The sequence below is a fragment of the Yersinia massiliensis CCUG 53443 genome (assembly GCF_000312485.1).
Taxonomy (GTDB): Bacteria; Pseudomonadota; Gammaproteobacteria; order Enterobacterales; family Enterobacteriaceae; genus Yersinia; species Yersinia massiliensis.
Map to the genome: position 1 here is coordinate 190622 of NZ_HE997648.1, position 46905 is coordinate 237526.

Genomic DNA, 46905 nt, shown 5'->3' on the forward strand with positions numbered 1-46905 from the left:
AGTCAGCTTATCGGGATTCACTTGCTTGCCGCCTTCCTGCAACCTGAAATCTATAGGGTATAAGCGGTGAGCCATCTTTCAAATTGCAGGTGTGTTGGCTGCGCTCGTTCAGGTGCGCCGAAATATCAAATTGGGGATAGGTTGGCACACTATCCCCGATGATTAACTGGAAATCTTAAGTCGGCCCATATGGTGAGCGGCAACAAACTGACCATCGCGGAAGGCAAAATGTGGACTGGTTCCTTCAATCTCAAACCCAAACTTACGGTAAAGCGCGATCGCTGCGGCATTATCGACAAACACCGTAAGCTCAATACGTTGTATATTCAGCCAGTTATCGCATAAATCAATCATGCAAGCCATCAACGCACTACCCACACCTTTTCCGCAATAATGTGCATCAACCGCAATACCGAAGGTTGCGACATGGCGTCGGCGCGCTCGTTGATTTGCTTCAATCGCCAGACTTCCGATGATGTCATCGTCAATGCATGCGACCAAGTTATGTAAGCCCGCTGGAATATCTCTAATCTTCTTTGCCCACATATCTTGTGACGGTAGCGGAAGTTGTAATGTGTCGCGATAAACCTGTGGATGAGAAAACAACTGCTGTAAAGCCTGATAGTCGGTAGATTCCACATGGCGTATCTGCACATTTTCCATAAACAAATCCTTACTCTTAGTGTTTGAATTACTTGATAAAAGACGGTTTAACTTACCTGATCCAATAAAATTAGAATTGGCTAAAAAAAACGCTTTACAAGTGAGAGTGATAATGATTATCATTGTCGTGCTTTCAGATGAGACCATCACAGTTTAGGTGTTCACATTACGAAGGCACGACATTGCTCACATTGCTTCCAGTGTTTACTTAGCCAGCCGGGTGCTGGCTTTTTTTTTGCCTATTTCCACTGCTTATCTTGGGTCCAAAAATGACCATACCCAAGTTATCTCAACGTATCCACTCTCTAATTGCTTCAATTTCAAATCATTTGTATTTCACCTGACTAATCAGTCGAATTTTTTGAACAGAGGGGTGAGTTTTTTACGCTTTCATATTCTCCAGCGACATCTAGACTAAGGAAAACGTTGAGGAGAACTGAACATGATTTATTTACGCAAAGCAGAAGAACGTGGTCATGCTAATCACGGTTGGCTGGATAGCTGGCATACCTTCTCATTCGCTGATTACTACGATCCTGAATTTATGGGGTTTTCAGCGCTGCGGGTGATTAACGAAGATGTTATCGATGCAGGACAGGGGTTTGGTACTCATCCTCATAAGGACATGGAAATCCTGACCTACGTGTTATCGGGCACTGTTGAGCACCAGGACAGCATGGGCAATAAAGAGCAAGTCCACGCTGGTGAGTTCCAGATTATGAGCGCGGGTACCGGCATCCGCCATTCAGAATATAACGGGCGAGATGACCAACCTCTGCATCTCTATCAAATTTGGATTATTCCCAATAAAACCGGTTTAGCACCGCGATATGAGCAGCAAATGTTCGACATCCCGCAAGGGCGGCAGTTAGTGTTGTCACCGGATGCCCGTGAGGGGTCGTTGAAAGTGTTCCAAGACATGACACTGTGGCGTTGGGCATTAAAGCGTGAAGAGCAGTCAATTTATCAGCCACAAGCTGAGCGCCGTATCTGGATACAGGTCGTTCGCGGCAATGTGTCCATTAATGGACATCGTGCTGGTACCAGCGACGCATTGGCTATCTGGGATGAAGCCGCTTTGTCGATTCATGCCGATGAAGACAGTGAAATTTTGCTGTTCGACTTACCGCCGGTTTAAGTTTTTGAACTGAAAATGAAAAGGGTACAGGTATCACGCTGTACCCTTTTTTAATGGGTGCGACCCCTCTCCATTACCCAGCCAATTTATCGTTTGTATACCGCCTCGCTATCACGCTAATTACTTTGGGTATATGCCCTTAATTTTTGCTAGAATTATCTTCCGTTTACTCAGCCTCAGTTCATTGATAATGAAGAAAAAAAGGCCAGTGCTACAAGATGTCGCCGATATGGTTGGGGTCACTAAAATGACCGTCAGCCGCTATTTGCGTAATCCAGAACAAGTTTCTGCGGTTTTACAGAAAAAAATTGCGCTGGCATTGGATGAACTGGGCTACATCCCTAACCGTGCACCCGATATCCTTTCAAACGCCACCAGTCATGCCATTGGTGTGTTGTTGCCGTCATTAACCAATCAGGTATTTGCTGAGGTATTGCGCGGTATTGAGAGCGTGACGGATGCGCATGGTTATCAGACGATGCTGGCGCATTACGGTTATCGGAAAGAGCGTGAAGAGCAGCGCCTCACGTCGTTACTCTCCTACAATATCGATGGGCTGATCCTTTCTGAACGTCACCATACAGCGCGGACTTTGAAAATGATCGAGGTTGCGGGTATTCCGGTGATTGAGCTGATGGACTGTGCTTCACCCTGCCTTGATTTGGCTGTCGGCTTTAACAACTTTGAAGCAGCAAGGCAGATGACACAGCAGATTATCGCCAAAGGCCATCGATACGTGGTCTATTTTGGTGCGCGTCAGGATGAGCGAACGGTCATTAAGCAGCAAGGTTATGAGCAAGCGATGCGTGAGTCAGGATTGGTGCCGATGAGTGTGATGACCAGCCGGTCGTCATCTTATTCAGCAGGAGCAGAGCTATTGCTTGAAGCACAAGCCAGTTACCCGCAAATCGATAGTATTTTCTGCACCAATGATGATTTGGCCATTGGGGCCGTATTTGAATGCCAGCGTCAGGGGCTATCCATCCCGCATGATATGGCGATAGCCGGTTTCCACGGCCATGATATTGGCCAGTCGATGGTACCGAAGCTGGCCAGTGTGCTGACCCCACGTGAAAGGATGGGGCAAATTGGTGCCGAGCGGTTATTGGCTCGATTGCGCGGAGAGGTGGTCACACCCAAAATGGTTGATGTGGGTTTCACCATCCTCCCCGGCGGCAGTATTTAACGCCGTATCACTTAAATCACCATCGATAGCAGCAGGCAACCGATCAGACCACAGACTGAAATGATGGTTTCCAGCACTGACCATGACTTAAAGGTTTCCACGATGGTCAGGTTGAAATACTCCTTGAACAGCCAGAAACCCGGATCGTTAACGTGAGAGAAAATCACGCTACCGGAACCCACGGCTATCACCATCAACTCTGGGCTAGCACCGGTTGTGGCGATCAACGGAGCCACGATACCGCCAGCCGTAATCGCGGCGACCGTCGCTGAACCTAGCGCGATACGCAGCACCGCAGCGATGGTCCATGCCATCAGAATTGGTGATAAACCACTGCTATTCATCATGCCGGCAATGTAATGATCGACACCGCTGTCGACGAGAACCTGTTTGAAAGCTCCGCCCCCGCCAATCACCAACAGCATCATCGCGATGATTTTAATGGAGTCACTCACGGTATCCATCACCGACTCCATTGAACGACCGCGGTTTAAGCCAAAGGTGAAAATCGCGATCAACACAGCAATCAGGGTCGCGATGACGGGGTCACCGAAGAATTCAGCATAAGAGAGGATAGGGTGGCCCTTAGGCAAAATCATCTCTGCAACGGCACGCAATGCCATCAAAATGACGGGAACTAACGCGGTGCTGACACTGACGCCAAAGCTTGGCATTTCTTCATCGGTGAATGTTTTCGGGTTATACAGCCCCTCAGGAACCGGTTTATCAATCCCTTTCAAGAAGCGGGCAAATACCGGGCCGGCTAAAATCACCGTCGGAATCGCCAATAACGTCCCGTACAGCAGGGTTTTACCCATATCGGCGTGGAATATCGTGGCAATCGCGGTAGGGCCAGGGTGAGGAGGTAAGAAGCCGTGAGTCACCGACAGGGCTGCGGCCATTGGCACCCCCACATACAACAGCGGAATGCGAGCTGAAGCGGCGATGCTGAAGACTAATGGCAGTAACAAGACGAAACCGACTTCATAGAACAGGGCGAAACCGACAGTAAAACCGGTTAATACCACTGCCCATTGAATGTGTTTTTTACCGAATTTATCAATCAAGGTGGTGGCAATTCGTTGAGCGCCCCCACAGTCGGCCAGTAGTTTGCCGAGCATGGCACCAAAGCCCATGATTAACGCCAAACTCCCTAGCGTTCCGCCGACCCCTGCTTTGATTGAGCTGACCACTTTATCGACCGGCATCCCTTGCATGACACCCACCGCCAGCGCGACCAGTATCAAGGAGATAAACCCGTTGAGTTTGAAACGGATCATCAGTAACAGCAGCATGGCGACGCCAACTGCAACAATGACTAATGGCATGGTATTTCTCCACTTACGTTAAGTAACTATCTATTCTAGTTATATTTTTCAGTCATCTTCACAGGCAGTAGGGAAAGGAAGGTGACCCTTGTTTTATCATTTACACTCAGCCTTTCGGGCCAGCGTAACGATGTGGTTAGGTCCAATGACGATGTTCTATCCTTTGTGATAAAAGTCACATCTCCATTTGTTACCGGTATCATGATACCGGTAACATGGTAAAATACGGAACCACAGCGAGCGGTGAAATTTCCATTCTGAGATAGAGATCAAAATTATGGCAGGACATAGCATTATCGTGATGGGTGTATCAGGTAGCGGTAAAACCACAGTGGGTGAAGCTGTGGCTCGCCAGATTCATGCCAAATTTATTGATGGCGATGATCTCCATCCTCGCGCCAATATTCAGAAAATGGGCAGTGGGCACCCTCTCAATGATGAGGATCGCGAGCCGTGGTTAGAGCGTCTGAGTGATGCGGCATACAGCCTGCATCATAAAAATGAAACCGGTATTATTGTTTGTTCAGCACTGAAACGCCGTTATCGCGATCGCTTGCGTGAGGGGAATCAGGGAATGGTCTTTTTGTATTTGAAGGGCAGCTTTGACGTCATCATGGAAAGGCTTAAAGCGCGCTCTGGTCATTTTATGCCGACCGATTTACTGAAAAGCCAATTTGATACGTTAGAAGAACCGAACTCAGACGAACCCGATGTGATTTGCGTGGATATTGATGCCGATATCGATGAAGTTGTGCGGCGCTGTGTGCAAGCGCTGGAAGGGCGGGGCTAAGCTTTTTCACTGGTTGTAAGGTGGCTTGTTAGAGATGAATGTCTAAGGCAACTTGCCGCCACTGAATTAAGATAAAACTGGCTGTTCGGCCCGCTCAGACTGCTGACAAACACCGATGACTCGGCCTAAAACGGTAAGGACAGGCAGAAGAGTAAAGCGTCCGCGCCAAGGATGGCGCGGCTCGAGTCATCAGGGATGATTTTACGGCGTCTTTACGATCTGCTTGTCTTCTCCGCAAGTGGCACTTTGTCAGCTATCTCAAGCTCCCGCTTTGATGATATTGATTCTGTGTCACGAGGTACGTCTAGTGAGCCAGATATGCCCGTATGCCATCTAAAAACATCTGTGTCGATAACATCACCAAAATTAACCCCATGAGCCGCTCTAGCGCACTGACCCCTTTATTCCCGAGTAAACGTAGGAACAGATCTGACATCAGTAAAATCGCTGCTGACAATCCCCAAGCTATCATTAATGCTAGTACTAAGTGGCTGAGTTGATTAGGGTATTGATGAGATAACAGCATCAATGTTGCTAAAATAGATGGGCCTGCCACCAAAGGAATAGCCAGTGGCACGAGGAAGGGTTCTTCCCCTGCGGATAACCCTGTGACGCTGCTTTCGGGCGATGGGAAAATCATCTTAATAGCGATTAAAAACAAAATAATACCGCCAGATATTGATACCGTTTCGGTGCGCAGATTTAAGAACGCCAAAATTTTCTCGCCCGCAAATAAGAAAATCAGCATCAAGACGAGGGCGATCAGCAATTCGCGAATCACAACCACTCGCCGCCGCTTAGGCTCGAGATGCTTGAGCACCGACATAAAAATTGGCAAGTTTCCTAACGGATCCATAATCAAAAACAGCAACACCGTTGCTGCAATCATCTCTGTCATTATTACCTCAAAATAATCAATACGACTGGCGTTTCCCGCCAGTCAAAGTCACATATTAGGAAGATTGCTTTGAATCAATCTGGTATCGAATAATTTAACTTGCCACTTTGTTCATATTTTGTAATGTGGTAAGACGTCTATCTTAGTCAGTCTGCCACACTCTGTTCAACGTGTAGATGACAAGACAACCATCCATTAATCGGTGTCACCCTCCAAGGCAGGACAGTAAACATGAAAAACGTTGGTTTTATCGGCTGGCGCGGTATGGTCGGCTCAGTCCTCATGCAACGCATGATTGAAGAACGCGACTTTGACGGCATTCGCCCAGTCTTTTTCTCTACCTCTCAACACGGCCAAGCCGCACCGACGTTCACCGGTCAGCAAGGGACGTTGCAAGATGCTTTTGATATTGATGCACTGAGTGCATTGGATATTATTATCACCTGCCAAGGGGGAGATTATACCAACGAAGTTTACCCTAAGTTGCGTAAAGCGGGCTGGCAGGGCTATTGGATTGATGCGGCCTCTTCTCTGCGTATGCAAGATGACGCGATTATTATTCTCGATCCCGTTAACCATGACGTGATTAAGCAGGGTTTGGATAAAGGTATCAAGACCTTTGCGGGGGGCAACTGCACCGTTAGCCTGATGCTGATGTCATTGGGCGGTTTGTTTGCGAATAATTTGGTTGAGTGGGCATCCGTTGCGACCTATCAGGCAGCATCGGGTGGCGGCGCACGTCATATGCGCGAATTGCTGACTCAAATGGGGATGCTGCACGCGGGCGTGGCGAAAGAGTTGCAAGACCCTGCTTCTGCGATTTTGGATATTGAACGTAAAGTGACTGCCGCAACCCGCAGTGGCACTTTACCGACGGATAACTTTGGTGTCCCACTGGCGGGCAGCTTGATCCCATGGATCGACAAAGCGCTGGATAACGGCCAGAGCCGTGAAGAGTGGAAAGGTCAGGCCGAAACGAACAAAATTCTGAATACCAGCAGCGTGATCCCTGTTGATGGCTTATGTGTTCGTATTGGCGCATTACGCTGCCACAGCCAAGCATTCACCCTGAAACTGAAAAAAGACGTGTCATTGCCAGAAATCGAACAAATGTTGGCGACGCACAATGATTGGGTTCGCGTTATCCCGAACGATCGTGAACTGAGCATGCGCGAGCTGACGCCTGCGGCGGTCACCGGTACACTGAATACCCCTGTTGGCCGCCTGCGTAAGCTGAATATGGGGCCAGAATACCTCTCCGCCTTTACCGTGGGTGACCAGTTGCTGTGGGGCGCGGCAGAACCACTGCGCCGGATGCTACGTATCTTGCTGTAAGCATCAGATAGCCAGACGCGATAATAAAACCCTGATCTTTTGGTCAGGGTTTTTTTAGCTTACCAACGTCCAGTTTGCCAACGTTTAGCTTGCTAACATAGAACCTTCACTCGCCGTAATAAACGGTAATCTAATGACAATTCGAGTGAATTTCTCTGCTTCGCTGATAACGGTGACGCCATATTCGTTGCCATAGCGAACTTTAATTCGCCGGTCGACCAGATTCATTCCTAGCCCATCGCCTTGAGGGCGTGGCTGATACAACCCCGCGTTGTCTTCTACTGTCAGTATGAGCGTCTGGTCAGCCAGTGTGCCGTGCAGCCTAATTTGCCCGTTACTGAACATTTGTGATGTGCCGTGCTTAATGGCGTTTTCAACTACCGGTTGTAGGGAAAAAGCCGGCAATCGCGCGTCCATCAATTCATTTGGTAATGATATTTCGACAGTCAGACGATCAGCAAAACGCGCCTTTTCGATTTCCAGATAGGCCTTCACATGTTCAATTTCATCACTCAGCGTCACCACATCATGGCTACGTTTGAGGTTCTTGCGAAAGAATGTTGAGAGAGAAAGCACCAATTTACGGGCATGATCTGGATTACGGCGGATCACCACCGATAAAGTATTCAGCGCATTAAAGAGGAAATGCGGATTGACCTGCGCATGGAGTAATTTTATTTCCGATTGCGCCAGCAATTGTTTTTGCTGTTCAAATTCACCGGCTAGAATCTGTGCCGATAATAAATGCGCGATCCCTTCGCCCAAGGTGCGGTTAATACTGGAGAATAATTTACTTTTTGGCTCATACAATTTGATACTACCAATCACTCGATGCTCTTCACCCCGTAATGGGATAACTAACGTAGAACCCAGTTTGCAGTTGGGTGAAATGGAGCAGGTATAAGGCACGGCATTCCCATCGGCATATACCACCTGATTTAACTCAATTGCCCGATGGGTATGGTCGGAAGTAATGGCGCTCCCCACTTTGTGGTGATCGGAACCCGTACCGATAAAAGCGAGCAGTTTGTCGCGATCCGTGATGGCAACGGCCCCGACCCCCAATTCCTCATACAAGATACGCGCGACTCGCATGCTGTTCTGCTGGTCAAAGCCGTGGCGGAGCAACCCCTCCGCTCGTGCTGCAATTTGTAATGCTTTGGCAGAGAAGGCGGTGGTGTACTTTTCAAAAATCGCTCGCCTATCCAATAAGATACGCATAAACATCGCCGCACCAATGGTATTGGTAATCATCATCGGCAGGGCTATGTTCTCCACCAATTCGACCGCTTCGGTGAAGGGGCGAGCCACCGCCAGAATGATCAGCATTTGCAAGACTTCAGCGACGAGCGTGATGCCCGCGACAACCAAGGGTTGGAACAACAGGTCGAGGCGATTTTTACGAATCAAATAACTGTGGAGAAAGCCCCCTAATAGCCCTTCGGCCACCGTAGATAACATACAGGCGCTGGCGGTCATTCCGCCCATGGAATAGCGGTGCAAACCGCCGGTTAATCCCACCAGAAACCCGACCGAAGGCCCACCCAGAACGCCACCTAACACCGCGCCAATCGCTCGGGTGTTGGCGATGGAATCTTCAATATGCAAGCCAAAGTAAGTGCCCATAATGCAAAACATGGAGAACGTGAGGTAGCACACCAGCTTGTGGGGTAAACGAACGGTCACCTGCATTAAAGGGATAAACAGTGGTGTCTTACTGAGCAAATAGGCAATGACCAGATAGACGCACATCTGTTGCAGAAGGGAAAAAATTAATTCGACCTGGCTGACGCCCATGTTAGATGACCACGATATTGTCTGGGATAGGTTATTTTTGGCGCGATTATACGCGCATTTTGGCGCGGAAAATTTTAACGGCTCCCCTTTTTGCGCAAAAAAAGAAGGAGAGCGGCAAACCTTTGACCCATTAACGTTTTTGAAGCTTTTTCACTATTAATGCCATCCAAACTATTACCGGCCTCATGGTTTAGGATTTTTATGCCATTAGCCTAAGTTATCCCAGCGTAAACGTTGTATTTATTGATGTTCTACGTGAGAAAAAATTTCATTAACGGTTAGCCAATTTTTTTAGCACCCTTTGACTATGCTTATAGTTTGGGTAAGAAAAATCGACGGATAGCCTGTTAACGTCAGAAAAAAGCGAATTAGATTATTAATTCAACTTATTGGTTGATCATTGACCTTAATCACGATTTAAACATTAAATGGATTGCATGATGAAAAGGTCATTTTCGACTCAAGTAGTTCGGAATTTGTCCAATAAATCATGCCATTAATCATAGGAAGAATGTCATGCCCGTACTTCCCGACCGTAAGGTGATTAATCAAATTATTTCCGGCCACTATGCCGATCCCTTTTCCGTATTGGGAATGCACCAAACTGAGCAGGGATTGCAAGTTTGCGCATTGCTACCAGATGCAAAAGAAGTCTGGCTGGTCGATGCGACCAGTGGGCGAAACATTGCTCAGATGACCCGAGAAGACCCCCGTGGTTTCTTTATCGCTAAACTTTCGCGCCGAAAAAATCTGTTTCGTTATCAATTCGCGGTGACTTGGCAAGAAAGTACACAAATTATCGAAGATCCTTATCGTTTTGGCACGTTGTTGCAGGATATTGATAGTTGGCTGTTAGCCGAAGGCACCCATTTACGCCCATATGAACGTTTGGGGGCGCATATGATGAGCCTTGATGGGGTGGCAGGGGTGAGCTTTGCGGTTTGGGCACCCAATGCCAAACGGGTTTCTGTGGTGGGAGAATTTAATTTTTGGGATGGTCGCCGCCATCCGATGCGGTTACGCCGCGAAAATGGTATTTGGGAGTTATTCCTCCCCGGCGTGCAGGAAGGCCAACTGTATAAATTTGAGGTCATTGATAGCAACGGTCAGATGCGGCTAAAAGCGGACCCTTACGCCTTTAAAGCGCAGATGAGGCCGGAAACCGCGTCGATTATCAGCCCGTTACCTGAGGTGGTGACCAATACTCCTAAACGGCAAAAAGCCAATGACCTGCGCTCACCGATTTCAATCTATGAAGTGCATCTGGGTTCATGGCGTCGCCATACCGATAACAACTTTTGGCTCAGTTATGGCGAGTTAGCTGACCAACTGGTCGAATACGTCAAATATATGGGTTTTACCCATGTTGAATTGTTGCCCATTAATGAGCATCCGTTTGATGGTAGTTGGGGTTATCAGCCATTGGGGTTATACGCCCCGACCCGCCGTTTTGGTACACCGCAAGATTTTAAAGATTTTATCGCCAAGTTTCATGATGCCGGTATCAACGTCATTCTGGATTGGGTCCCCGGCCATTTCCCCAGCGATGAGCATGGTTTAACCAAATTTGATGGCACCTCATTGTATGAGTATGCCGATCCGCGCGAAGGCTATCATCAGGATTGGAATACCCTGATTTATAACTATGGCCGCAATGAGGTACGTAACTATCTGGCGGGGAATGCATTCTACTGGATGGAACGTTTTGGCATTGATGCACTGCGCATCGATGCTGTGGCGTCCATGATTTATCGCGATTATAGCCGTGCTGAAGGGCAATGGGTGCCTAACTATTATGGCGGACGCGAGAATCTAGAGGCGATCGCTTTCCTGCGTTACACCAATCACACCATCGGCGTTGAGCGCCCCGGTGGTGTGACGATGGCAGAGGAGTCAACGGACTTCCCGGGTGTGACCTTGCCGCCGGATTCGGGGGGATTAGGTTTCAATTACAAATGGAATATGGGCTGGATGCACGACACGCTCAATTACATGCAATGCGATCCTGTTCACCGCAAATACCACCATAACTTAATGACATTCGGCATGTTGTACGCCTATACCGAGAATTTCATTCTGCCTATCTCTCATGATGAAGTTGTTCACGGCAAACGTTCCGTCTTGGATCGTATGCCGGGGGATGCATGGCAAAAATTTGCCAACTTACGCGCCTACTACGCTTTTATGTGGGCACATCCGGGCAAAAAACTGCTGTTTATGGGCTGTGAGTTCGCACAGGGCCGTGAGTGGAACTTTGATACCAGTCTGGATTGGCATTTGCTGGATGACGAGAACGGCTGGCATGCCGGTGTACAACGTTTCGTTCGTGATCTTAATCATTGCTATCAACGACATGCGCCACTGTATGAGTTGGATTATCAACCGGCAGGCTTTGAATGGCTGGTGGTTGATGACCATGAAAATTCGGTGTTTGCCTTCTTGCGTCGCGATGCTAACGGCGGTGAATTGATTGTCATCAGTAATTTCACCCCCGTTCCACGCCATCACTATCGGGTAGGGATTCCGCAGGGCGGTCATTATCGCGAAGTGTTGAATTCTGACTCTGAATTTTATCGTGGTAGCAATATGGGTAATCAAGGGGGGATTTATAGCGAATCGGTGGGCAGCCATAGTCACCCGCATTCCTTGCTGCTCACGTTACCGCCGCTGTCGACCATTTATCTATTACGGGAGGGAGTTGTTGCGGAGGGGGCCGGATGATTCACCTGATCCCAGGATTTCCGACCCCAATGGGTGCGCATTTTGATGGCTCAGGGATAAATTTCGCGCTGTTTTCCGCTAACGCTGAACAGGTTGAACTCTGTCTGTTTGATGATGATAACCAAGAGCTGCGCATCCCATTACCCGCCCGTACAGGTGATATTTGGCATGGCTATCTCCCCGCAGGAAAACCGGGGCAGCGATATGGTTATCGCGTCAGTGGGCCATTTGATCCGCAGCGTGGGCATCGCTTTAATCCGCATAAATTATTGCTAGACCCCTGCGCTCATGCTTTGGACCATAAAGTGGGGGATGATCCCAGTTTAGAAGGCGGTGTTAGCCAACCGGATGAGCGGGACAGTGTGGCCGCGATGCCTAAATGCATTGTGGTACATGAAGCATATAACTGGCAGGGGGATAAATCGCCCATCATTCCTTGGGGCAATACGGTGATTTATGAAGCCCATGTTCGGGGGTTAACCCAATTACACCCCGATATTCCTGCCGACTTACGTGGAACCTACGCTGGGCTCGCCCATCCCGCGATGATTGGCTATTTGAAAAAACTGGGTATCACCACCTTGGAACTGTTACCGGTGCAATTTCACGTCGATGAGCCGCGGTTGCAGAGAATGGGGTTGGGTAATTATTGGGGCTACAACGTGCTCGCGCCCTATGCTGTCGATCCTGATTATGCCTCCGGCCGTGACGGGATTTCGCCGCTAAAAGAGTTTCGCGATGCGGTCAAAGCGCTGCACAAAGCGGGCATCGAAGTGATCCTCGACGTGGTGTTTAACCATACTGCTGAGCTAGACGTTTTCGGCCCCACGTTGTGCCAGCGTGGTATCGATAACGCCAGCTATTACTGGTTAACCGAAGAAGGCGAGTACGACAACATGACCGGCTGCGGCAATGCGCTGCGCCTAAGTCATCCTTATGTGATGCAGTGGGTGATTGATTGCCTGCGTTATTGGGTCGATAGCTGCCATGTTGATGGCTTCCGCTTTGATTTGGGAACCGTTTTGGGCCGCACACCCGAGTTTGATCAACACGCGCCCTTTTTTGCCGCGTTAGCCGCTGATGAACGCCTGAGTGCCTGCAAAATGATTGCAGAACCTTGGGATATCGGCTGGGGTGGCTATCAGTTAGGCCAGTTCCCTACCGGTTTTAGCGAGTGGAATGATCAATATCGCGATGCGATGCGCCGTTTCTGGTTGCGAGATGATTTGCCGCTGGGATTGTTTGCTCAGCATTTTGCGGGAAGCAGTGCGCTGTTTGAACAGCGGGCGCGCTTACCTTCCGCCAGTATCAATCAAATTACCGCACATGATGGTTTCACTTTGCAGGATTTACTGTGTTTTAACCAAAAGCACAATGAAATCAATGGCGAAGAGAACCGTGATGGCAGTGATAACAATCATAGCAATAATTTTGGACGTGAAGGTTTGGTGGCTGATGACGCGATTTGGCAACGGCGAAAATCGTGCCAACGGGCTTTATTGACCACCTTGTTATTGTCGCAAGGGACACCCATGTTGCTGGCCGGTGATGAGCATGGTCATAGCCAGCAAGGCAACAATAATGCGTATTGCCAGAATAATATCCTCACCTGGCTCGACTGGGGCAGTGCGGATAAAACATTAACGGCATTTACCGCTGAGCTTATTCGGTTGCGCCAGAAAATTCCGGCCCTGATTCAGGATACATGGTGGCAGGAAGGGGATGGCAGCGTGCAATGGCTGGACAACCAGGGGCAAGCGCTGAGTGATATCGCTTGGGAACATGGCAGCCAGAAACAGCTACAAATTTTGTTATCTCAGCGCTGGCTAGTGGTGATAAATGCCACTGACCAGGCCTGTGACATGCATTTACCTGTGGGGGAATGGGTGACGGTTCCTCCTTTTGGGCCATCAGCGCTTGAGCGCCCATTAACCGTATGGAACGGAGCCGCGCATGACATTTGCGTGCTCATACAGAAATCTTAAGGAGTCAGCCATGGTTAAATTCGAAAATAAAGATCCGATGATGTTAGGCAGACTATTACCGAATAAGTCTGTGGCGCTGATTTTGGCTGGTGGCCGAGGATCACGACTGAAAGATTTAACCGCCACTCGCGCCAAGCCTGCGGTGCATTTTGGCGGTAAGTTCCGCATCATCGATTTTGCGCTGTCTAATTGCCTGAACTCCGGCATCCGCCGCATTGGTGTCATCACTCAGTACCAGTCCCATACGCTGGTGCAGCATATTCAGCGCGGTTGGTCATTCCTCAATGAGGAAATGAATGAGTTTGTGGACCTCTTGCCTGCTCAACAACGCTTGAGTACCGAGCAGTGGTACAAAGGCACGGCAGATGCGGTTTATCAGAATCTGGATATTATTCGTCGTTATGACGCGGAGTATATTGTCATCTTAGCGGGTGACCATATTTACAAGATGGATTACTCGCGCATGCTGATAGACCACGTGGAGAAAGGGGCTGAATGTACAGTCGCCTGTATTCCGGTTCCCATTAGTGAAGCCAGTGAATTTGGTGTAATGGAAGTGGCGGAGGATTTCCAGATAACGGCGTTCTTCGAAAAACCGTCCGACCCGCCAGCCATGCCCGGGCGTCCAGATATGGCATTAGCCAGCATGGGGATCTATATTTTCAATGCTGACTACCTGTTTAAACTGTTAGAGGAAGACCGGAATACCCCTGGTTCTAGCCATGACTTCGGTAAAGACTTAATTCCTAAATTGACCGCAGAGAAAGTGGCTTGGGCGCATCCGTTTGATCTTTCCTGCGTGACTTCGAATTCGGACTTACCTCCTTATTGGCGGGATGTTGGGACGTTGGATGCCTACTGGCGAGCGAACCTTGATTTGGCCTCGGTCACCCCTGAGTTGGATATGTATGACCGTGCTTGGCCAATTCGTACTCATATGGAACCCTTGCCGCCAGCCAAGTTTGTGCAGGACCGGTCGGGCAGTCATGGGATGACCATGAACTCCTTGGTTTCTGGTGGTTGCATTGTCTCCGGCTCGGTGGTGGTGCATTCGGTGTTATTCCCGCGGGTGCGGGTGAACTCGTTCTGCACCATTGATTCCAGTGTTCTGTTGCCTGACGTCAATGTCGGGCGCTCGTGCCGCTTACGTCGCTGCATTATTGACCGCGCATGTCATATCCCCGAAGGGATGGTCATCGGGGAAAACGCCGATGAAGACAGCGCGCGTTTTTACCGTTCAGAAGGGGGCGTGGTGTTGGTGACTCGGAAGATGTTAGCCAAGTTAGCAGCTAAATAGGGCTATTTTATTTGCGACATTGAGTAAAACCAGATTGGTATTAGGAGCCATAATGCGGGTACTACACGTATGTTCTGAGCTGTTTCCCTTATTGAAAACAGGGGGATTGGCTGACGTTGTTGGTGCTTTACCTGCCGCCCAGATTGCTGAAGGTGCGGAAGTGCGGGTGATGCTGCCCGCTTTCCCTGACTTGCGTCGCGGCATTCCGGATACGGTATTAGTCAGGGAGATTGATACTTTTGCTGGGCGAGTGTCGTTACGTTACGGTCATTTTCAGGGGATTGGTATTTATCTGATTGATGCGCCGGGCCTTTATGATCGGGCCGGTAGCCCCTACCACGACCAATCGTTGCATGCTTATTCCGATAACTACCGTCGCTTTGCATTACTGGGGTGGATGGCTTGTGAATTGGCCTGCGGACTAGATGGTTACTGGCGGCCTGATGTGGTGCATGCCCATGACTGGCATGCGGGATTGGCTTGCGCCTACTTGGCTGCGCGAGGTCGCCCTGCACGATCGGTATTTACCGTCCATAATTTAGCCTACCAAGGGCTGTTTTCAGCCCATCACTTGGCCGAGTTACAACTCCCCGCTGCCTTCTTCCAAATGTACGGGTTGGAGTTTTACGGCCAAATTTCCTATCTGAAAGCTGGGTTGTTCTTTGCTGATCATGTCACGACAGTCAGCCCGACCTATGCTAAAGAAATTACCCAACCTGCTTTTGGTTATGGCATGGAGGGGTTGTTGCAAGAGCGCGCCAGTCAGGGGAGATTGACTGGAATACTCAATGGGGTAGACAGTGACATATGGGACCCAGAAACGGATACCCTGCTGCATGAACGTTATGGTGCAGAGGACTTGCAAAAGAAAGCCGTGAATAAAGTCCATCTTCAAACCACCATGGGGTTGGAGGTCACGGATAAGAAGCCTATTTTTGCGGTGGTCAGTCGGTTGACAGAGCAAAAAGGGTTGGATTTAGTATTGGAGGCCTTGCCCGACTTATTGCGATTGGGGGGACAACTGGCAGTGCTTGGGGCAGGGGATGCGATTCTACAAGAGGCATTTTTGGCGGCCGCAGCAGACTATTCCGGCCAAGTTGGGGTACAAATTGGCTACCATGAGGCATTTTCTCACCGCATCATAGCGGGTGCAGATGTGATTCTGGTGCCGAGTCGTTTTGAACCCTGTGGGCTCACACAATTGTATGGTTTGAAATATGGCACATTGCCACTGGTCCGGCGTACGGGCGGGTTGGCAGATACCGTGGTGGACTGTGCGCTGGAGAATCTGGCTGATGGCAGCGCCTCGGGGTTTGTGTTTGATGAATGCGATGCGCAGGCATTGGTACAGGCAATACGCCGTGCTTTTGTACTGTGGAGCCGGCCAAAACATTGGCGCCATGTCCAACGCCATGCAATGGGGCTGGACTTTGGTTGGCAAGTCGCAGCGGCAGAATATCTGTCACTTTATCGGCGTCTTTGATGGCCGATTTGTCGTCACCACGATGGGTTGTAAATACGATTAGTTTTCAACATAACTAGTTGTCACCACGAATTGGGAAAACCGCTATGACATCACCGTTCAGTTATACCTCTCCCATTGTCAGTGTGGATGCACTGAAACATTCCATTGCCTATAAACTGATGTTTATTGTTGGCAAAGATCCCACGATTGCGACTCAGCACGATTGGCTGAATGCGACTTTATTTACGGTACGTGACCGTATGGTTGAGCGCTGGTTGCGCTCTAATCGCGCGCAGTTATCACAAGACGTCCGGCAGGTTTATTATCTGTCGATGGAGTTTTTATTGGGGAGAACACTCTCTAATGCGCTGTTATCGCTGGGCATTTATGATGACCTCGAGCAAGCGTTAGATGAGATGGGGCTCAGTTTGTCAGAGCTGATTCAAGAAGAAAATGACCCTGGTTTAGGTAATGGGGGCTTAGGCCGTTTGGCGGCATGTTTCTTGGATTCGCTGGCAACATTGGCGCTGCCGGGGCGTGGCTACGGTATCCGCTATGAATATGGCATGTTCAGCCAGAAAATCGTTAACGGCCAACAGATGGAATCGCCGGATAACTGGCTGGAATACGGCAATGCTTGGGAGTTCCCACGGCATAACACCCGCTATAAAGTGCGTTTTGGTGGTCGAATTCAGCAAGAAGGCAGTAAAACGCGCTGGCTAGAAACCGAAGAGATCCTGGCCTGCGCCTATGATCAAATCATCCCTGGTTTTGATACTGATGCCACCAATACATTGCGTTTATGGTCAGCGCAGGCCAGTAACGAAATCAATCTGGGTAAATTCAATCAGGGTGATTACTTCGCTGCGGTTGAAGATAAAAACCACTCAGAAAACGTGTCACGGGTCTTGTATCCCGATGACTCAACCTATTCCGGCCGCGAATTGCGTTTGCGGCAAGAGTACTTTTTAGTCTCAGCGACGGTGCAAGATATCCTGAGCCGCCACTGGACCATGCACCAGACGTTCGACAATCTGGCCGACAAGATTGCGATTCACCTGAACGATACCCACCCCGTACTTTCTATCCCTGAAATGATGCGTCTGTTGATCGACGAACATAAATTTAGCTGGATGGATGCGTGGGATGTGGTGCAACAGGTGTTCTCTTACACCAACCACACGTTAATGAGTGAGGCATTGGAAACTTGGCCGATCGACATGATCGGCAAGATCTTACCGCGTCATTTGCAAATTATCTTTGATATTAATGATCACTTCCTGAAGTTGGTACAAGAGCAGTATCCGGATGAACCCGAGTTGCTCTCGCGCGTGTCGATTATCGATGAAACCCATGGTCGGCAGGTACGTATGGCTTGGCTTGCAGTTATCGCCAGCCATAAAGTGAATGGGGTGTCTGCTCTGCATTCCGAGTTAATGGTGCAATCGCTGTTTGCCGATTTTGCTCGTATCTTCCCTAATCGATTCTGCAATAAAACCAACGGTGTCACTCCTCGGCGCTGGTTGGGGTTGGCGAACCGGCCATTGGCGACGGTGTTGGATGAAACTATCGGCCACAATTGGCGTACCGATCTCAGCCAACTGAGTGAGCTGGAAAAGAGTCTCGATTACCTTGGTTTCTTGCGCTCGGTACAAAAAGCCAAGCTGGAGAACAAGAAACGGTTAGCTATCTATATTGCTGAAAAACTGAATATTGTGGTCAATCCGGCGGCGTTGTTTGACGTCCAAATCAAGCGAATTCACGAGTACAAGCGGCAACTGTTGAATGTACTGCATGTGATAACCCGCTATAACCGTATTCTCGAGGCTCCTGATCAGAAGTGGGTGCCGCGTGTCGTGATATTTGCCGGTAAAGCGGCTTCGGCCTATTACAACGCGAAGCAAATCATCCGTTTGATCAACGATGTCGCTAAAGTAATTAACAATGATCCGCGAGTGAATAACCTGCTGAAAGTGGTGTTTATTCCGAATTACAGCGTCAGTCTGGCGCAGTTGATCATTCCGGCAGCGGATCTTTCCGAGCAGATCTCACTGGCAGGGACCGAGGCATCGGGGACCAGCAACATGAAGTTTGCCTTGAATGGGGCGCTGACGATTGGCACGCTGGATGGGGCGAACGTCGAGATGCTGGAACATGTCGGCGAGGATAATATCTTTATCTTTGGCAACACCACGGAACAGGTCGAGGCGTTACGTAATAACGGGTATAACCCACGGAAATATTACGATGAAGACCCAGAACTGCACCAAGCCCTGACGCAGATTGCCACCGGCACTTTCAGCCCAGAAGAGCCTCAGCGTTATACCAATCTGTTTGATTCACTGGTCAATTTAGGCGATCACTATCAGTTGTTGGCCGATTATCGCAGCTATGTGGACACGCAGGATCAGGTGGATGCGCTCTATCTTCACCCTGATGAATGGACGCGTAAAACCATACTCAATATTGCCAATATGGGGTATTTCTCTTCTGATCGGACGATCCAAGAGTATGCCGATGAAATTTGGGATATTAAGCCGATCCGGCTGTAATGATTAACGCGGTTCATAATAAAAAACCCTCTTCACGGTGAAGAGGGTTTTTTTTGATTCTCACAATGTCTAACGTAGCTATCAGGAAACGAGCGAGAGCGTCTGCTGTTTTTTACTTTGCTCAGCGGCTAGCCATTGCGCAATCCGTTGTTTTTGTGCTTCGTCTAAAGCCATACCCAATTTGGTACGACGCCAGATAGCATCATCAAGCTCGACAACCCATTCTTTCTCGACCAAATAGCGCAATTCTGCTTCGTACACGCCATGACCAAAGTGTTCACCTAGGCTTTCGATGCTAGTGGCATCCGCTAGAATCAATTCGCTGTGGCTGCCATAAGTGCGGGTATAGCGACGAGCCAACGCCTCAGGTAACCAGTTATAACGGTGACGCAACTGCACGGTGTAGTTATCGCGGCTACCGCCAATATCCCCACCCGGTAAAGAGCCGGTTTTGGTCCATGCTGGGCCGACATTCGGGTAATAGGTCGACAGTTTTTCCAGCGCATGCTCTGCCAGCTTGCGATAAGTGGTCAGTTTACCGCCAAAGACAGAGAGTAACGGTGCCTTGCCATCTTCATCGGCCACATCCAACGTGTAGTCGCGGGTCACGGCTTGCGGCGCATCTGATTCATCGTCGCACAATGGGCGGACACCGGAATAAGTCCAGACGATATCGTCGCGGCCCAACTGCTTCTTAAAGTGGTCGTTATAAACTTTAAGCAGGTAATCAATCTCTTGATCGTCGATCTTCACCTCTTTCGGATCGCCGTGGTACTCCACATCGGTGGTGCCGATGATGGAATACTCATCCAACCAAGGAATAACGAAAACAATACGGTGGTCTTCGTTTTGCAGAATATAAGCTTGTGGTTGGTTATGTACCCGAGGAACCACGATATGGCTGCCTTTGATCAAGCGGATACCATAAGGCGATTTGAGTTTCAGGCCATCGTCGAAGAACTGCTTAACCCATGGGCCTGTAGCATTGACCAAGCCTTTGGCACGCCAAGTAAAGGTTTTACCTGTGTTCACATCGACCGCTTCAACCATCCATAAACCTTGCTCACGCCATGCGCGGGTTACTTTGGTGCGGGTACGGACTTCACCGCCACGTTCGACCACTTCCTGTGCGTTCAGCACCACTAAGCGAGCATCGTCGACCCAGCAGTCAGAATATTCGAAACCGCGCACTAATTCGGATTTCAAAACGGACTCAGGGCCGAAACGCAACCCTTTACTGGCGGGTAACGTCGTCCGTTTGCCCAAATGGTCGTACAGGAACAGGCCAGCACGAATCATCCAAGCGGGGCGCAGGTGCGGCTGATGTGGTAAGCGGAAACGCATTGGGAACGCGATATGCGGTGCCAGCCTCAGCAGGACTTCACGTTCGGCCAGTGCTTCGCTCACCAAGCGGAACTCGTAGTGTTCTAGGTAGCGCAAGCCACCATGAATCAGTTTGGAACTGGCGGAAGACGTCGCACAGGCCAAATCTTGTGCTTCCAGCAGCAGAACGGACAGGCCACGCCCTGCAGCGTCAGCAGCGATACCGGCACCATTAATGCCGCCACCGATCACGATCAAGTCTTTGGTTTCCATGCTTCCTTCCTCCGGATGTTCGAAACAGCTCTCTAATGTTCGTTTTCGCTCACGATTGTAATCAAAAACCAACAAACAAGCCAAGAGTTAACCAAAAAAAACATTCACGCGTGATGGAGGTAACAGTTTTGTTATCAGGATGTGGGATGAATTGGAGGGAAGGGGGCGTTGGGGGTGGTTGATATTTGGCTTTGGCTTTGGCTTTGGCTTTGGCTTTGGCTTTGGCTTTGGCTTGGTGATCGGTTCGGTTGATATGAGATCGGTGCTCACTTTGGCTTTGATGCCTCAACCGCCAAAGGGGCCATGAGCGTGGCCCCTTTGGAAACCCGCGCTTCGCACGCATCGCTTGTCCACTGTGTGGATTCCCTCACTCATCGTTTCGGCTGACGGACCGGGCCGATTCACTCCTGTTCAAGCGGCCCTCGCTCGGCATCCATGCCTCGCGTCCTACCTTCTCTCTTCATTCGGCAGCTCAAATGTGCTTTTAAACATCAAAATCAAAACCATGATTTTTAGGTCTTGGGTCTTGACGTTGAGCGCAATCAGAAGAATTGCCGACGAGGATGAAGGGTAGAGTGAGCGGGCAGGACGCCCGCGAAAAGCGCGTTTGGGCAAGGATGCCCATCGCGCTGGCTCGTGAGCCGAAAGACGTAGGAGGTTTACCCGCAGGGCAATATTTCGCGCAAAGGCGCGGGTGTTGGGCCGCCGCCCTGCGGCCCGACTCGGTTGAGGCTGAGGAGATAAGGCCACCACCGAACGAATATCAACCGAAACCAGATCCAGTCATCTGTTTAAGCATCAGAGATAAGGTCACCACTGAACGCCTATCAACCGAAACGAGATCTAGTCCTCACCCTCAACACAACTCCAATTGAACCTCATGCTGCTCAATAATCTTCATCACGCTTGCTGGCGGCAACTGATCCGTAAACAGATAATCAATCAAATTCATATTCCCCAAATTCACCATCGCATTACGGCCAAACTTGGAATGGTCAGTCACCAACATCACGCAACGGGAATTTTCGATAATCGCCCGCTTAGTGCGCACTTCATGGTAATCAAACTCTAACAGCGAACCGTCCATATCGATGCCGCTGATACCGAGAATGCCGTAATCAAGACGGAACTGGGAGATAAAATCCAATGTCGCTTCACCGATAATCCCACCATCGCGGGTGCGCACTTCACCGCCTGCTAAAATCAGGCGGAAATCCTCTTTGGCGGTCAACAACGTTGCGACGTTAAGGTTGTTGGTCACAACCCGCAGGCCTTTATGGTTCATCAACGCGTGGGCAACGGCTTCTGGCGTGGTACCGATATCAATAAATAATGTCGCGCCATCTGGAATCTGACTGGCAACACGTTGGGCAATACGGGCTTTCTCTTCTGACCACATCACTTTACGATCATGATAGGCGGCGTTGACCGAGCTGGACGGTAACGCGGCACCACCGTGGTGACGGTGAATCTTGTTCTGGTCCGCCAAATCATTCAAGTCGCGACGGATGGTTTGTGGGCTAACGGTAAAATGTTCCACTAACTCTTCAGTACTGACGTAACCCTGCTGGCGTACCAATTCAATAATCGCATCATGCCGCTGCGTTTGCTTCACGATAATCCCCTAATGCGCCTGGTTGCTCCAGGCAGTTATTGTGCGGTTCTTACGCTCGCGCGTGTATCCCAGAATGCCATTAATAGCCCAATAATCAAACCAGAGACATGAGCGGCATTGGCAATCGATAACCCTAAAATATCGAAATATCCGGCAATCAGCCAGAGAACAGAAAACGCCATCAAGCCGCGGGGGAGCGAAATACCACGCTCGGGTGCGCGCTCGCCAGTGAGCCAAACATAACCCATTAAGGCATAGACCACACCAGACAGACCACCAAAATTCACGCCGCTGAATAGTGATTGCCCCCAGCCACTAAATAAAGCAGAAACAATAGTTAATACCAGCAACTTACCGGTGCCAAGTCGTTTCTCCATCTGCCCGCCCAAATACCACCACCACATCAAATTAAAGAGGATATGCAGTAGTGAAAAATGGAGGAAGGCAGGGCTGACCCAACGCCAGATTTGCAGATATTGGCTACTATCACGAGGCCAGGCGAGCCAAGACATTACTGCGTAATCGCCGAAGATCTGCATCAGAATATAGATGGCGATACACAGCACTAACACGGCCAACGTCAAGGGTCCTGCCTGACTGCGCAGCGTCTGAAGATAGGAAAAACGCTGATAAGGCAAATTAGTGTGTAAATTTCCAGATTGCCAACTGGCGGCCTGATAACGCGGGTTCAGCGGATCAAGTAAGAATTGTTCCAGTTCATGCTGCACCTGTGGCAATTGCTCATCATCGGCCAACCAAATTTCAGCACCCTGAGTATCAGGGCGTACTTCCAGTGCCACATTGCGGGTGGCCATGTAATCAACAAAGGCTTGTGCCAGACGTAGATTAGATATTGCTATCACTCGAATCATATTTTTCATTCTAAGGTGAGGTGATAAATCTTATAAATGCGATTAAGGCGATTAAAAATATCACAATCAGCAGAGTATTAGCTAACCGGCGAACTCCACGTTTTGCGGGTAACATCTGGCCCAGGCTTCAAAACCCCCATCAATACTGTAAACCGCTTCAAAACCTTGCTGGAGCAAGTATTGCGCAGCACCTTTGCTGCTGTTGCCGTGGTAGCACATCACCATGACCGGTTGTTCGAAATCGGTCTGCTGCATAAAGGTATGCAAGCTGTCATTGGTGAGATGAAACGCACTCGGTGCATGACCGGCTTGGTAACTTTGTGGGTCGCGAATATCGACCAATACGGCATTCTTTTCTTTTAAGCGAGTGTACGCCTGTTCAACACTGATGGTTTCAAACTGTTCCATAACGCCTTTAAATCCCGATGCAGATGAATAATTTTAATGCGCTATTGTAAGCGATTTTTGACGGACAAAAACCAACAACTTATGTAAGGATATTTGTATCCTATTCAAGATAAAATAAGCGGTAATATAAAAGATTCGTTTAGAGGAGGGGCGATAAACTCAGACGAAACAAAAAAGGAGTGTTTCCGATGGGTGATATCACAACAGGATATTTTTCTAGCCATAAATTAAGCTGCCATGATTTAGATTCTCTGCAAAGCAAACCCGAACAATTCAATGCTAATCTTTCCATCATGGACAAAATCTTTGATTTTTTCAGAATGATACTTAGCAATGAAACAAAAGGCCAAGCATTGGCTAAGTTAAACGAATTTATGCATGAAAATCATCTGGCGCATAGTCCAGTTGAATTATTAGGTATTTTTGAAAAAATCTTACCTGAAGAGATAAAGAATAATATTGTAGTTTACTTTCGTTATGAAGACAGTGATCGAAAATTCAAAAGTGTAGAAATATGCTGCAATGATAAACGCCTAGAAATCACACCTGACTCTTGCTGGTTAACGCCTTGGGACGAAGAGAAAATCAACAATTCAAAAATAAATGTTATTGAAGTGATAGAAAAGAAAGATACCGGTACGTGCAGCGATGAAATCAATTTTATTAAAAATGATGTTATTTATCAAAATAATGAAGAAAGTGTGTTTGGAGGTGCAGTCAATCGCGAACTCAATACCATAATAGGCACATGCTCAAAAGAACCTGAATATAGCACAATGAAATATAATGCAAAAATTATGGTTAATATTAAAAATGAAGAGGCTAAATTCGAAAAATTCATTTTGTCTTATGATGGTGATTCTCGGTTGGAAATTCCTATCAGAGATGATGGCCATGAGTTAATCGCATTAACACATAAAAATATGAAGATTAATTATTATTACACGAGTTGTCCGTATCATGAGATGACGACATTATTTGAACAAATTGATGCTGATCTCAACTCAATATTAGTTAAAGATAAATATGATAATAGGGTGGAGAGATATAAGTTTATTGGTGAGGTCTATGATGAAATTAAAAAAATTAATGGGCTAATTGATGTAAATGAAATATTTAGAGTGATGAATGTTAATACGAAAACCGAAGAGGAGAGTAGCCAATATATTAATAGTTGTGTGAGTAATGCGTTGAAGGAGGCAAAGCAACTGCAAGTCAATGAAGTCGATGACGAGTTTGAAAATCAGCAAGTTGTGTTGATCAAAGAAAACTTAAACTCAATAAAACAGAGTATGATCAACGAGATGTCTCAATCTCCAAATGATGCCGAAGGAAAAATTAATTATGTTGAACATGTTATTAATCACTTAAGAGATAAACCTCAAATTTTCACAGGAAAAGAGGCGGAAATAGAGTCGGCGCTAGTGAATCAAACGATATTTAACATTAATAAGCTACGCGAACATTGTCAGCGTAGCCTTAAAATGGAAAGTTAAGAGAGGGTGATTTCACCCTGCGGCTAACTAAACATAGCCCATCATCTGTAATAAGCGCTGTGCTTGCTGTACTGCTTCTTGTCGATGAGCAACGCCGAGCTTTTGATACAAATTACGGATATGGGTTTTTATGGTCGTGGCGGCCACATCTAGCTCACCGGCTATTTGGTCATTACTGTAGCCAGAGTAAATAAGCCCTAATACCTGCCATTCACGTTGGGTCAGTGGGCTGGTACGGATCAATTCAGGCACTTGCGGGTGAGTCAGTAACTTATCGACGAAGATCTCATCAAAATGGGCGAATTTATGCCGATGATGTTGATTCAGGTCTTTCAGGATCCGTTGGGCGCGAAATTGCTCCAGTTCAGGTAGCGCGTTCAATTGAATCAGTTGGCGCAACTGTTGTGCCATAGCCTCACCTTCAATCACAAAATGGCTGATAAAGCCGGTGCGATTGGCCAGTGACAGTGATTCAATTAGTGCTTTCTGAGCTTCACTTTTACGCTCGGTTTGCCAGTAAAGTGTATTACTTAACAGTAGATTACGGTTGAGATCGCTGGTTAGGCGCAAACGACGAGCATTTTCATTCAGCTCTTCTAGCACCACTTCCGCTTCATTATAACGGCCCAACATAATTTGTATTCGGGCGATATTACGCCATTGGCCCTGTAAAAAGTGGTTATCGGCCATACCCGGTTTTTCAGCCTGACGCAGCCAATTTGCCGCAGCGGCTTTATCGCCGGTCATCTGCCAGTGAATCACTCTCGGCTTATCGGCATTGGTCACCCAGTCGAGATGATATTGGCTACCATGTTGCAGTGCTTCACAACGTTGGAGATGCATATTCGCGTTATCCAAATCCCCGCGAGCCAATGAGCATTTCGCGAGCATTGCCAGACACTGCAACTGTTGTTGCGGGTGGTAATTCACCAAGATTTCAATACCTTTGCGCGCGGCTTCTTCTGCTTCATCCAGCCGTGACCACGACCACAATACCTGAGAGCGAATGCGCAGCAGGAATTCATGCATCGGTAACTGCTCTAGATGTTGCTCATGGACCAACTCGAAGGCTTTATCTTGTGTCTCATAGGCCGCTTGCAAAAAGCCTTGAGCAATCAGAATTTCGCTCTGTTGTAGCAGCGCCCATAGCGCATAGTGATAAGCCTCATGGCGACGTGCCATTTGTTCTGTTTGCTGCATCATGGGCAGCGCACGGCTTAATTCCCCTTTGCAATGATGGACTTCGCCGGTGACAGAGGTCGCCACTATTCGGCTGTAGAAGTTCGCCATCGGCAAATATTTCAGGGCTTCGGTGGCCAGTTTTTCCGCTTCGTCCGGCTTACCGTCATTGATCGCCACCTGAGCACGTAGTGCATCAAATTCAGCCCGCAAAATTTCATCGATAGGAATTTTACGTTCCTGCATCGCTGATTCAGCGCGCTCTAGCAGCGTATTCACCTCGCCATAGCGGTGTTGGCTTTGTGCCAGCCAAGCTTGCAGCAAGGCCAGTTCAGGATTTTGTACCAATAACGAATAGGGTAGGGCAACGAGGCACTGTTCCAGTAGCGCGAGCTCGCTGTGGTTAAACAGCGTCCACGCATGTTGTAGCAAAATATCCCGTAACATGCCGACATCGCCAGCGGCTAAGGCGTGATGAATTGCTTCTGCGGGGTAACCCAGTGCCATCCAACCTTCAGCGGCGGCATGATGTAACTCTGGTAGCTCTAACGCGAGTTCCCACTGACAACGTTGGCGTAGGAAGCTGGCAAATAAGGGGTGGAAACAGAACCATTCGCCGCTATCGTCCATGCGATGAATAAATAGCCCTTGGCGCTCTAGTTCTTCCAGCCTTTGTTGGCCGTTATCCTCTCCCGTCAGGCGCACGATCAACGCATCGTTCATCGAACGTAATACCGAGCAACGCAGCAAGAATGCACGTGCATCACTATCGACTTGGTCTAACACTTCATCAACCAAATAGTCTGACAAGTGGCTAGCATTCAGCCCTGCCAGACGTTTAGCGGATTTTTGCGCAGAAGAATTGGGCTGACGAGACGACAATGCAATCAGTTGTAACGCGGTTGCCCAGCCTTCGACTTCATCACATAGACGGCTGCTATCCCCCTGTTCCAGCGGTGTAGACAGTCGACAATCGAAGAATTGCTGCGCTTCTTGATGATTAAATGCCAACTGCTGCATGCCCAGTTCGAGCAATTGATCCCGTACTCGCAGGTTAGCGATACCCAATGGTGGCAGGGTACGCGATAGCAGGATCAGCGTGAGATTTTCCGGCTGATGGCGCAAGAAAAAGCGCATTGCTTCATGAATGGCGTCATTGGCAATGAGATGGTAATCATCGATGACCAGATAAAGCGGACCGTCCCAATCAGACAGCTCGATAAATAATTGCGCAAACAGCGCAGACAGACTGGCATATTGATGTTTCTGGCTAAGGGCTTCACTTTTGCTGCAATGGCCACCGGTTGCCAACTGTATTGCTGCAATCAGATAGGTAGCAAAACGTTCTGGCTGATTGTCACTTTCATCCAGAGAGTACCAACCGAGACAAGATTGGTCAGCGGCCCACTGCGCGATCAACGTAGTTTTACCGTACCCCGCCGGACAATTGATTAAAGTCAGGCGGTAATTCGCCACACCTGATAATTTGACCAATAGGCGATCGCGTATCACGGTATTTTGTAGCCGTACCGGGCGGCTCAGTTTTGATGGGATCAGCATGCTGTGTCCGGTTTAAAAACGGTCCGGTGGGAAGAAATCCTGACGATTAATAAGTCCATTTGTAATGAGATGTTACAGGCATTCATAAGAGTAATTATTTTTAGCCTCGTAATTAATCAGCACTGCTAAGGTCTGACAACCGCCATATTATTGCAATAGAGTTAATGTTTCCTATGGCTGTAAGTTGCACCGGATCACAATTTTAGCTACGCCCTGCGACTCATCCCCAGCTAATCCTCCGGCAGGATGATGCCCTTGCCCATTCGACTTGGCAGGATAAGGGTAAAATTACTCCATTCACAGGATAGAGACTTCCCTATGTCACAGCCTATGCTCAAAAAGGACGATTTCCTGGCTGCACTGACCCGCCAGTGGCAGCGCTTCGGTTTAACTTCTGCTCAGCAAATGACCCAACACCAATGGTGGGAAGCGGTCAGTGCAGCGTTAGCCGAACAACTCTCTGCACAGCCAGCACCCGCAAAAGCCAAAAAAGTACAGCGCCACGTTAACTACATTTCGATGGAGTTTCTCATTGGCCGCTTAACGGCAAACAACCTGATTAATCTGGGTTGGTATGACCAAGTGGAAGCCCTACTGGCTGAACAGCAGATTAGCCTGAGCGACTTGTTGGAGCAGGAAACCGACCCCGCATTGGGTAATGGTGGGCTAGGGCGCTTGGCGGCGTGTTTCTTGGATTCAATGGCGACGGTAGAGCAGCCTGCCACCGGCTATGGTTTGAATTATCAATATGGTCTGTTCCGCCAGTCATTCAGTGAATGCAAGCAGCAGGAAGCCCCTGATAATTGGCAGCGGGAGAGCTATCCGTGGTTCCGCCACAATGCCGCATTAGCGGTCGATGTTGGTTTTGGCGGCAAGCTGGAAAAGCAAGCCGATGGCCGCCAGTTATGGCGTCCGGCGTTCACTATACGCGGTGAAGCATGGGATTTACCGGTGTTGGGTTATCGCAATAGCGTCACTCAGCCTCTGCGTCTATGGCAAGCGACCCATCAGCATCCATTTGATTTAACAAAATTTAATGATGGAAAATTCTTGCTGGCTGAACAAAACGGTGTTGAGGCAGAAAAACTCACCAAGGTGCTGTATCCGAACGATAACCATTTATCGGGTAAGCGCTTGCGCTTGATGCAGCAATATTTCCAGTGCGCCTGTTCGGTGGCGGATATTCTGCGTAAGCATCATCTGGCGGGCCGTAAATTGGCTGAATTGCCGGATTATGAGGTCATTCAGCTTAACGATACTCACCCAACGATCGCCATTCCTGAAATGCTGCGCGTACTGCTTGATGAACATCAACTCAGTTGGGATGCCGCTTGGGCTATCACCAGTAAAACTTTTGCGTATACCAACCACACTTTGATGCCAGAAGCCCTTGAGTGTTGGGATGAGAAATTAGTGCGCAGCTTGTTGCCACGCCATTTTGTCATCATCAAACAGATCAATGCGCAGTTTAAAAAGTTAGTTGATAAGCAGTGGCCGGGTAATGACGAGGTTTGGGCCAAGTTGGCCGTCCACCATAACAAACAGGTGCGTATGGCCAATCTGTGCGTGGTCAGTGGCTTCGCTGTTAACGGTGTTGCGCAATTGCACTCCGATCTGGTTATCAAAGATTTGTTCCCTGAATACTACGAATTGTGGCCAAATAAATTCCACAATGTTACTAATGGTATTACGCCGCGCCGTTGGTTGAAGCAATGTAACCCAGCATTGTCTGGCCTGATTGATGACACACTAAAAGTAGAATGGGCGAATAATCTGGATGCATTAGCTGGGCTTGAGTCTTATGCCGATAACCAAGCATTTCGCGAACGTTATCAGCAAATCAAATATGACAACAAAGTTAAGCTGGCTGAATATGTTAAGCGTGTGATGGGGCTGACCATTAATCCGGACGCCATCTTTGACGTGCAGATCAAACGGTTGCATGAATATAAGCGCCAGCATCTAAATCTGCTGCATATTCTTTCGCTTTATCGCCAGATTCGCGATAACCCGAATCTAGATATTGCGCCGCGTGTGTTCCTGTTTGGGGCAAAAGCAGCGCCGGGTTATTATTTGGCCAAAAATATTATTTATGCGATAAATCAAGCAGCGGACAAGATCAATAACGATCCGATCGTTAAAGATCGCCTAAAAGTGGTGTTCATCCCTGATTATCGTGTTTCGGTTGCGGAATTGATGATCCCCGCAGCGGATGTGTCTGAGCAAATATCGACTGCCGGTAAAGAAGCATCTGGGACGGGTAATATGAAGTTAGCGCTCAATGGGGCGTTAACTGTGGGGACACTCGACGGGGCAAACGTCGAGATTGCCGAGCAAGTGGGCGATGAGAATATCTTTATTTTCGGCAACACGGTGGAGCAAGTAAAAGCCATTTTAGCCAAGGGTTACAAGCCACAAAAATACCTGAAAACTGATGCGCACCTGAAAAGTATTCTGGATGAGCTGGCCAGTGGGGCATTCAGCCAAGGTGATAAGCACGCATTTGACATGATGTTGCATAGCCTGCTGGAAGGGGGAGATCCGTATCTGGTCTTGGCTGATTTTGCTTCATATTGTCAGGCACAGCAGCAAATTGATGCCCTGTACCGCGATAAGGATGAATGGACCCGTCGTGCCATTCTTAACACTGCCCGGGTAGGGATGTTCAGTTCTGACCGTTCTATTCGCGACTATCAAGCGCGGATCTGGCAAGCCAAACGTTAAGGAGAAGACTGCATGGATCGTAAATCGCTCGATCAAGCAGCGACACTGGCAGGGATTGCCGCCAGCTATATTAATGCTCATGGTAAGCCGCAGGCCATTTTGCCGGAAACCAAGCAGCAGTTGTTGGCGGCCATGGGGCGTATGACTACGCCTCCTGTTACTCAGACAGAAAAAGCACCATTACCGGTTGTAAAAGTATTTACTTTTGGCAGTCCGATGCCACTGCCAATGGCGGGTTCAGGCGATTATCACTGGCAGTTACAGACAGAGAAAGGTGAGCTACATCAAGGGCGTATCAGTGCGAATAAAACACTGACATTGCCGACATCCTTGCCATTGGGCTATCACCGTTTGATGCTGGAGCAAGGCTTACAGCAGTGGCAGTGCTCGGTTATTGTTGCGCCGAAGCGTTGTTATGAACCGGATGCGTTATTGGCCGGGAAAAAGCTCTGGGGAGCTTGCGTGCAGCTGTATACCCTGCGTTCTGAACGCAATTGGGGTATTGGTGATTTTGGCGATTTAGCCCAGATGTTGGAGCAGGTTGGGGAACGGGGTGGTGCGTTTATTGGCCTCAATCCGATTCACGCGCTTTATCCGGCTAATCCGCACAGTGCTAGCCCTTATAGCCCGTCATCTAGACGCTGGCTGAATGTGATTTATATCGACGTCAATGCCGTGGATGAGTTTCAGCACAGTGAAGCCGCGCAACGCTGGTGGCATCAACCTGAGACACAAAGTGCCTTGGCAGAGAGTCGCGCCAATGAATGGGTGGATTATACCCAAGTGATGCGGCTGAAATTGACGGCTCTGCGCTTGGCGTTTCCTTTGTTTACCGCGCGTAAAACGAGAGATGCGCGGGTACAAGCATTCCATCAGTTTGTGGAGCAAGGCGGTAGGAGCCTGTATCAACAGGCTGCTTTTGATGCCCTACATGCACATTTGAGTGAGAATGATCCGATGATGTGGGGCTGGCCGGTATGGCCTGCTGAATATCGTGATGGGCACAGTAGCGCGGTGGCTGATTTCTGCCATAAGCACAGCGATGACGTGAACTTCTATTTGTGGCTACAGTGGCTGGCTGCCAGCCAGTTTGATCGCTGCTTCCGTGAGAGTCAGGCGCGTAAAATGCCGCTGGGCCTGTACCGTGACTTAGCGGTGGGTGTGGCGGAAGGTGGCGCTGAGACGTGGTGTGATCGTGAGCTATATTGCCTGAAAGCATCCGTGGGTGCGCCGCCCGATATTTTAGGGCCACTCGGCCAAAACTGGGGGTTGCCGCCAATGGACCCGCACGTCATGGTTGCTCGCGCCTATCAGCCGTTTATTGATTTGCTGCGGGCCAATATGACCAGTTGTGGTGCGCTGCGAATTGACCATGTGATGGCGGTACTGCGTTTGTGGTGGATCCCATACGGGCGCACAGCAGATCAGGGGGCTTACGTTAAATACCCCGTTGATGATTTGTTGGCGATATTGGCGCTAGAAAGCCAGCGTCATCATTGCATGGTGATTGGTGAAGACTTAGGCACCGTACCGGTTGAGATTATCGGTAAGTTGCGCGATAGCGGGGTGTATTCCTATAAGGTGCTCTATTTTGAGCATGATAGTGAGAATATCTTCCGTGCGCCGCAGTCGTATCCGGTGCAAGCGATGGCGACCATCACGACTCATGACCTGCCGACACTGCGAGGTTATTGGCAAGCGGATGATCTGACTTTAGGCAATAAGCTGGGCTTATATCCGGACCAACAGATCTTGAAGCAGCTTTATCTCGATAGAGAGCGGGCGAAGCAAGGGTTGTTGGAAGGGTTGCATCATTATGATTGCGTGCCAAAAAAGGTGGGTCACAAAGCCTCGTTACTGGCGATGAGTCCGGTGCTCAACCGTGGGTTACAGCGTTATGTCGCTGACAGTGCCAGTGCATTATTGGGGTTGCAGCCAGAAGATTGGTTGGATATGGCGACGCCGGTCAACATTCCTGGCACCAGTGATGAATATCCCAATTGGCGACGTAAATTAACGGTGACGCTGGAAGAGATGTTTGCTGACGAGCACGTTAATCGGTTACTGAAGGATTTGGATAAGCGCCGCAAAAATGTTTCCGCGGGGTAAGGTTTGAGTGATTCTGAGTGACGATAAGGGGGAGAAATCCCCCTTGTGATTATGACAATGTGCGTATAGCTAGCTGAGAGAACAGACAGATCGTAAAGACGCCGTAAAATCGTCCCTGATGGCTCGAGCCGCGCCATCCTTGGCGCGGACGCTTTACTCTTCTGCCTGCCCTCACCGCTCTAGACTGAATCATTGGGATGGTGGCAGTAGTTTTAAGGGGGAGATGTCCCCCTTTATGATGACTGTCGTACCAAGAACGCCAAGTATTAGTAGTAAGAGTGTTCGCCGCGCTGATGCTCGGTCAAATCCCTTACCCCTTTCAATTCTGGGAATTTCTGCAACAGCTCTTTCTCAATGCCTTCTTTCAGCGTGACATCGACCATAGAACACCCGTTACAACCGCCGCCGAATTGCAAAATAGCCAAGGCATCAGGGGTGATTTCCATCAAGGTGACACGGCCACCGTGACCCGCTAATTGCGGGTTAATCTGCGATTGCAGGACATACTCAACCCGTTCCATTAGCGGCGCATTGTCATCCACTTTACGCATTTTGGCGTTCGGGGCTTTCAGGGTGAGCTGAGAACCGAGCTGGTCGGTCACGAAATCGATTTCAGCATCTTCCAAATAAGGTTTGCTCAGCTCATCAATATAAGCTGATAGCTGTTCGAATTTCAGTTCAGTATCTGTGGCTTCAACGGCATCCGGCGGGCAATAAGACACGCCGCACTCAGCGGTTGGTGTACCGGGGTTGATAACAAATACACGGATTTGGGTGCCTTCTTCTTGATTTGCCAACAGTTTGGCAAAATGAGATTGTGCTGCATCTGTTATTGTGATCATGGCATCTGCTCAATAGTTGACTACGCTTGTCGGCTATAATACGCCCATTGTTAGGGTGACTACAAGGTTCGACAAATACACCAAACCTGCAATGAGGCAATCCCCTCAGCCCATAATAACGTGGCAATCTCATTCAGCGTACTTCCCGTCGTCACAACATCATCCAGCAGGGCAATGTGTTGGCCTCGAATGGGCGTCATGCAACGAAAGATCCCCTGCAAATTTTGACGTCGTGCTGTGGCGCTGAGTTGTTGCTGGGGAGGCGTTGCACGGACGCGCTGTAAGGTCATATTGCTATAGTGGCAGTTAAGCCAGTGAGCTAATGGCCGCGCTAAGAGGTCTGCTTGATTATAGCCGCGCCGCCAGCAGCGAGAACGGTGTAATGGCACACTGATAATGCGATCCGGTTTAATCACCCTGCCACGGCGTTTGGCATCAAGCCAACGCAATAGAAATAGGCGTGCCAAAGCCGGTGCCAGTTGGGTGTAGCTACTAAATTTGAGTTTTTTAATCAGCCCCTTTAGCGGAGGTGCATAATCGCTAACAAAGATAATACTCTCCCAATCGGGGGGATTATTTAGGCAGCGGCCGCAAGGACGTTCAGCGTTAGCACTGGGTAAGCCGCAGCGTGGGCAGCAAGGCGGCAACTTAGGCAAATGGCGGTTGCAGTAGCAGCAGATGCCGTGGCTGGCGCGGTGGAGGGGTTGGTGGCAGAGCCAGCAGTGGCTGTTGATACGTTTCTCCTTCGTCCTTGACGCTGCAGGGTTGTTGGCTGTATTCACTTACCCGAATCACTGACGAGGGTCAGCTCATCGGGATGCGTTCACTGGCCACCTACCTGCAACGGCAATGACTTTGGAGGTTTCCTTCGTCCTTGAGGCTGCGGGGTTGTTGGCTGCATTCACTGCGCTCATTCCGTTAAGCCATCGGATCAGGCAAGATAACCGACAAGATTAAGGTGACGGGATATTAGCGTATGAAACAACTTTATTGGAACATCTGCGGTGAAGGTGATCGCGATCTTGTGTTGCTGCACGGATGGGGGCTGAATGCCGAAGTCTGGCATTGCATTATTGATCGACTCACTCCGCATTTTCGCCTGCACCTCGTGGACCTGCCCGGTTATGGCCGTAGCAAAGATTTTGGTGCGATGTCACTGTCTGATATGGCTGCCATTGTCTTGCAACAAGCCCCACAAAAAGCGTTGTGGCTGGGCTGGTCAATGGGGGGGCTGGTGGCCAGTCAGATAGCGTTGAGCCATCCGGAGCGAGTGGCAGGATTGATCACCGTTTCTTCCTCTCCGTGTTTCACGGCTCATGACGAATGGCCCGGTATCCGCCCAGAAGTGCTAGCAGGCTTCCAGCAGCAGCTCAGTGAAGATTTCCAGCGCACGGTTGAGCGTTTCTTGGCATTGCAAACATTAGGAACCGAAAGCGCGCGGCAGGATGCCCGCTTATTGAAAGCGGTGGTGCTGCAACATCAGATGCCGGAGGTGCCGGTGCTCACCGGTGGGCTGGAAATTCTACGTACCACGGATTTGCGCGACGCGCTGGCGACATGTTCACTGCCATTTTTGCGTATCTACGGGTATCTGGATGGGCTGGTACCACGCAAAGTCGCCTTTTTGCTCGACAGTGAATGGCCGCTCACGCAATCGGTGGTGATGAAGGGGGCGGCACATGCGCCTTTTGTCTCCCATCCTGATGATTTTTCTAATTTGATTATTACGTTCGCGCAACAAAATCAGCGCTAAAACGCCAAATGACACCTTGATTGATTGGGCATTTCTCTAGTCTCATGACAGCCTAACTAGGCAAATGAATGGATTATATTTCGTCATATAAATGGCTAAATATTAAATCTGCTTAATAATTAAAACTGCCTTACTGGCATGACCCATTCATTGACGAGGTATTTGGCATGAATTTATTGAAAAATTTAACAATAGCTCTGGTGGTGTCGGGGATTTCATTTGGCGCGATGGCGGCGGAAGAAATCACCAAAGAAGAAGCAGCAAAGTATGAGAAAGTGGGCACAATCTCAAGTTCCGGTGAGGCAACATCACCCATGGACGTGAAAGAAGAATTATCAAGATTGGCTGATGAGAAGGGGGGTAAATACTATGTGATTACCTCCGAGCGCGAAAAGAAAAAGTTTGATGCCACGGCTGATGTGTATAAATAGTCAATGCCTAGCATGAGATAGCAGACAAAGAACTCATTGTGGAGAGGACAAGCAGATCGTAAAGACGCCGTAAAATCATCCCTGATGGCTCGAGCCGCGCCATCCTTGGCGCGGACGCTTTACTCCTCTGCCTGTCCTCACCGTTCACGATCGAGTCATCGGTGTTTGCCAGCCGTCAGAGATGCCCATTAGGGCATCCTGTTCCAGTGCTAATGTTGATCTTTTAACTGATACACCACGGTATGGCACTGATTCTTTCCTTCGGGGCAACTTTTGCAACTGCCTGTCAGACACCCACTGTTATCTAACTCAATACGCTCAACTTTGCCCATCGCTGTCAGCCTGTCCAGCATTGCCTCGATCAAGGGCAAAGGCGTCGCCAATTGTTGACTTAACTGAGCCGCCCCCACATTGCCACTGAGGGCGATTGCATCGCGTAATTGCAGCAAACTTGCCATAGCCCCTCCTTTTATCTCGGTAATACATCTGGTTATCGTGATCAGTCAGTGAGTCATGCCTATCACTCACTAATGGCAGTCATTACCGCTACTTTGGCAACAACTGGCCGGCGTGCTGTTTTGTAATCTCATGGTGACTCGGCTGCGTGCGCGGCGTAGGCCAAATATAATCAGTACATTTACCACAATCACTAAGGCAATAATGGTCAGGCTTTGTTGTGGATGCTCGCGTATAGTCGCGACCTGATAAAACAGGGTCGCCAGTGAATAAGCCACATTCAGCCCCCAAAGAATCGAGAAGGTCATCCAGCCACGGCTAGTTTCCCGTGCGATAGCCCCCATAACGGAGACACAGGGCACATACAACAGCACGAATATCAGGTAGCTATAGGCCGCAATACTCGAGCCGAATTTACTGCTCATCATGCCCATCGAACCTGCGGCCATTTCACCTTCGCCTTTGCTTGCTTCAATTGGATTCGATAGCACACTGAGACTAAAGGTCTCTTTTAAGCCCTGCCATGTGGTTTCAGCCGCACCAGCCAGCTCACTCAATAAGTTGAAGTTCTCAGCATCAAAGGGTTCATTTTTGATCTGCTCTGCGGTGTAGAGTGTATTCAGTGTCCCGACCACCACTTCTTTTGCCATGGCACCGGTCACCAATCCGACGGTTGCCTGCCAGTTATCGCTATGAACACCCATCGGGGTGAGTAACGGCGTCAAGACCTTGCTGACAGAGGCGAGCGCCGAATCGTTGATGCTATCCACTGCTTTGCCACTGAAAGAAAAGCTATTCAGCCCGCCGATAAAGATACTGGCGATAACAATGACTTTCCCTGCCCGCAGGACAAAGCCTTTCAGTCGCTGCCACGTTTGTAATAACAAGCTTTTCAGATGAGGTACGTGGTAAACCGGCAGTTCCATCACAAAGGGGGAGGCTTCGCCCCGCATTATGGTGTGTTTCAACACCAATCCAGTGAGGATAGCGACGACGATGCCGAGTAGATAAAGAGAGAAAACGATACTGGCACCGTCTTGACCAAAGAAGGCGGCAGCAAAGACGGCAAAAATCGCCAGCCGCGCCCCACAGGACATAAAAGGCGCCATCATGATGGTGATTAAGCGTTCACGTTGTGCATCCAGTGTTCGTGCGCCCATGATCGAGGGCACATTGCAGCCGAAGCCGACAATGAGCGGCACGAAGGATTTACCCGGTAACCCCAGCGCTTGCATTAATCTGTCCATCACAAAAGCAGCGCGGGCCATATAGCCGGAATCCTCCAAGAACGAGAGGAACAGGTACATCATGCCAATTTGTGGAACGAGTGGCAGCACGGTGTTAATCCCGCCTCCGACACCTTGGGCAAGGAAGATAGTGAGCCATTGAGGGAAATGCAGGGTATAACCGACCCATTGCAGCCCTTGAATAAAGATGGCGGCGGAGCCGATATCAAATATGGGCTGCAACGCACCGCCAATATTGATAGCTAAAACGAACATTAAATACATCACAAACAGGAAGATAGGCACACCCAACCAGCGATTGAGGATCACTTTATCCAGCGCCAGAGTCAGGCGGTTAGGTTCAGCCTGTTGCGAGTTCCCGACGATATCACAGATGCGAGCAATGCTTTGGTAGCGAGCATCGGCAATCACCAGTTCTGGATCTTCGTGCTGGCTTTCTCGCAAATGAAGCCGTGCTTGTTCAACCTGAGAGGGGGCAATGCCTGCGCGGGCCAGACTGTAGATGTCGCCTTCCAGTATTTGCAGGGCCAGCCAGCGGCGTTGCTGAGTGGGCCAAGATTCAGGCATCGCCTGTACCAACTTATCCACTTCTGCGAGGAGTGCGGACGGATAGTTAACCAATGCCCTGTAGGTGGCGGGTTGAAGCGTATCGATACCGGTTTTTAATTCGTTAATACCCTGCCCGCGGGTCGATACCAGCGGAATGACCGGGCAGCCTAGTTGCTGAGATAACGCAGGGATATCAATATCGATATGCTGGCTTTTGGCGATATCCAGCATATTGAGTGCCACGATGCAGGGGATGCCTAACTCGACCAATTGCAGTGTGAGATAGAGATTACGTTCAAGATTCGCGGCATCAATCACGTTGATCAGTAGGTCAGCTTCGCCACTCAGAATATAGTGGCAAGCAATTTGCTCATCCAATGAAGTCTGTTCTGAGATGGTGGTCAGAGAGTAAGTGCCCGGTAAGTCAACCAAAGTGACTTGATGCTGCGCGGTAGTGAAATGCCCCTCTTTGCGCTCAACGGTGACCCCTGCCCAGTTCCCCACGCGCTGACGAGCGCCGGTTAATTGGTTGAAAAGCGTGGTTTTACCCGCGTTAGGATTGCCGATCAGGCCGATTGTGAGTGCTTTCATGGTCCAACGTAATATCAGTAAATGAAGTTGCGGCAAGGCGTTTTCATACGCCACTTGACGGAAAGAATAGGCCGGACACTGGGGATTTAGGGTTGTAGATCCAGCGTTAGCAGGTCTAAATCTTTCTTACGTACCACCAAATTAACCCGACGGGTTTCTATCTGAATGGGATCGCCTAAAGGCGCAAGGCGAACAACATTAAATGAAGAACCGGGTAGCATACCCAGCGATAATAGTTTCTGCCGATAAGCTGGACTGATCTCAGGTGAGAAACCCACGATTTTATAGGAACGCTGTGGAATAAGATGCATAGGAGCCTCTTGAATTATCGTTTAATTGGCGTACCAGAGTTCAGAGTAAAGCTCAGAGTAATATTAGTCTAAAAACTAATGGATGAGATAATGATAGTAATAATCATTTTCATATTCAACTAAGGCAAAATACTCAAAAGTAAGTATTAGTAACAATTCTATTCTTAGAATGAATGATTCTGATTTTGTGCTTGTTTTACCACCAAATTAGCGCGATCGCAAATGAGAATGATGAGTTAAATCAGTTAACTGTATGTTTCTATCACGGCCTGCTTGTTCTGTAAAATACGCATAAGTAACATAATCGATTCACCATGACTTGAATCAAATAACATTCGTATTTTAATGAGGGCGGTATCTGATGGCGTAATTAATTATAAATTAATGGTAATTTTTAATTAATTTATAACTTTGTTAAATCGATTGTTAAAGTCAACTCCTTCCTATCACGCATCATATTTTTAATATCACCCTAAAACGGATTTGTTATTTTTTGTGTCTGCGACACCAGCGGTGTTTAGAGATAAAAAACTCCCCAATATCAGATGGACATCTAATATTGGGGAGTGAGTCAGTTATTTCGATAACCGGTTAATCATCCCGACATTAACCACTAGCGCTTTTTAAATGCGGCTGCCAGAGCGTCACTCATGGCGCTGTTGCCATTTGAGCTACTCTCGGCGCGGCCTTTTGCTGGCGGGCGATGATTTGACTCATTATTACCGCGCGGCCGGTTTGCGCCACGGTTGTCATTTTGAGTGGTGGTGCGGTTCTCACCACCACGACGTGAACCACTTTCACCCGGCTGCTCATCAAGGCGCATGGTCAGCGCAATACGCTTACGCTGTAAATCAACTTCCATGACTTTCACTTTGACGATGTCACCGGCTTTCACCACTTTATGCGGATCATCGACAAACTTATCTGCCAGAGACGAGATATGGACTAAGCCGTCCTGATGTACGCCGATATCGACAAAGGCACCAAAGTTGGTCACGTTAGTGACGGAACCTTCGAGGATCATACCCAGCGTCAGATCTTCCATCGTTTCAACGCCTTCGGCAAAGGTCGCCGTTTTAAACTCAGGACGTGGATCTCGGCCAGGTTTTTCCAATTCGCGCAGAATATCGGTGACGGTTGGCACACCAAAACGTTCGGTTGTGAAATCGCGAGCGTTAAGGTTACGCAGTGCTGGCGAGTTACCCATTAAATCCTGCAACGCTTGCTCGGTCGCAGCCAAAATGCGCTCGACCACGGGATAAGCTTCAGGATGCACGGTTGAGGCATCCAGCGGGTTATCGCCATGATTGATACGTAAAAAGCCCGCGCACTGCTCAAAGGCTTTTGGCCCCAAGCGGCTGACTTTCAGTAATTGCTCGCGGTTATGGAAGCGGCCATTCTCATCACGCCAGTTCACGATGTTTTGCGCCATCATGCGGGTCAAACCGGCGACGCGAGTCAGTAATGGCACGGATGCGGTATTTAAATCCACACCGACGGCGTTCACACAGTCCTCGACGACGACATCCAGTTTTTTCGCCAGTTGGCTTTGGCTGACATCGTGCTGGTACTGACCGACCCCAATGGATTTCGGATCAATTTTGACCAGCTCTGCCAATGGATCTTGTAGGCGACGGGCAATCGAGACCGCGCCACGGATTGAAACATCTAAGTCTGGGAATTCCAACGCCGCCAGTTCAGATGCGGAGTAAACCGATGCTCCTGCTTCACTGACGATCACTTTTTGTGCGATGACGGCCGGATACTGCTGTTGCAGCTCAGTGAAGAAACGCTCGGTTTCCCGTGATGCGGTGCCGTTACCGATAGCCACTAATTCCACCTGATGCTTGATGCACAGGGCGGCGACGGCAGCAGCGGCTTTGGCGGCTTGCCCAGTGTGAGGATAGATGGTGTCATAAGCGACCAGTTTGCCGGTCGCATCTACCACGGCCACTTTCACGCCGGTACGTAGCCCAGGATCAAGGCCCATTGTCGCGCGCATACCCGCAGGCGCTGCCATCAGCAAATCTTGCATATTACGGGCAAATACATTGATGGCTTCGTCTTCGGCCCGCTCGCGCAGGGTACTCATTAGCTCGGTTTCCAGATGCATCAGCACCTTGATACGCCAAGTCCAGTTAATCACGGCTTTACGCCAAGCATCGGCTGGGGCGTTATTTAACCGCAAATCCAGATGATTGATGATGATTTGTTCGCCCTGACTCTCGCGAGGGGGTTCATCAAATTGAGGATCAGGGTTGAGCGCGAGTTGCAACACGCCTTCATTGCGGCCACGGAACATCGCCAATGCACGGTGAGAAGGGACTTGAGCGATAGGCTCGTGGTGATCAAAGTAATCACGGAATTTAGCGCCTTCCTGCTCTTTGCCTTCCACCACTTTTGCCACTAGATGTGCTTGTTTCCACAAATATTGGCGCACTTTTGCCAGCAAGGTCGCATCTTCGGCAAAGCGTTCCATCAAGATGTAACGTGCGCCATCCAGTGCAGCTTTGGTGTCTGCAACACCTTTCTCAGCGTCAATATAAGCCAGCGCAACCTGTTCAGGGTCTTGCTGCGGGTCTTGCCATAAGCTGTCCGCCAATGGCTCCAGACCGGCTTCAATCGCAATTTGCCCACGGGTGCGGCGCTTTGGCTTATAAGGAAGATAAAGGTCTTCCAGCTCAGTCTTACTCATTGTGCCGTTGATGGCACCCGCAAGTTGATCAGTGAGTTTGCCCTGATCCTCGATGGATTTAAGAATGGTTTGGCGGCGGTCTTCGAGTTCACGCAGATAACCCAAACGGCTTTCCAACTGGCGCAATTGGGTATCATCCAACCCGCCGGTAACTTCCTTACGGTACCGCGCAATAAATGGCACGGTATTACCTTCATCTAGCAGGCTAATCGCGGAACTGACTTGCTCCGGTCGGGCCTGAATTTCGCTTGCAATAATGCGGCTCAGTTGTTCATTCATAAGTCTGATATCAGTTCAGTAGTGAATAGGGGAAATGGCAGAGGATAGTTATACGGATTGCCCAGATAAAATGCCAGTCGAGTGGTCATCGAGCTTGAGCTAACGTGAACTTATCGGTAGAAACTTAGGGTATAGTAATGGTCTCTGTGCCAAAGGGATAATTGGATAATTTTATGGCTAAAAGTAACTATATTACCCGTGAAGGCTGGCAAGCGCTGGATCGTGAGCTGCATTATCTGTGGCGAGAAGAGCGGCCAGTGGTCACACAAGCGGTATCAGAAGCCGCTGCCATGGGTGACCGTTCGGAAAATGCCGAATATATCTATGGTAAAAAGCGGCTGCGTGAAATTGATCGCCGAGTGCGCTTTTTGACGAAGCGCCTTGAGGTGCTGAAAGTGGTCGACCCCGATCCTCGTCAAGAAGGTAAAGTCTTTTTTGGTGCGTGGGTGCGGGTAGAGAACGAAGCTGAAGAACAGCGTATCTTCCGTTTGGTTGGGCCGGATGAGTTCGATCCCGCCAAAAAATGGATTTCTATCGATTCGCCCGTTGCGCGCGCATTGATTGGTAAACAGGTGGATGATGAGGTCACCGTTCAAACACCAAATGGTGAGGCGACTTATTGGATTTTAGAGATTCGCTATCGCCCATTCGACGAAAGTGTTGATAATTAGGCACAACAATAAGCTTTGTAACAATTTCGACTAGAATGTATACCATAAATCGCTGTCTGTAATACACGTCATACTTCAAGCTGCATAGGCGTTGGCTGCCTCCGTTCATGCCAGTCATCTGCCGATGCAAGCTCCCGTGAATTCGCTCAGTTGCCGCCTTTTTGCAACGCGAATGATTGAGGGTATGAAGTCAGTATTTCTAACAATGTACAGATTCGGGCAATACGGCCTTTGGGAGTAATAAAATGCAAGAGAATCACAAGATTCTGGTCGTTGATGACGATATGCGCCTACGTGCGCTGTTGGAACGTTATCTAACAGAGCAAGGTTTCCAAGTGCGCAGTGTCGCCAATGCTGAACAGATGGATCGCTTGCTGACCCGTGAGTCTTTCCACCTGATGGTGCTTGACCTGATGTTGCCGGGTGAAGATGGCCTGTCTATCTGCCGCCGCCTGCGTAGCCAAAGCAACCCAATGCCGATCATTATGGTGACGGCGAAAGGGGAAGAAGTTGACCGTATCGTTGGGCTAGAAATTGGCGCTGACGATTATATTCCGAAGCCATTTAACCCACGTGAATTGCTGGCACGTATCCGCGCTGTCTTACGCCGTCAGGCGAATGAATTGCCGGGCGCACCGTCGCAAGAAGAAGCTGTGATTGCGTTTGGTAAGTTCAAACTGAATCTGGGGACACGTGAGATGTTCCGTGAAGATGAGCCTATGCCACTGACCAGCGGTGAATTTGCTGTGCTGAAAGCCTTGGTGAGCCATCCTCGTGAGCCGTTATCCCGCGATAAGCTGATGAATTTGGCCCGTGGCCGTGAATACAGTGCGATGGAACGCTCTATTGACGTTCAGATTTCGCGTTTGCGCCGTATGGTGGAAGAAGACCCCGCTCACCCACGTTATATCCAAACCGTATGGGGTTTGGGCTACGTCTTTGTACCGGACGGCAGTAAAGCATGAGACGGTGGCGCTTTTCTCCCCGTAGCTCGTTTGCCCGTACCTTATTATTGATTGTGACCTTGCTGTTTGTCAGTCTGGTCACAACCTATTTGGTGGTACTGAACTTTGCTATTTTGCCGAGCTTGCAGCAGTTCAACAAAGTGTTGGCGTATGAAGTTCGTATGCTGATGACTGACCGGCTGCAACTGGAAGATGGCACGCTACTGGAAGTTCCGCCGGCGTTTCGGCGTGAGATTTACCGTGAATTGGGGATTTCGCTTTATACCAATGCCGCGGCAGAGGAAAGTGGCCTGCGTTGGGCACAGCATTACAAATTTCTCAGTGACCAAATGGCCCAGCAATTGGGGGGGCCAACCGATGTTCGGGTCGAAGTTAACAAAAATTCACCGGTTGTCTGGCTCAAAACGTGGCTGTCACCCGATATCTGGGTGAGGGTACCGTTAACGGAGATCCATCAAGGCGATTTCTCGCCACTGTTCCGTTATACCCTTGCCATTATGTTACTGGCAGTTGGCGGAGCTTGGTTATTTATCCGCATCCAGAATCGGCCCTTAGTCGAGCTGGAACATGCGGCATTACAGGTCGGTAAGGGGATTATTCCGCCGCCATTGCGTGAGTATGGTGCCTCCGAGGTGCGGTCGGTAACGCGAGCGTTTAACCAGATGGCGGCCGGTGTGAAGCTGCTGGCAGATGACCGGACCTTGCTGATGGCGGGGGTGAGCCATGATTTACGTACGCCTTTGACCCGTATTCGTCTGGCAACAGAGATGATGAGTGAAGCCGATGGTTACCTCTCGGAGTCGATCAATAAAGACATTGAAGAGTGCAATGCGATTATTGAGCAGTTCATCGATTATCTGCGAACTGGACAGGAGATGCCGACAGAACCGAGCGATCTCAATTCAGTACTAGGTGAGGTCATCGCGGCAGAAAGCGGCTATGAGCGAGTCATTGAAACCGATCTCTGCGCGGGTGAGGTGCTGGTGGATATCCACCCACTTTCGATTAAGCGTGCTTTGACAAATATGGTGGTGAATGCGGCTCGCTATGGTAATGGCTGGATAAAAGTGAGCAGCGGCACTGAGCTACAGCGAGCTTGGTTCCAAGTCGAAGACGATGGCCCTGGTATCAAGCCAGAAGAGTTAAAACATCTCTTCCAGCCCTTCGTTCGTGGCGATAGCGCCCGTAGCACCAGCGGTACTGGGCTAGGGTTAGCGATTGTACAACGGATTATTGATGCGCACGCCGGTTCATTGGAAATCGGTACCAGTGAGCACGGAGGGCTGAGGATTCGTGCCTATATTCCATTGCCGCTGGATATGAAAGCTAAGCCACCGGCAGTCGTTTAAACTTTCGCTTATTTTGATGTGTTAGTTCTTTATTGGCCAACCTAAACGCCAGCGATCATCTCAAAAAAATAAGGGCCGAAATATGATTCCGGCCCTTATTTTCTATTAGTCTGACTTTATGCCATTCATCTGACGTCACGCTGTTAATCTAGCGTTGTACTCATTAGATGCCGAAAGCAAACTGCATGGTAATTGAACCATCAATATTTGCATTTTCAGTGACAGGGCCACCCATTGTCGTTGTACCCGCGAGTGTTGGGCTAACAACCATATCAGCAGTGAAAAGTTTACCGGCTTTTTGCGTGGTGGTCGTTTCAGCCCAACCAAACATATAACCTTGTTGGAAATTAGCTGAACTCACGGTAGTAAATGCGCCTGCAGAGCCGTTCTTATAGAAAACAAGACTCGAGAGCCCATCAACTTTTGCGTTTTTCATTTCTACAGTATAGAAACCAATTTTTCCTGTGTTGTTGATGTTGCCCAAGCCAAAATACAATGCACTAGAGGCATCACTTCTGCTATCGCGACGATTATCTGTTGGCGTCAAATTTAAATATGTTTCGGCGTCACAGGTGGCTACCCAGCTTTTTGTCATTGGTGTCAGGGTGGTAACTGCTGTGCCAGATTTAACTTGGGACGCTGAAATTTTTCCCAAATCATAAACACCTGCATCAGGGGAAATGACAGTACAGGTTGGTACACTTAGCTTTCCTTTGACCTTTAACTCAGCCGTTGGCGGCGCAGCATGAGCCGCTGTCATGCCTAAAACCAAAGAAGCTAAAACCGTCAGACCAATCAATTGCGTTTTCATGTGTAAGAAATCCAAAATCAAAATGTAGGGTGAAGTGATGGTTCGCCTGTCAGCATGTCGATGTAAACTCTATGTTGAGTTTCACTGAAACATGATCCAGATCGGATTATTTCATTGGGGTGATTAAACCGTAATCAGGCATGAACGTATATCGGAATGGAAGTGGACTTGATGTAAGAATATTCCTACGAAATTTTTATCTTATTAAATCCATTATTATCAATGTGTTAATTGTGAATTTAATGCTTAGAAATTATCTTTTTTGATGAATCCGAGTGACGAAAAAAGCGGGAGGTGGATATCAGTTTGCCCTACCTCCATCGCGAATCAGCTATCCTCGATATTAGGGCGGAAATTCACGCCTATCAGCATTGGTGGGGGCTCTTTTATTTGTGTAAACAGAATGGTGTTATCAATAAAACCAAAACAAAAAATAAGGGTCGAAATAATATTCCGACCCTTATTGACTATTAATATATATTCACGATTAACGCGTATTCACTATTAATATATATCCACTATTAATTTATCTTCGCGGTAATTAGATACCGAAAGCGAAGTTCATGGTCATTGAACCGTCAAGCTCTGCATCGTCCGTGATTGGACCGCCCATCGTGGTGGTGCCAGCCAAAATTGGGCTCACTGTGATATCAGCCACAAACACTTTACCGGTGCTCTGGGTGTTAGCCGCAGATGACCAACCTGTGCGTAAGCCTGTGGTCAAGCTAGCGGTTGTTGCTGCTGCAAACGTTGATGATGCAGAAGAGAACAAGTTAGACGCTTTGCCGTCTACAGTGCCGTTCTTAATCAACGCAGTGTAGTAACCGATTTTGCCGGTAGTGTTCACGTTACCCAGACCGAAGTTAGTGGTGGCAACGGCACTGGCAGATGCAGCGCGGTTATCGACTGGTGTGAAGTTCAGATAAGTATCAGCATCACAGGTCACCGTCCAAGTTTTCGTCATTGGTGTCAGCGCAGTCGTGGCCGTCCCTGATTTCACTAAAGATGAAGACAATTTACCGAAATCATAAACACCTTCATCTGGAGAAGCGACGGTGCAGCTTGGAACAGTCAGTGTACCGATAACTTTCAACTCAGCTGTCGGAGGAGCGGCATGTGCTGCAGTCATACCCAAAACCAGAGAAGATAAAACAGTCAGACCAATCAGTTGCTTTTTCATGTGTAAGATATCCAAACTTAAAATGTAGGGTAAATGAAGATTTGTCTGTCAGCATGTGGAT

At 49.0% G+C, this 46905-nt stretch carries 34 protein-coding genes; 17 read left to right on the forward strand and 17 right to left on the reverse strand.

The window, feature by feature from the left end; translation table 11 throughout:
* Positions 1-162: 162 nt before the first annotated feature.
* The gene (locus BN68_RS18945) at positions 163-663 is read right to left on the reverse strand and encodes a GNAT family N-acetyltransferase (RefSeq protein ID WP_042806981.1); all 501 of its coding nucleotides are present in this window, start codon (positions 661-663) and stop codon (positions 163-165) included.
* 442 nt (positions 664-1105) lie between these two features.
* Here BN68_RS18945 and BN68_RS18950 point away from each other — a divergent pair, with 442 nt between their 5' ends.
* Together BN68_RS18950 and gntR are read left to right on the forward strand one after the other, a co-directional pair.
* Positions 1106-1801, forward strand: coding sequence for a pirin family protein (locus tag BN68_RS18950; RefSeq protein WP_019212764.1), 696 nt, complete (start codon positions 1106-1108; stop codon positions 1799-1801).
* 190 nt (positions 1802-1991) lie between these two features.
* The gene (gene gntR / locus BN68_RS18955; protein ID WP_042806982.1) at positions 1992-2987 is read left to right on the forward strand and encodes a gluconate operon transcriptional repressor GntR; all 996 of its coding nucleotides are present in this window, start codon (positions 1992-1994) and stop codon (positions 2985-2987) included.
* Between the two features lie 11 nt (positions 2988-2998).
* On the opposite strand, the gene gntT is transcribed toward gntR, so the two are convergent.
* Positions 2999-4315 carry a gluconate transporter gene (gene gntT / locus BN68_RS18960; RefSeq protein ID WP_019212766.1) on the reverse strand — a complete coding sequence of 439 codons (1317 nt, stop codon included), beginning with the start codon at positions 4313-4315 and terminating at the stop codon, positions 2999-3001.
* A 277-nt stretch (positions 4316-4592) separates the two neighbouring features.
* Here gntT and BN68_RS18965 point away from each other — a divergent pair, with 277 nt between their 5' ends.
* Entirely contained in the window at positions 4593-5105 is a 513-nt protein-coding gene (locus BN68_RS18965) for a gluconokinase (protein WP_019212767.1), read from the forward strand.
* Between the two features lie 304 nt (positions 5106-5409).
* Here BN68_RS18965 and BN68_RS18970 read toward each other — a convergent pair whose 3' ends face one another.
* Positions 5410-6003, reverse strand: a complete 594-nt coding sequence (locus BN68_RS18970) for a YhgN family NAAT transporter (protein WP_019212768.1) — start codon at positions 6001-6003, stop codon at positions 5410-5412.
* A 231-nt stretch (positions 6004-6234) separates the two neighbouring features.
* Between BN68_RS18970 and asd the strand changes: the two genes are divergently transcribed.
* Positions 6235-7338, forward strand: a complete 1104-nt coding sequence (asd, locus tag BN68_RS18975) for an aspartate-semialdehyde dehydrogenase (RefSeq protein WP_019212769.1) — start codon at positions 6235-6237, stop codon at positions 7336-7338.
* An 84-nt stretch (positions 7339-7422) separates the two neighbouring features.
* Here the strand turns inward: asd and BN68_RS18980 are convergent, their stop codons facing one another.
* Positions 7423-9135: a sensor histidine kinase gene (locus tag BN68_RS18980; protein WP_019212770.1), complete on the reverse strand. Its 1713-nt coding sequence runs from the start codon at positions 9133-9135 to the stop codon at positions 7423-7425.
* A 516-nt stretch (positions 9136-9651) separates the two neighbouring features.
* Between BN68_RS18980 and glgB the strand changes: the two genes are divergently transcribed.
* From glgB to glgP, 5 genes are all read left to right on the forward strand, one after another.
* Positions 9652-11856, forward strand: a complete 2205-nt coding sequence (glgB, locus tag BN68_RS18985) for a 1,4-alpha-glucan branching enzyme (protein ID WP_019212772.1) — start codon at positions 9652-9654, stop codon at positions 11854-11856.
* Positions 11853-13841 (forward strand): glycogen debranching protein GlgX, encoded by a 1989-nt coding sequence (glgX, locus tag BN68_RS18990; protein ID WP_019212773.1) that lies wholly within the window; start codon positions 11853-11855, stop codon positions 13839-13841. Before glgB ends, glgX begins: the two co-directional genes overlap by 4 nt.
* 10 nt (positions 13842-13851) lie before the next feature.
* Positions 13852-15138, forward strand: coding sequence for a glucose-1-phosphate adenylyltransferase (gene glgC / locus BN68_RS18995; protein WP_019212774.1), 1287 nt, complete (start codon positions 13852-13854; stop codon positions 15136-15138).
* A 52-nt stretch (positions 15139-15190) separates the two neighbouring features.
* The gene (gene glgA, locus BN68_RS19000) at positions 15191-16621 is read left to right on the forward strand and encodes a glycogen synthase GlgA (protein ID WP_042806984.1); all 1431 of its coding nucleotides are present in this window, start codon (positions 15191-15193) and stop codon (positions 16619-16621) included.
* 86 nt (positions 16622-16707) lie between these two features.
* A complete protein-coding gene (gene glgP / locus BN68_RS19005) occupies positions 16708-19155 on the forward strand; it encodes a glycogen phosphorylase (protein ID WP_019212776.1) in 2448 nt (815 codons plus the stop codon).
* An 81-nt stretch (positions 19156-19236) separates the two neighbouring features.
* Here glgP and glpD read toward each other — a convergent pair whose 3' ends face one another.
* The 4 genes from glpD to glpE all read right to left on the reverse strand — a co-directional run bounded on the left by glpD (position 19237) and on the right by glpE (position 23646).
* The gene (gene glpD, locus BN68_RS19010) at positions 19237-20751 is read right to left on the reverse strand and encodes a glycerol-3-phosphate dehydrogenase (protein ID WP_019212777.1); all 1515 of its coding nucleotides are present in this window, start codon (positions 20749-20751) and stop codon (positions 19237-19239) included.
* A gap of 856 nt (positions 20752-21607) precedes the next feature.
* Complete coding sequence (locus tag BN68_RS19025; protein ID WP_019212780.1) at positions 21608-22366, reverse strand: DeoR/GlpR family transcriptional regulator; 759 nt, start codon at positions 22364-22366, stop codon at positions 21608-21610.
* A 35-nt stretch (positions 22367-22401) separates the two neighbouring features.
* Entirely contained in the window at positions 22402-23238 is an 837-nt protein-coding gene (glpG, locus tag BN68_RS19030) for a rhomboid family intramembrane serine protease GlpG (protein WP_019212781.1), read from the reverse strand.
* A gap of 81 nt (positions 23239-23319) precedes the next feature.
* Positions 23320-23646 (reverse strand): thiosulfate sulfurtransferase GlpE, encoded by a 327-nt coding sequence (glpE, locus tag BN68_RS19035; RefSeq protein WP_019212782.1) that lies wholly within the window; start codon positions 23644-23646, stop codon positions 23320-23322.
* Between the two features lie 188 nt (positions 23647-23834).
* Here glpE and BN68_RS19040 point away from each other — a divergent pair, with 188 nt between their 5' ends.
* Positions 23835-25142 carry a hypothetical protein gene (locus tag BN68_RS19040; protein ID WP_019212783.1) on the forward strand — a complete coding sequence of 436 codons (1308 nt, stop codon included), beginning with the start codon at positions 23835-23837 and terminating at the stop codon, positions 25140-25142.
* A gap of 27 nt (positions 25143-25169) precedes the next feature.
* On the opposite strand, the gene malT is transcribed toward BN68_RS19040, so the two are convergent.
* The gene (gene malT, locus BN68_RS19045) at positions 25170-27881 is read right to left on the reverse strand and encodes an HTH-type transcriptional regulator MalT (RefSeq protein WP_019212784.1); all 2712 of its coding nucleotides are present in this window, start codon (positions 27879-27881) and stop codon (positions 25170-25172) included.
* A gap of 318 nt (positions 27882-28199) precedes the next feature.
* On the opposite strand from malT, the gene malP reads away from it, so the two are divergent.
* Both malP and malQ read left to right on the forward strand, forming a co-directional pair.
* Positions 28200-30605 (forward strand): maltodextrin phosphorylase, encoded by a 2406-nt coding sequence (gene malP, locus BN68_RS19050; RefSeq protein WP_019212785.1) that lies wholly within the window; start codon positions 28200-28202, stop codon positions 30603-30605.
* Positions 30606-30617: 12 nt separating this feature from the next.
* Complete coding sequence (malQ, locus tag BN68_RS19055) at positions 30618-32714, forward strand: 4-alpha-glucanotransferase (protein ID WP_019212786.1); 2097 nt, start codon at positions 30618-30620, stop codon at positions 32712-32714.
* A gap of 266 nt (positions 32715-32980) precedes the next feature.
* On the opposite strand, the gene nfuA is transcribed toward malQ, so the two are convergent.
* Both nfuA and gntX read right to left on the reverse strand, forming a co-directional pair.
* Complete coding sequence (gene nfuA / locus BN68_RS19060; RefSeq protein WP_005159611.1) at positions 32981-33556, reverse strand: Fe-S biogenesis protein NfuA; 576 nt, start codon at positions 33554-33556, stop codon at positions 32981-32983.
* 59 nt (positions 33557-33615) lie between these two features.
* Entirely contained in the window at positions 33616-34338 is a 723-nt protein-coding gene (gene gntX, locus BN68_RS19065; RefSeq protein WP_231294050.1) for a DNA utilization protein GntX, read from the reverse strand.
* A gap of 194 nt (positions 34339-34532) precedes the next feature.
* On the opposite strand from gntX, the gene bioH reads away from it, so the two are divergent.
* Together bioH and BN68_RS19075 are read left to right on the forward strand one after the other, a co-directional pair.
* Complete coding sequence (gene bioH / locus BN68_RS19070) at positions 34533-35309, forward strand: pimeloyl-ACP methyl ester esterase BioH (RefSeq protein ID WP_019212789.1); 777 nt, start codon at positions 34533-34535, stop codon at positions 35307-35309.
* A 167-nt stretch (positions 35310-35476) separates the two neighbouring features.
* A complete protein-coding gene (locus BN68_RS19075) occupies positions 35477-35740 on the forward strand; it encodes a YdgH/BhsA/McbA-like domain containing protein (protein ID WP_019212790.1) in 264 nt (87 codons plus the stop codon).
* 209 nt (positions 35741-35949) lie between these two features.
* Here BN68_RS19075 and BN68_RS19080 read toward each other — a convergent pair whose 3' ends face one another.
* From BN68_RS19080 to BN68_RS19095, 4 genes are all read right to left on the reverse strand, one after another.
* Positions 35950-36198, reverse strand: coding sequence for a FeoC-like transcriptional regulator (locus tag BN68_RS19080; protein ID WP_019212791.1), 249 nt, complete (start codon positions 36196-36198; stop codon positions 35950-35952).
* A gap of 69 nt (positions 36199-36267) precedes the next feature.
* Positions 36268-38583 carry a Fe(2+) transporter permease subunit FeoB gene (gene feoB, locus BN68_RS19085; RefSeq protein WP_042806996.1) on the reverse strand — a complete coding sequence of 772 codons (2316 nt, stop codon included), beginning with the start codon at positions 38581-38583 and terminating at the stop codon, positions 36268-36270.
* Between the two features lie 86 nt (positions 38584-38669).
* The gene (gene feoA, locus BN68_RS19090) at positions 38670-38894 is read right to left on the reverse strand and encodes a ferrous iron transporter A (RefSeq protein ID WP_019212793.1); all 225 of its coding nucleotides are present in this window, start codon (positions 38892-38894) and stop codon (positions 38670-38672) included.
* Between the two features lie 613 nt (positions 38895-39507).
* Positions 39508-41868 carry a Tex family protein gene (locus tag BN68_RS19095; RefSeq protein WP_019212794.1) on the reverse strand — a complete coding sequence of 787 codons (2361 nt, stop codon included), beginning with the start codon at positions 41866-41868 and terminating at the stop codon, positions 39508-39510.
* 173 nt (positions 41869-42041) lie between these two features.
* Here BN68_RS19095 and greB point away from each other — a divergent pair, with 173 nt between their 5' ends.
* The 3 genes from greB (at position 42042) to envZ (ending at position 44853) form a co-directional block, all read left to right on the forward strand.
* Positions 42042-42539 carry a transcription elongation factor GreB gene (greB, locus tag BN68_RS19100; RefSeq protein WP_005271660.1) on the forward strand — a complete coding sequence of 166 codons (498 nt, stop codon included), beginning with the start codon at positions 42042-42044 and terminating at the stop codon, positions 42537-42539.
* A gap of 245 nt (positions 42540-42784) precedes the next feature.
* Positions 42785-43504, forward strand: a complete 720-nt coding sequence (ompR, locus tag BN68_RS19105) for an osmolarity response regulator transcription factor OmpR (protein ID WP_004709363.1) — start codon at positions 42785-42787, stop codon at positions 43502-43504.
* Complete coding sequence (gene envZ, locus BN68_RS19110; protein ID WP_019212795.1) at positions 43501-44853, forward strand: two-component system sensor histidine kinase EnvZ; 1353 nt, start codon at positions 43501-43503, stop codon at positions 44851-44853. The genes ompR and envZ overlap by 4 nt, the downstream gene beginning before the upstream one ends.
* A gap of 163 nt (positions 44854-45016) precedes the next feature.
* Here envZ and BN68_RS19115 read toward each other — a convergent pair whose 3' ends face one another.
* Together BN68_RS19115 and BN68_RS19120 are read right to left on the reverse strand one after the other, a co-directional pair.
* Positions 45017-45664, reverse strand: coding sequence for a DUF1120 domain-containing protein (locus BN68_RS19115; protein WP_019212796.1), 648 nt, complete (start codon positions 45662-45664; stop codon positions 45017-45019).
* 541 nt (positions 45665-46205) lie between these two features.
* Entirely contained in the window at positions 46206-46844 is a 639-nt protein-coding gene (locus BN68_RS19120) for a DUF1120 domain-containing protein (protein WP_019212797.1), read from the reverse strand.
* Positions 46845-46905: the final 61 nt, after the last annotated feature.

Excerpts from the sequence above, each read along its gene's own strand:
- BN68_RS18950 (WP_019212764.1), top strand. The coding sequence starts at position 1,106 with ATGATTTATTTACGCAAAGCAGAAGAACGTGGTCATGCTAATCACGGT.
- feoB (WP_042806996.1), bottom strand. The coding sequence starts at position 38,583 with ATGAAAGCACTCACAATCGGCCTGATCGGCAATCCTAACGCGGGTAAA.
- glgC (WP_019212774.1), top strand. The coding sequence starts at position 13,852 with ATGGTTAAATTCGAAAATAAAGATCCGATGATGTTAGGCAGACTATTA.
- bioH (WP_019212789.1), top strand. The coding sequence starts at position 34,533 with ATGAAACAACTTTATTGGAACATCTGCGGTGAAGGTGATCGCGATCTT.
- ompR (WP_004709363.1), top strand. The coding sequence starts at position 42,785 with ATGCAAGAGAATCACAAGATTCTGGTCGTTGATGACGATATGCGCCTA.
- malQ (WP_019212786.1), top strand. The coding sequence starts at position 30,618 with ATGGATCGTAAATCGCTCGATCAAGCAGCGACACTGGCAGGGATTGCC.
- asd (WP_019212769.1), top strand. The coding sequence starts at position 6,235 with ATGAAAAACGTTGGTTTTATCGGCTGGCGCGGTATGGTCGGCTCAGTC.
- BN68_RS18980 (WP_019212770.1), bottom strand. The coding sequence starts at position 9,135 with ATGGGCGTCAGCCAGGTCGAATTAATTTTTTCCCTTCTGCAACAGATG.
- glpE (WP_019212782.1), bottom strand. The coding sequence starts at position 23,646 with ATGGAACAGTTTGAAACCATCAGTGTTGAACAGGCGTACACTCGCTTA.
- BN68_RS18965 (WP_019212767.1), top strand. The coding sequence starts at position 4,593 with ATGGCAGGACATAGCATTATCGTGATGGGTGTATCAGGTAGCGGTAAA.
- glgA (WP_042806984.1), top strand. The coding sequence starts at position 15,191 with ATGCGGGTACTACACGTATGTTCTGAGCTGTTTCCCTTATTGAAAACA.
- envZ (WP_019212795.1), top strand. The coding sequence starts at position 43,501 with ATGAGACGGTGGCGCTTTTCTCCCCGTAGCTCGTTTGCCCGTACCTTA.
- BN68_RS19115 (WP_019212796.1), bottom strand. The coding sequence starts at position 45,664 with ATGAAAACGCAATTGATTGGTCTGACGGTTTTAGCTTCTTTGGTTTTA.
- BN68_RS18945 (WP_042806981.1), bottom strand. The coding sequence starts at position 663 with ATGGAAAATGTGCAGATACGCCATGTGGAATCTACCGACTATCAGGCT.
- BN68_RS19040 (WP_019212783.1), top strand. The coding sequence starts at position 23,835 with ATGGGTGATATCACAACAGGATATTTTTCTAGCCATAAATTAAGCTGC.
- gntR (WP_042806982.1), top strand. The coding sequence starts at position 1,992 with ATGAAGAAAAAAAGGCCAGTGCTACAAGATGTCGCCGATATGGTTGGG.
- glpG (WP_019212781.1), bottom strand. The coding sequence starts at position 23,238 with ATGATTCGAGTGATAGCAATATCTAATCTACGTCTGGCACAAGCCTTT.
- BN68_RS19080 (WP_019212791.1), bottom strand. The coding sequence starts at position 36,198 with ATGGCAAGTTTGCTGCAATTACGCGATGCAATCGCCCTCAGTGGCAAT.
- BN68_RS19120 (WP_019212797.1), bottom strand. The coding sequence starts at position 46,844 with ATGAAAAAGCAACTGATTGGTCTGACTGTTTTATCTTCTCTGGTTTTG.
- nfuA (WP_005159611.1), bottom strand. The coding sequence starts at position 33,556 with ATGATCACAATAACAGATGCAGCACAATCTCATTTTGCCAAACTGTTG.
- glgP (WP_019212776.1), top strand. The coding sequence starts at position 16,708 with ATGACATCACCGTTCAGTTATACCTCTCCCATTGTCAGTGTGGATGCA.
- BN68_RS19075 (WP_019212790.1), top strand. The coding sequence starts at position 35,477 with ATGAATTTATTGAAAAATTTAACAATAGCTCTGGTGGTGTCGGGGATT.
- glgB (WP_019212772.1), top strand. The coding sequence starts at position 9,652 with ATGCCCGTACTTCCCGACCGTAAGGTGATTAATCAAATTATTTCCGGC.
- malP (WP_019212785.1), top strand. The coding sequence starts at position 28,200 with ATGTCACAGCCTATGCTCAAAAAGGACGATTTCCTGGCTGCACTGACC.
- glgX (WP_019212773.1), top strand. The coding sequence starts at position 11,853 with ATGATTCACCTGATCCCAGGATTTCCGACCCCAATGGGTGCGCATTTT.
- glpD (WP_019212777.1), bottom strand. The coding sequence starts at position 20,751 with ATGGAAACCAAAGACTTGATCGTGATCGGTGGCGGCATTAATGGTGCC.
- malT (WP_019212784.1), bottom strand. The coding sequence starts at position 27,881 with ATGCTGATCCCATCAAAACTGAGCCGCCCGGTACGGCTACAAAATACC.
- greB (WP_005271660.1), top strand. The coding sequence starts at position 42,042 with ATGGCTAAAAGTAACTATATTACCCGTGAAGGCTGGCAAGCGCTGGAT.
- feoA (WP_019212793.1), bottom strand. The coding sequence starts at position 38,894 with ATGCATCTTATTCCACAGCGTTCCTATAAAATCGTGGGTTTCTCACCT.
- BN68_RS18970 (WP_019212768.1), bottom strand. The coding sequence starts at position 6,003 with ATGACAGAGATGATTGCAGCAACGGTGTTGCTGTTTTTGATTATGGAT.
- BN68_RS19095 (WP_019212794.1), bottom strand. The coding sequence starts at position 41,868 with ATGAATGAACAACTGAGCCGCATTATTGCAAGCGAAATTCAGGCCCGA.
- gntT (WP_019212766.1), bottom strand. The coding sequence starts at position 4,315 with ATGCCATTAGTCATTGTTGCAGTTGGCGTCGCCATGCTGCTGTTACTG.